The organism is Streptomyces lancefieldiae, from assembly GCF_031845825.1.
Lineage (GTDB): Bacteria > Actinomycetota > Actinomycetes > Streptomycetales > Streptomycetaceae > Streptomyces > Streptomyces lancefieldiae.
Genome location: NZ_JAVRFH010000036.1, coordinates 1 through 57,671, shown reverse-complemented (window position 1 = coordinate 57,671; position 57,671 = coordinate 1). Strand labels below are relative to the sequence as shown.

Here is a 57,671-nt window from a genome sequence, read left to right as displayed (position 1 = left end):
ACGCCGGGGCAGCTCGCGAGGATCGCCTCGATCTCGCCGGGCTCGATGCGCAGCCCTCGGAGCTTGACCTGGTGGTCGGAGCGTCCGGCGAACTCGAGGGTGTCCTCGGACGTCCACCGCGCCAGGTCGCCGGTGCGGTACATCCGGCTGCCGGGCGGCCCGAACGGGTCGGCGGTGAAGCGCTCCGCCGTCAGGCCGGGCCGGTCGAGATAGCCCCGGGCCACACCCGTCCCGGCGAGGTACAGCTCACCGACCAGGCCCGCGGGCGCCGGGCGCAGGTGCGCGTCGAGCACGTAGGCGCGCATGTTCGCCATGGGCCGGCCGATCGGCACGGTCGGGGCGTTCTCGGGGAGGTCGCGCACCGGATGGAAGGTGGCCAGGGTCGTCGCCTCGGTGGGTCCGTAGCCGTCGACCACCTCGATGCCGGGGCAGGCCCGGAGCACCCGGGCGACGGCGGCCGGGGAGACCACGTCGCCGCCGGTCCACACCTCGCGCACTCCCGCGAGCAGGTCCGGCCGCTCCTCGGCGACCAGGCGGAACAGGCCCGCCGTCAGCCACAGTCCGGTCACCCCGTGCCTGCTGATCGTGTGCTGCAGCAGGTCGAGGTCGAGCCGCTCGGGCGGTGCGACCACGACCGTGCCGCCGCTCAGCAGCGGCACCCACAGCTCGTAGGTCGAAAGGTCGAAGGCGGTCGGGGAGTGCATGAGCACCCGCTCGTGTCCGCCACCCCGCCACTCGGGCGAGAGCGCGAGGCCCACGACGTCCTGGTGGGTGACGGCCACGCCCTTCGGCCGGCCGGTCGAGCCGGAGGTGTACATCACGTACGCCAACTGCTGTCGGCCGCAGCGCACTTCGACGGCGGACGAGTCCAGCTCACCGTCGACCCACGCTGTCAGCACGTCCTCGGTGAGCACCAGCGCGGCCCCGGCTTCCTTGAGGATCAGCTCGATCCGGGTCCGAGGGAAGCGCGAGTCGAGGGGCACATAGGCGCCGCCCGCCTTGGTGATCGCCAGGAGCGCCACGACCAGGTCCGCGGAGCGGTCCAGCAGCACCGCGACCGGTGTCTCCGGTCGTACGCCCTGGCCGATCAGTGCCCGCGCGAGGCGGTTGGACCGCCGGTCGAGTTCCCGGTACGTCAACTCGGTGGTGCCCGCCACGACGGCCACCGCGTCCGGGGTGGCGCGCGCCTGCCGGGCGAACAGCTCCGGCAGCGCGGCCTCGGGCAGCTCGGCCGGGGCGCCGGTGGACGCGGACAGCAGCCGGCCGCGTTCCTCGTCCGACAGGACGTCGATGCGGCCGATCGGCCGGGCGGGGTCGTCGACCGCCGCGCGCAGCAGCCGGGCCCAGCGGGCGAACAACAGCTCCACCGTGGCCGGTTCGAACAGGTCGGTGGCGAACTCCACCGCGCCGACCAGGCCGTCGGGGCAGCCGTCCGCACGGAACCGCTCGGCCAGGCTGAACGTCAGGTCGACCCGCGAGGTCCCGGTCGACGCCTCCAGGTGACCGCTCGACAGGCCCGGCAGCGCGAACTCGCCCACCGGAGCGTTCTGCAGGGCCAGCATGACCTGGAACAACGGGTGGTGGGACAGCGATCGGGCCGGGTTGACCACCTCGACCAGGTACTCGAAGGGCACGTCCTGGTGGTCGTAGGCGGCGAGCGCCTTGTGTCGCACCCGGTCGAGCAGTTCGGTGAAACCGGGGTCGCCGCTCGTGTCGGTACGCAGCACCAGCGTGTTGACGAAGAAGCCGACCAGGTCGTCCAGCGCCTCGTCGGTGCGGCCGGCGATGGGGCTGCCGATCGGGATGTCGCTGCCGGCGCCGAGGCGGGTGAGCAGCGCGGCGAGACCGGCCTGGAGCACCATGAACATGCTGGCGCCGCGCGCGGCGGCCAGGTCGCGCAGCGCCTGGTGCAGGTCCGGGTCCAGCGCGACCGCGACGCGGTCGCCCCGCTGGGTGGCGACCGGCGGACGGGGCCGGTCGGCGGGCAGCTGCACCTGCTGCGGGATGCCCGCCAGCTCGTCCTTCCAGTAGGCCAGTTGCCGGGAGAACAGGCTGTCCGGGTCGGCGGTGTCGCCGAGCAGGCCGCGCTGCCAGCAGGTGTAGTCGGCGTACTGCACCGGCAGCGGGGACCAGTGCGGCTCCTCACCCCGGCAGCGTGCCGTGTAGGCGGCCGCGAGGTCGGCGGAGAGTGGTCCCATCGACCAGCCGTCGGCGGCGATGTGGTGCACCACGACGAGCAGGACGTGCCGGTCCGGCGCGAGGGCGTACAGCTCGGCCCGGAGCGGCGGCTGTGCCGCCAGGTCGAAGCCCCGCCGTGCCGTCGCGGCCAGCCGCTCGGCCAGCCGGTCCTCGTCGAGCGCGATCACCGGCAGCTCCGGGTACGCCCGCTCGGCGTCCAGCACGACCTGGTGCGGCACGCCGTCCGTCTCCCGGAAGACCGTCCGCAGGCTCTCGTGCCGGGCGATCACGTCCGCGAGCGCGGCGTGCAGGGCCGGGCGGTCGAGCACGCCGGTCAGGCTCAGCGCGAGCGGCATGTTGTAGGTGGCGCTCGGCCCGTCCATCCGGTGCAGGAACCACAGGCGGCGCTGGGCGAAGGACAGCTCCACGCGGTCGGGGCGCGGCCTGGCGGTCAGCGCGGGCCGTGCCGTGCCGGAGCCGTCGAGGCGGGCCGCCAGGCCGGCCACTGTCGGCGTCTCGAACAGCGTACGGACGTCCAGTTCCGCGCCGAGGGTCGCACGGACCCGGGCCGCCAGGCGGGTGGCCAGCAGCGAGTGTCCGCCCAGGTCGAAGAAGCTGTCGTCGGCGCCGACCTGGGCCAGTCCCAGCAGCTCGGCGAACAGCTCGGCGAGGAGCTGTTCCTGGGGGGTGCGCGGCGCCCTCGCGGTCCCGGCCGTCCCGAGGTCGGGCGCGGGCAGCGCGCGGCGGTCGAGCTTGCCGCTGGCCGTCAGCGGCAGTGCCTGGAGCGCCACGAAGGCCGACGGGACCAGGTGGTCGGGCAGTCGCCCGCGCAGCCATTCCCGGAGTTCGCCGATGAGGGCGCCGGTGCCCCGGCTGCCGGTCGGGCGGTTGGTCAGCGACGACAGGGGCCTGGAGGCGCCGGCGTCGGGCCGGTAGGGCTCGACGGGGGCGCCGTGACACGCCCGCGGGTCGGCGAGGACGACGTCCACGGCGTCGTCCTGCGTGGCCGACCAGGTGACGCCCACCCAGCGGCCGAACTCCTGCCCGAGGGCCACGAAGTCCTCCGGGTCGGGCAGTTCGCTGTCCTCCGGGCCGTGCAGCCGCTCCAGCAGACCGGCGAGCGAGTCGTCGCCGTCCTGTACGGCCCGGGCCAGCGCGGCCTCGCGCACCACGCGGCGGTTCGGCACCCCGGTGATCCGCAGCAGGTCCGCGTGCCGCTGGGCGAGCAGCTCGCGCAGCTCGTCCGTCCCGGTGACCTGCCGCCCCCACTCCAGCTCCGCCGTCCGGCGGGGGGCGGCCGGGGTGACCGGCGGCTTGTGCAGCGTCACGTCGTAGCGGTAGCGGGTCAGTTCGTTGTGGTGGCGGCCGCGCTTGACCTCGACGCTCACCGCGCCGACGTCCGTGCCGCGCTCGCGCAGCACGGTGAAGAAGTCCGGGTCGACCAGGAGTTCCTTCTCGACCCTGACGGCCTGTTCCACCGCCCGGCGCACCGCCGCGAGGTCGCCGTCGGCGCCGGTCCGGTGCAGTTGGACCGCGGTGGCCAGCGGGCGCAGCAGCCGCAGGTTGCGCACGTCGCCGACGAAGAGCGTGCCGCCGGGCGCGAGCAGCTTCATCAGCTTCCCGATCACGTCCGCGAGGTAGTCGGCGGACGGGAAGTACTGCACCACCGAGTTGATCACGACGGTGTCGAAGTGCCCGGTCGGCAGGCCGTCGGTGTCGTGCGCCGGGCGGGTCTGGAGCACGGTCCGCCCGGCCAGGTCGTCCCGGCGGGCGATCTGGGCGCTCAGCGCGTCGATCGCCGTGGCGGAGAAGTCCGTCGCCCAGTAGGTCTCGCAGTGCGGCGCGATCCCCGAGAGCAGCAGCCCGGTGCCGACACCGATCTCCAGGACCCGGCGGGGGCGCAGGGCCAGGATGCGCGTCACGGTGGCGTCCCGCCATTCCCGCATCTGCTCGACCGGGATCGGGCTCGTGTCGTAGCTGCTGTTCCAGCCGACGAAGTTCTGGCCGAAGCCGGCTTCCTCCGGGGTGATGGGCAGGGCGTCGTAGATGTCCCGCCACTCGCTCACGTGGTCCGTCTCCAGGCCGCTGTCCCGTTCCTCGTCCTGGAGCGGAACGACGTAGCCGACGAGCCGGTCGTCCCGGGCGAGGACGGCGGCCCGGGCGACGTCCGGGTGCTCGGCCAGCGCCGCCTCGACCTCGCCGGGCTCGATCCGGAAGCCGCGCACCTTCACCTGGTCGTCGGCGCGGCCGGCGTACTCCAGCTCGCCGTCGGTACGCCGGCGCACCAGGTCTCCGGTGCGGTACATGCGCTCCCCCGCCGGGCCGAACGGGCAGGCGACGAACCGCCCGGCCGTCAGGCCCGGCCGGTTCAGGTACCCGCGCGCCAGGCCGGCGCCCGCGACGTACAACTCCCCCGCCACGCCCGGCGGCACCGGTCGCAGCCGCTCGTCCAGCACGTACACCCGGGCGTTGGCGATCGGACGGCCGATCGGCGGTGCGCCCGTGCCGGGTGTCAGCGGGTCGCTCATGGTCGCGCACACCGTGGTCTCGGTCGGTCCGTAGGCGTTGACCATCCGGCGCCCGGACGCCCAGCGGTCCACCAGCTCCGGCGGGCACGCCTCGCCCGCCACCACCAGTGTCGACAGCCCGATCGAGTGCTCCGGAACGGCGGCGAGGACGGACGGGGGCACGGTCGCGTGGGTGAGCGCCAGGTCGCGGTCGGCCAGCGCGGCGACCGGATCCTCCGTCGGCGGCAGGACCAGGGCGGCGCCGCGCAGCAGCGCGGTGCAGATCTCCGACACCGAGGCGTCGAAGCTGGGCGAGGCGAACTGCAGCACGCGGCTGCCGGGTTCGATCGCGAAGCGCTCGATCTGCGCGGCGACCAGGCTCGCGATGCCGCCGTGGCCGACGACGACGCCCTTGGGGCGGCCGGTCGACCCCGAGGTGTAGATCACGTAGGCCGGGTGCCGGACGTCGAGCGCGACCACGGGGTCGGTCTCGGGCCACGCGGACACCCCGGTCACCAGCGCCGGGTCGTCGACCACCAGGGCCGGCCGTGCGTCGTCCAGCATGTACGCGATCCGCGCCCGCGGGTAGGCGGGGTCCACCGGCAGGTAGGCGGCCCCGGCCTTCAGCACGCCGAGGACGGCCACCACGGACTCCACCGCGCGCGGCAGGGCCACGGCCACGATCTGCTCCGGCCCGACGCCCCGGGCGATCAGCGCGTGCGCGAACCGGTTCGCCCAGGCGTCGAGCTGCCGGTACGTCAACTCGACGTCGCCGCACAGCAGTGCCACCGCGTCGGGGGTCGCGGCCACCTGTGCCGCGAACGCCCGCGGCACCGGGACGGCCGCCACCTCCCGGGCGGTCTCGTTGCCCCGCTCCAGCAGGCGGTGCCGCTCGTCGGCGCCGAGCAGTTCGATCGCACCGATCGGCCGGTCCGGGTCGGCGGTGACGGCTTCCAGGAGGCGCGTCCAGCGTGCGGCGAGGGCCGTGACCGTGGAGCGGTCGAACAGGTCGGTGGCGTACTCCACCGCGCCGACGATTCCCGCGGGCCCGCCGTCCGGGCCGGACCGTTCGACGAGGCTCACACCGATGTCGAACTTGGCGGTCCTGGTGTCCACCGCGTAGGTGGTGACGTCCAGGCCCGGCAGGGAGAAGCGGCCCATGGGGGCGTTCTGCACGGCCAGGATGGTCTGGAACAGCGGGTGGTGGGAGAGGGAGCGGGACGGGTTCAGGACCTCCACGAGGTGCTCGAACGGCACGTCCTGGTGCGCGTACGCCGCCAGCGCGCTCTCCCGCACCCGGCCCAGCAGCTCGGCGAAGCTCGGGTCCCCGCTCGTGTCGGTGCGCAGCACCAGCGTGTTGACGAAGAACCCGACCAGGTCGTCCAGCGCCTCGTCGGTCCGCCCCGCGATCGGGCTGCCGATCGGGATGTCCGTCCCGGCCCCCAGCCGCGTGTAGAGCGCTGCCAGCGCCGCCTGGAGCACCATGAACAGGCTGGCGCCCGAGCGGCGCGCCAGCTCCAGCAGGGAGGCGTGCAGTTCGGGACTCAGTTCCAGGGGGACATGGTCCCCGTGCCACCCGGCCACGGCCGGCCGGGGCCGGTCGGTGGGCAGCCGGAGCAGCTCCGGCAGGTCGGCGAGCTGGTGCTTCCAGTGGACGAGCTGCTCGGCGAACCGGCTGCGGGGATCGGCGGCGTCGCCGAGGAGGTCCCGTTGCCACAGCGTGTAGTCCGCGTACTGCACCGGCAGGGCACGCCAGTTGGGCGTGCGGCCCTCGAACCGGGCGGTGTACGCCTCGGCCAGGTCGCGGGCCAGCGGGCCGGTCGACCAGCCGTCACCGGCGATGTGGTGCATCACCAGCAGCAGGACGTGCGTGTCCGGCGCGAGCGCGAACAGCTCCGCCCGCAGGGGAGCCTCGTCCTCCAGGTCGAACGGCAGCCGGGCGAACTCGGCCAGTCGCTCGGGGAGGTCCGCCTCCGAGATCTCGATCAGTCGCGTCCGGGGCCGGGCCGTGGCCGGGTCGAGGACGAGCTGGCGGGGTACGCCGTCGACCTCCGGGAAGACCGTCCGCAGGCTCTCGTGCCGGGCCACCACGTCGGCCAGCGCCGCGTCCAGCGCGGTCCGGTCGAGCGTCCCCGTCAGCCGGAGCGCGAGCGGGATGTGGTAGGTCGCGGCGGCGCCGTCCATGCGGTGCAGGAACCACAGGCGGCGCTGGGCGAAGGACAGGGGCACCGCCGCCGGCCGCTCGCGCCGGGTCAGTGCCGGGCGGGTGCGGCCGGCCTCGTTCAGTGCCTCGGCCAGGCCGGCCACGGTGGGCGCCTGGAAGAGGGCGCGCAGTCCCACCTCCACGCCGAGCACCGAACGCACCCGTGCGGCCAGTCGGGTGGCGAGCAGGGAGTGTCCGCCCAGCTCGAAGAAGTCCTCGTCGACACCGACCCGCGGCACGCCCAGCACCTCGGCGAACAGCTCGCACAGGATCTGCTCCTGCGGCGTGCGCGGCGCCCGGACGCCGACGGCCGCGTCCGGCGCGGGCGCGGGCAGCGCCGCTCGGTCCAGCTTCCCGTTCGGCGTCAACGGCAACGCGTCCAGCAGCACGAACGCGGACGGCACCAGGTAGTCGGGGAGCCGGTCGCGCAGGTACGCCGCCAGCTCCGCGGGGCGGACGGCGACGCCGGGACGGGCCGCGGCGTAGCCGACGAGCCGGTCGTCCCGGGCGAGCACGGCGGCCCGGGCGACGTCCGGGTGCTCGGCCAGCGCCGCCTCGACCTCGCCGAGCTCGATCCGGAAGCCGCGCACCTTCACCTGGTCGTCGGCGCGGCCGACGTACTCCAGCTCGCCGTCGGTACGCCGACGCACCACGTCCCCGGTGCGGTACATCCGCGCACCCGCCGGGCCGAACGGGCAGGCGACGAACCGCCCGGCCGTCAGGCCCGGCCGGTTCAGGTACCCGCGCGCCAGGCCGGCGCCCGCGACGTACAGCTCCCCCGCGACACCGGGCGGAACGACGCGTAGCCGCTCGTCGAGGACGTACACCCGGAAGCCCGCGACCGGCCGGCCGATCGGCGGTGCGCCGGCCCCCGGGGACAGCGGGTCGCTCATGGTCGCGCACACGGTGGTCTCGGTCGGACCGTAGGCGTTGATCACGCGCCTGCCCGGCGCCCAGCGGGCCACCAGCTCCGGCGCGCACGCCTCGCCCGCGACGACCAGGGTGGTGGCCGTGAGGTCGGCGCCGTCCACCGCGGCAAGGGCCGACGGCGGAAGGGTCACGTGGGTGACGCCGAACCGGCGGTCCGTCAGGGCCTCCAGCGGGCTGTCGGACGGGGCCAGGACGAGGGCGGCGCCGGTGAGGACGGCAGCGCACAGGTCCCAGAAGGACGCGTCGAAGCTGGGCGAGGCGAACTGGAGCACTCGGCTGCCCGGCGCCACGCCGAGCCGGTCGGCCTGCGCCGCCACCAGGCCCGACACGCCGGCGTGGCTCACCACCACGCCCTTGGGGCGGCCCGTCGAACCCGAGGTGTAGATCACGTAGGCCGGGTGCCGGGCGTCCACCGCGACACCCGGATCGGTCTCCGGCAGGCCGGCGGCTCCGGCCACCAGGGCCGGGTCGTCGACGACCACCGTCGGCCGGGCGTCGTCCAGCATGTACGCGATCCGTGCCGCCGGGTACGCCGGATCCACCGGCAGGTACGCGGCCCCGGCCTTCAGCGTGCCCAGGACCGCGACCACCGACTCCACCGACCGCGGCAGCGCCACCGCCACGACGTGTTCCGGGCCCACGCCCCGCGCCCTGAGCGCGTGCGCGAACCGGTTCGCGCGGACGTCGAGCTGCCGGTACGTCAGCTCGACGTCCCCGCACACCAGCGCGACCGCGTCCGGCGTCCGTGCCGCCTGGGCGGCGAACAGCGCCGGCAGGCTCAGCCCGGCCGCCTCGCCCCCGGCGGCGGGCAGCAGCTCGCGGCGCTCGTCGGCGGACAACAGGTCGATCCCGCCGATCGGCAGATCCGGCGCGGCGACGACCGCGGCCAGCAGTCTGGTCCAGCGGGCGGCCAGTGCCTCGACCGTCGCGCGGTCGAACAGGTCGGTGCTGTACTCGACCGCGCCGCTGAGCCCGGCCGGCGCGCCGTCCGGCCCGTGCTCCTCCGCGAACCCGAAGGTCAGGTCGAGCCGTGCGGTCCCGGTGAGCACGGGGATGCCGGTGACCCTGAGACCCGGCAGGACGAAGTCGCCACCCGGTGCGTTCTGCACGACCAGGCCGGTCTGGAACAGCGGGTGGTGAGAGAGGGAGCGGGACGGGTTCAGGACCTCCACGAGGTGCTCGAACGGCACGTCCTGGTGCGCGTACGCCGCCAGCGCGCTCTCCCGCACCCGGCCCAGCAGCTCGGCGAAGCTCGGGTCCCCGCTCGTGTCGGTGCGCAGCACCAGCGTGTTGACGAAGAACCCGACCAGGTCGTCCAGCGCCTCGTCGGTCCGCCCCGCGATCGGGCTGCCGATCGGGATGTCCGTCCCGGCCCCCAGCCGCGTGTACAGCGCTGCCAGCGCCGCCTGCAGCACCATGAACAGGGTCGCGCCCGAGCGGCGCGCCACCTCCAGCAGGGACGCGTGCAGTGCGGCGTCGATCCGCAGTTCCACCAGGTCGCCGCGGTACGACATGGTGGCCGGGCGCGGCCGGTCGGCCGGCAGCGGCACCTGCTCGGGCAGCCCGGCCAGCGCCTCCTTCCAGTAGGCGACCTGGCGGGCGAACAGGCTGTCCTCGTCGTGTTCGTCGCCGAGGACCTCGTGCTGCCACAGCGTGTAGTCGCCGTACGTCACCGGCAGCGGCGGCCAGGCGGGCGCCCCGCCGCCGCGCCGGCTGGTGTAGGCGGCGGCCAGGTCGCGGGCGAGCGGGCCCATGGACCAGCCGTCGCCGACGATGTGGTGCATGACCAGCAGCAGCACGTGTTCGTCGGGGGCGAGGGCGAACAGCTCGGCGCGCAGCGGCACTTCCCGGGTCAGGTCGAACGCCCGCACCGCAGCGGCGCGCAGCAGGGCGGGCATCTCCGCCTCGCCGGCCGCGCGCACGGTCAGCGGGACGGGGACCTCGGCGGCGTCCACGACCCGCTGGTGCGGAATCCCGGCGGTGTGCGGGAACACCGTGCGCAGGGTCTCGTGCCGGGCCACCACGTCGGCCAGCGCCTGATCCAGCGCGGCCCGGTCGAGGTCGCCCGAGAGCCGCAGGGCGAGGGGCAGGTGGTACGTGGCGCTCGGGGCCCCGAACTGCTGGAGGAACCACAGGCGGCGCTGGGCGAACGACAGCGGCATGGCCCCGGGACGTGGCCGGGGCACCAGGGCCTTGCGTGCGGCGCCCGTGTCGTGCAGCCCGGCGGCCAGTCCGGCGGGGGTCGGGTGCCGGAACAGGGAGCGCAGCTCCAGTTCGACGCCGAGGGTCGCGCGGACCCGCGAGACCAGCCGGGTGGCGAGCAGGGAGTGCCCGCCGAGGTCGAAGAAGCCGTCGTCGACACCGACCCGCGGCACGCCCAGCACCTCGGCGAACAGCTCGCACAGGATCTGCTCCTGCGGCGTACGCGGCGCCCGGACGCCGACGGCCGCGTCCGGCGCGGGCGCGGGCAGCGCCGCCCGGTCCAGCTTCCCGTTCGGCGTCAACGGCAACGCGTCCAGCAGCACGAACGCGGACGGCACCAGGTGGTCCGGTACCCGGTCGCGCAGGTACGCCGCCAGCTCCGCCGCGCTCGCCACGATCGCGGCCGGCGGGACGACATAGGCGACGAGCCGGTCCTCCCGGGCGAGCACCGCGACCTGGGCGACCGACGGATGCGCGGCCAGCTCGGCCTCGATCTCGCCGGGCTCGACCCGGAAGCCGCGCACCTTCACCTGGTGGTCCGCCCGGCCTGCGAACTCCAGCTCGCCGTCGCCCCGCCAGCGGACCAGGTCACCCGTGCGGTACATCAGGGCGCCGCCCGGACCGTAGGGGTCGGCGACGAACCGCGTGGCGGTGAGCCCGGGCCGGTTCAGGTAGCCGCGGGCGAGACCCGCCCCGGCGAGGTACAGCTCACCCAGCACGCCGGGGGCGACCGGTCGCAGCGCCGCGTCCAGCACGTACGCCCGGCAGTTGGCGATCGGCCGGCCGATCGGCACGGGCAGCGGGCAGTCGGCGGGGTCGGCCGGCAGCGGGTAGGCGGTGATCACATGGGTCTCGGCGGGACCGTAGTGGTTGTGCAGTTCCAGGCCCGGCCGCCGGGCCTGGAAGCGGCGTACGACACCACCGAGCCGCATCGCCTCACCGGCCTGGGCGATCAGCCGCAGCCCCGGCAGCGCGAGACCGGCCTCCTCGGCGGCCTCGGCCAGCGCCTCGACCACCAGGTTGGGCGCGAACAGCTCCTCGACCCCGTGGCGGTCCAGCCAATGGGCGAACAATTCGGCGCTGCGGCGCTGCTCCTCGGTCGGCACCACCAGGGTCTTGCCGTACAGCAGCGCGGAGAGCGTCTCCTGCACCGAGACGTCGAAGCTGAGGGCGGTGAACTGCGCGGTGCGCGTGCCGGGTGCGCCGCCGACGGATTCGTGGTGCCAGGCCAGCAGGTTCAGCAGGCCGGCGGCGGGCATCACGACGGCCTTGGGCCTGCCGGTGGAGCCCGAGGTGTAGATGACGTAGGCCGGGTGGCGCACGTCCGCTTCGACGGCCGGATCGTGTTCCGGCAGCTCCCCGTCCGGTGTGACGGCCGCGAGGTCGTCGAGCACCACGGCCGGCCGGGCGTCCCCCAGCATGTACGCGATGCGGGCGGCCGGGTAGTCCGGGTCGACCGGAAGATACGCCGCGCCCGTCTTGAGCACGGCCAGGACGGCGACGACCAGCTCGGCGGAGCGCGGCAGGCGCAGGGCCACGACCTGTTCCGGTCCGGCCCCGCGCGCGATCAGCGTGTGCGCCAGGCGGTTGGCCCTGCGGTTCAGCTCCCGGTAGGTCAGCACGGTGTCCTCGAACACCACCGCCGGAGCCTCGGGAACCGCCCGGACCTGCGCCTGGAACAGGGCGGGCAGGGTGACGGCGGGCACCGGGCGCGCGGTGTCGTTGCGCGCGACCAGCAGGTCGTGCCGTTCCTCGGCGGTGAGGACGTCGATCCGGCTCAGCGGCCGGTCCGGGTCGGCGGCCACCGACGCCAGCAGACGCAGCCACCGCGCGACCAGTGCCTCGACCGTGGCGGCGTCGAAGAGATCGGTGCTGTACTCGACCCGCCCGACGATGCCTTCGGCCGGTCCGCCGGTGCCACCGCGCTCCAGCAGGTGGAAGCCGAGGTCGAACATGGCCGTCGGCGTCCGCACCGGGAAGATCTCGGCGGTCAGACCGCTCAGGGCGAACTCGGTACCGGGCACGTTCTGCAGCGCGAGCAGCACCTGGAACAGCGGCTGGCGGGTGAGGGACCGGGACGGATTGCACGCCTCGACGACGTGTTCGAAGGGCAGGTCCTGGTGCGCGTAGGCGGCCAGTGCTCCCTCCCGGACCCGGCCGAGCAGCTCGGTGAAGGTCGGGTCGCCGCCGGTGTCGGTGCGCAGGACCTGGGTGTTGACGAAGAAGCCGACGAGGTCGTCCAGAGCCTGGTCGGTCCGCCCGGCGATCAGACCGCCGACGGGGATGTCCTGCCCGGCACCGAGCTTGTCCAGCAAGGCCGCCAGCGCGGCCTGGAGCACCATGTACACGCTGGCGCCGCGCTCCCGGCCCACGCGGACCAGGCCGGCGTGCAGGTCGGCGTCCAGGGTGATCGGGAGCCGGCCCCCGGACCAGGAGGAGGCCGCGGGGCGGGGGCGGTCGGCGGGGAGCCGGAGCTGCTCCGGCAGGTCCGCCAGCCGCTCCGTCCAGTAGGCCCGCTGGCGGGCGAACAGGCTGTCCGGGTCTGCCGGGTCACCGAGCAGTTCCCGCTGCCACAGGGTGTAGTCGGCGTACTGCACGGGCAGCGGTGCCCACCGCGGCTCCTCGCCCGCGCGGCGTGCCGCGTACGCGGTGGCCAGGTCGGCGGCGAGCGGGCCCAGCGACCAGCCGTCGCCGGCGATGTGGTGGATCACCAGGAGCAGCACGTGGTCGTCGGCCGCGACCCGGAAGACCTCGGCGCGCAGCGGCGGTTCGGTCGCGAGGTCGAATCCCCAGGTCGCGGCCCGCGCCAGCAGGTCCGGCAGGTCCGTCTCGTCGGCCGGGACGACCGACAGCGCCGGGCGCGCCTGCGCGGGGGGCAGCACCCGCTGGTGGGGCACGCCGTCCACGGCCGGGAAGAGCGTGCGCAGGGTTTCGTGCCGGTCGACGACGTCGCCCAGCGCCGTCTCCAGGGCGGGCACGTCCAGCGGTCCCGTGAGCCGCCACGCCAGCGGCATGTTGTAGACGGAGTCCGCGCCTTCCATCTGGCGCAGGAACCAGAGCCTTCGCTGCGCGGACGACAGCGGCACCAGCGCGGGCCGCTCGACCCGCCGCAGGGCGAGCCGGGCCCGGTCCGCGTCGCCCAGCGCGGCGGCCAGCCCGGCCACCGTCGGGCTCTGGAACAGGGTGCGCAGGGCGAGTTCCACGCCGAGGGCCGCACGGACCCGGGCCGCCAGCCGCGTGGCCAGCAGGGAGTGCCCGCCCAGGTCGAAGAAGTCGTCGTCGACGCCGACCTCGGACACGCCCAGCACCTCGGCGAACAGACCCCCCAGCACCTGTTCCTGAGGCGTGCGCGGGGCCCGGCCGGACCGGGTCGTGTCGGTGTCCGGCTCGGGGAGCGCGCGCCGGTCCAGCTTGCCGCTGGCGTTCACCGGCAGGGCGTCGAGGGGGACGAAGACGGCGGGCACCATGTAGTCGGGCAGCAGCTCGCGCAGGTGCGCCCGCAGCTCCTCGGGCCGGAGCGCGGCCCCGGTGGCGGGCACCGGGTAGGCGACCAGTCGGGGGTCCTCCGCCCGGTCCTGCCGGACGACCACGGCGGCCCGCGCGACCCGCGGGTGTGTCGCCAGGGCTGCCTCGATCTCGCCCAGCTCGATCCGGAACCCCCGGACCTTGACCTGGTCGTCGGTGCGGCCGAGGAACTCCAGGTTCCCGTCCGTGCCCCAGCGCGCCAGGTCGCCGGTGCGGTACATCCTCGTGCCGGCGGGGCCGGAGGGGTCCGCCACGAACCGCGCCGCGGTCAGCCCGGGCCGGTCGAGGTAGCCGCGCGCCAGGCCCGTGCCGGCGAGGTACAGCTCACCGGGCACGCCGGCGGGCACCGGCTGCATGGCGGCGTCGAGCAGGCGCAGCCGGACGCCGTCGAGCGGCCGGCCGATCACCGGGCGCGCGTGCGGCCGAAGCGGCGCGCACACCGAGTCCACCGTGCACTCGGCCGGCCCGTAGTAGTTGAGGGAGGACACGCCCTCGGCGGCCCGCAACCGCTCCCAGAGCCGCTCCGGTACGGCTTCCCCGCCCAGGCCGACGAACGAGGGCCGCCACCGCGGGTGGTCCAGCAGGCCGTGGTCGACGAGGACTTGCAGGTAGGACGGGGTACCGCCGACGGTGTGCAGCCCGGCCCGCGAGGCGTACGCGAGGTAGGCGTCCGGATCGGTCCAGGTCGCCTCGTCCAGCACGTGCAGCTCGTGGCCGGCGTAGAGGGCGAACAGCTGGTCGCAGGAGGCGTCGAACGACACGGACGTGGTCAGCCCGACCCGCATCCGCTCCCCCGTCCGGAAGACCAGCGGGTGCTGGGCGGCGAACAGGTTGGCCAGGCCGCCGTGCGTCGCCACCACGCCCTTGGGCTGCCCGGTGGAACCGGAGGTGTAGACGACGTAGACCGGGTGGTCGGGATGGACGGTGACGCCCGGGTCGGTCGACGGGCACGCGGCCACCGTCGCGGCCGTTCCCGGGTCGTCGGTCACCAGCCACTCGGCGGGACCGGCCTGCGGCAGCCGGCCGCGGGTGCGGGCGTCGGTCACTCCCAGGACCGGCCGGGCGTCGTCGAGCATGTACGCGATCCGCGCGGCCGGGTACCCCGGGTCGACCGGGAGGTACGCGGCGCCGGTCTTCTGCACCGCGAGGACGGCCGCGACCAGCTCGGCCGACCGGGGCAGAGCCACCGCCACCAGCCGCTCCGGGCCCGCGCCGCGCGCGAGGAGCGCGTGCGCCAGCCGGTTCGCCCGCGCGTCCAGCTCCGCGTACGTCAGCGAGGCATCCGGTCCCACCACCGCGAGGGCGTCCGGAGTCGCGCGCACCTGTGCCCGGAAGAGTTCGGGCAGGCTCTCGGTGAAGGGCCGGGCCGCCGGGCCGGCGCCCAGCGCCGTCAGTCGGGCGCGCTCCTCGGCGTCGAGCACGCCGAACCGGCTGAGCCGGGACCGCGGGTCGGCGACCACGGCGCGCAGCAGCCGGACCCACCGCGCGCACATCGTCCGGACGGTGGCCGGGTCGTACAGGTCGCGGGCGTACTCGACGGAAGCGTCGATCCCCGCCGGGGAGCCGTCCTCGGCGTGCCGCTCGGCCAGGGTGAAGAGCAGGTCGAGCTTGGCGGTGGTCGAGGCGGGCGGCATGTCGGCGACGCGCAGGCCGGGCGGCGCGAAGTCGGCGCGGGGGGCGTTCTGCAGCACCAGCATGACCTGGAACAGGGGGTGGTGCGCCAGCGACCGGGCCGGGTTGAGGACCTCGACCAGGTACTCGAAGGGCAGGTCCTGATGGGCGTACCCGGCCAGCGCGGTCTCCCGGACCCGGCCCAGCAGTTCGGCGAACGTCGGATCGCCCGAGGTGTCGGTGCGGAAGACCAGGGTGTTGACGAAGTAGCCGACCAGTTCGTCCTGCGCCTGGTCACTGCGGCCCGCGACGGGACTGCCGACCGGGATGTCGTCGCCCGCGCCGAGCTTGCTGAGCAGCACCGCCAGCCCGGCCTGGAGCACCATGAACAGACTGGTGCCGTGGGTGCGGGCGAGTTCGCGCAGGCCGCGGTGCAGGTCGGTGTCCAGCTCGGCCCGGACGGATCCGCCCCGGTGAGAGGCGAGGGCCGGGCGGGGCCGGTCGCTGGGCAGCGGGAGCTGCTCGGGCAGGTCCGCCAGCTGCCGGGTCCAGTAGGCCGTCTGGCGGGCGAGCGGGCTGTCCTCGTCGGCGGCGTCGCCGAGCAGCTCGTGCTGCCACAGCGTGTGGTCGACGTACTGGACGGGCAACTCGGCCCACTGCGGCGCCTCGCCGAGGCGGCGCGCCGCGTAGGCGGTGGTCAGTCCGTGCGCGAGTGGGCCCAGCGACCAGCCGTCGCCCGCGATGTGGTGGAGCACCACCTGGAAGACGTGCTCGTCCGCCGCCAGCTCGAGCAGCTCGGCGCGCAGCGGTGCGTCGACGGCCAGGTCGAACGGCCGGGCCTGCGCCCGCGCCATCGCGTCCGCCAGCTCCGCCTCGGTCGTCCGGCTCACGAGCAGCCGCGGGCGGGCCGCCTCGACGTCCAGCACCCGCTGACGGGGAACGCCGTCCACCGTGGGGAAGACGGTGCGCAGGGTCTCGTGCCGGGCCACCACGTCCGCCACGGCGGCTTCCAGGGCCCGCCGGTCCAGCTCTCCGGACAGGCGCCAGGCCAGGGAGATGTGGTAGCTGGCGCCGGTGTCCTCCAGTTGGTGCAGGAACCACAGGCGTCGCTGGGCGAACGACAGCGGGATCGCCTCGGGGCGTTCGCGCCGGGCCAGGGCGGGCTGCGCCGGTCCGGCCGCCACCAGGGCGGCGGCCAGAGCGGCCGGGGTCGGCGCCTCGAAGAGGGTGCGCAGCGGCATCTCCACGCCGAGCGTCGTTCGGATCCGGGCGGCGAGGCGGGTGGCCAGCAGCGAGTGCCCGCCCAGGTCGAAGAAGCCGTCGTCGACACCGGCCGACGTGACGCCCAGGACCTCGGCGAACAGCTCGCACAGGATCCGCTCCTGCGCGGTGCGCGGCGCGCGGGCGTGGGCCGCCGGGGCGAGGTCGGGGGCGGGCAGGGCCCGGTGGTCCAGCTTGCCGTTGGCCGTCAGCGGCAGCGCGTCCAGCACGACGAACGCCGACGGCACCATGTACTGCGGGAGGCGTTCCGCCAGGTGCGCGCGCAGCTCGTCCGGCCGGGGGCCGGCCCCTGCGGCGGGCACCGCGTAGGCGACCAGACGCGTGTCGTCGGCCCGGTCCTGCCGGGCGAGGACGGCGACTTGGGCGACGCCGGGATGTGCGGCCAGCGCCGCCTCGATCTCGCCCGGCTCGATCCGGAAGCCGCGCACCTTCACCTGCTGGTCGGCGCGGCCGACGTAGCGCAGGCTGCCTCCCCCAGCCGCGGGCCCGGGGGACCCCCAGGCCGCGCGGCGCACGACGTCGCCGCTGCGGTACATCCGCGACCCGGGCGCGCCGAACGGGTCGGCCACGAACCTCCCGGCGGTCAGGCCGGGCCGGTCGAGGTAGCCGCGCGCCAGGCCGGCGCCCGCGACGTACAGCTCGCCGGGCACGCCCGGGGCGACCGGGCGAAGGTGGGCGTCCAGCACGTACGTCCGCAGGTCCGCGAGGGCCGTGCCGATGTGGCCGGCGGCGGCGCCGGTCCGGTCGAGCGCCGCGTGGGTGACGTGCACCGTGGTCTCGGTGATGCCGTACATGTTGACCAGCCGCGGCGCGTCGTCCGGATGCCGCTCGTACCAGCTCGCCAGCCGGGCGTGCTCCAGCGCCTCACCGCCGAACACGACCGTGCGCAGCGCGAGGCTGCGCCCGGTCTCCGGGGCGTCCGCATCGGCCTGCGTGAGCTGGTAGAAGGCGGACGGCGTCTGGTTGAGCACGGTCACCCGCTCGCGGGCGAGGAGAGCCAGGAAGCGGTCGGGCGAGCGGCTGGTCTCGTGGTCGACGACCACCAGACGGCCGCCGTGCAGCAGCGCACCCCACAGCTCCCACACCGAGAAGTCGAAGGCGTAGGAGTGGAAGAGCGTCCAGACGTCCTGGGCGCGGAAGTCGAACAGTTCCCTGGTCGCGTCGAACAGCCGCACCACGTTCCGGTGCGGGACCACCACGCCCTTGGGCGCGCCGGTGGAGCCGGAGGTGTAGATGACGTAGGCCGCGTGCCGCGGGTCGAGGGGGACCGCCGGGTCGGTGTCCGGCAGGCCGTCGAGGTCGGTGGCGTCCAGCAGCAGCCGGTCCACGGCGTCCGCGCCGGGCAGGTCGCCGGTCCGGCTCGTGGTCACCAGGAGCGTCGGCCCGGCGTCCCGGAGGAGGTGGCTGATCCGCGCGGCGGGGTACGCCGGGTCCACCGGGAGGTAGGCGCCGCCTGCCTTGAGCACGGCGAGCACCGCCACGACCTGCTCCACCGAGCGCGGCAGCGCCAGTGCCACCCGCCGCTCCGGGCCCACCCCCCGGGCGATCAGGGCGTGCGCGAGCCGGTTCGCGCGGGCGTTCAGCTCTGCGTAGGTCAGGGAGACGTCGCCGTCGGTGACGGCGACGGCGGCCGGGTTCTGCCGTACCCGCCGCTCGAACAGCGCGTTCAGGCTGTCCGACGGCGGCTCCTCGTGCCGGCCGGCGGGTGCCGGGAGCAGCGCCCGCAGCTCCTCCTCGGACAGGGCGTCCACCTGGCCGAGCCTGCGGGCCGGGTCGGCGACGACGGCGCGCAGCAGCCGCAGCCATCGTTCGACGATGTCGGTCACGGTGGATTCGTCGAACAGGTCGGTGCTGTACTCCACCACGCCCGACAGGCCGTCCCCACCGGGCTGTTCGGCGAGGATGAAGGTCAGGTCGCACTTGGCCGTCCCGGTGGGCGCCAGGTCGGTCGTCACCCGCAGCCGGGGCAGGTCGAATGCGCCGAGCGGTGCGTTCTGCAACGCGAGCATGGTCTGGAACAGCGGGTGGTGCGCCAGCGAGCGGGCCGGGTTCAGCGCCTCCACCAGCTGCTCGAACGGCACGTCCTGGTGCGCGTACGCGGCGAGCGCGTCGGTGCGCACCCTGCCGAGCAGTTCGGTGAACGACGGGTTCCCGGAGAGGTCGGTGCGCAGGACCAGGGTGTTGACGAAGAAGCCGACCAGGTCGTCGGCGGCCTCGTCGGTGCGTCCGGCGACGGGTGTGCCGATGGGGACGTCGGTGCCCGCGCCCAGCTTGCCCAGGAGGGCGGCCAGTCCGGCCTGGAGCACCATGAAGAGGCTGGCACCGCCGCTGCGGGCGAGCGTCCGCAGGCGCTGGTGCAGCTCGGCGTCGATCCGCACCGGCAGTCGGTCGCCCCGGTAGGACATCGCGGTCGGCCGGGGCCGGTCGAACGGCAGCTCCACCTGATCGGGGAGGCCCGCCAGCCGGCGGCGCCAGTAGCCGAGCTGACGGTTCAGCAGGCTGTCCGGGTCCGTGCCGTCACCGAGCAGCTCCCGCTGCCAGAGGGCGTAGTCGGCGTACTGGACCGGCAGCGGCGACCACGTGGGTTTCGCGCCCTCGGCGCGGGCGGCGTAGGCGGCCGTGAGGTCCCGCGAGAGCGGGCCCGTCGACCAGCCGTCGCCGGCGATGTGGTGCACGACCAGCAGCAGTACGTGCTCCTCGGCCGTCAGCCGGAAGAGTTCGGCGCGCAGCGGCGGCTCCTCGGCGAGGTCGAAGCCGTGCCGGGCGGCCCGGGCGAGCCGTTGGGGCAGTTCGTGCGCGCCGGTCTCGGTCGTCCGCAGCCGGGGGCGGGCCTCCTCCGCGGTCCGTACCCGCTGGCACGGCACGCCGTCGGTCACGGGGAAGACGGTGCGCAGGCTCTCGTGCCGTTCGACCAGGTCCGCGAGGGCGGCTTCGAGTGCCCGCTCGTCCAGGCTGCCGGACAGGCGCAGGGTCAGCGGGATGTTGTAGGTGGCGCTCGGGCCCTCCATGCGGTGCAGGAACCACAGGCGGCGCTGCGCGAAGGACAGGGGGACGACGTCGGGCCGCTCCTGGGGCACGAGCGCCGGGCGGGCCCGGCCCGCGCGGTCCACGGCCGCCGCCAGTTCCGCCGCCGTGGGCGCGTCGAACAGGTCGCCCAGCCGCAGCTCCACGCCGAGGGCCGAGCGGATCCGGGCGACCAGCCGGGTGGCGAGCAGGGAGTGCCCGCCGAGGTCGAAGAAGTTGTCGTCCGGTCCGGCGTCGGGCACGGCGAGCACCTCGGCGAACAGCCCGACGAGCAGGTGTTCGGTCGCGGTGCGTGGGGCGCGGCCCGGTGCGGCGGGCCCTTCCGGCCCGGGCGCGGGCAGGGCCCGCCGGTCGAGCTTGCCGTTCGGGGTCAGGGGCAGCGCGTCCAGCAGCACGTACGCGGCCGGCACCATGGGCCGGGGCAGCCGGGCGCGCAGGTGGTCGCGGAGGGCGGCGCCGGTCAGGGTGGCGCCGGGTTCGGGCACCGCGTAGGCGACGAGCCGTGCCTCCCCTCCCGGTTCCGTGCGCGCCGTCACGGCGGCCCGGGCGACCTGGGGGTGCTCGGCGAGTACGGCCTCGATCTCGCCCGGTTCGACCCGGAAGCCGCGGACCTTGACCTGGTCGTCGGTGCGGCCGAGGAACTCCAGGTTTCCGGTCGCGTCCCAGCGCACCAGGTCGCCGGTGCGGTACATGCGCGACCCGCTCGGTCCGAACGGGTCCGCGACGAACCGCCCGGCGGTCAGCCCCGGCCGGTTCAGGTAGCCGCGCGCCAGCCCCGCGCCCGCGATGTACAGTTCGCCGCGCGCACCGGTCGGCAGCGGCCGCAGGGCGCCGTCGAGCACGTACAGCCGGGTGTTGGTGACCGGCCTGCCGATCACCGGGCGCGGGCTCGACCCCATCGGCGCGATCACCGAGTTGACGGTGCATTCGGACGGCCCGTACAGGTTGAGGCAGGACACGCCCTCGGCCGACCGCAGCTGGTCCCACAGCGTCTGCGGGACGGCCTCGCCGCCTGCCGCGACCAGCGCCGGGCGCCACCGCGGGTCGCTCAGCAGCCCGTGGGCGACCAGTTCCTGCAAGTAGGTGGGGGTGGCTTCGAGGTAGTCCAGTCCATGGCGCGCCGCGTAACCGACGAGGGCGTCGGGGTCGGACCAGGTCGCGTGGTCCAGGACGTGCAGCTCGTGGCCCGCGAAAAGGGCGAGCAACTGGTTCCAGGAAGCGTCGAAGGAGACGGAAGTGGTCAGCGCCACCCGCAGCCGTCGGCACGTCTTCAGCGCCGGCGCGAAGTGCTGCTGTCGGAGGTCGGTGAGCAGGTCGAGCAGGCCGCCGTGGGTGGGCAGCACGCCCTTGGGACGTCCGGTGGAGCCGGAGGTGTGGATGACATACGCGGGGTGGTCCGGGGCGATGGCCACTCCCGGGTCGTCGGCCGGGCAGGCGGCCACCAGGGCGGCCGTCCCGGGGTCGTCGAGGAGCAGCCGGTCGGCGGGGCCGGTCGGCGGCAGCCGCTGCGCACCGCGGGAGTCCGTGACGAGCAGGGCCGGCCGGGCGTCGTCGAGCAGAAGGGCCGTCCGGGCGGCCGGGTACTCGGGGTCGACGGGTACGAACGCCGCCCCGGTCTTCAGCACCGCGAGGACCGCCACCACCAGCTCGGCCGAGCGCGGAAGGGCCACCGCCACCAGCCGCTCCGGGCCCGCTCCCCGGGCGATCAGGGCGTGCGCCAGCCGGTTGGCCCGCGCGTCCAGGTCCGTGTACGTCAGGGAGACGTCGCCGCATACCAGGGCGACGAGGTCCGGGGTCGCCCGGACGTGCTCCCGGAACAGCTCCGGCAGGCTCGCGGCGGGGGCCTGCGCGACCGGGCCGGTGCCGAGCGCCGCCGGCTCGCGGTGCTCCTCGTCGGTGAGCAGGGGAACCCGGCCCACCGGCTCGTCCTCGTCCCAGTCCGCGAGGGCGTCGAGGAGCGCGAGCATCCGCCGCTGGTGGTCGGCGAGCTCTCCAGGGCCGTACGCCTGGGGGGAGCCGTGCAGCCGGAGCAGCGGCGGGTTGCCGTCGCGGTAGTCGAAGACCCAGACGGCGAGGTCGGTGGTCGACCCGGACACGAAGTGGTGCACGGAGGCCGGGTGCCCGGCGAAGTCCGGCCGGGAGTTGAAGGCCATGATGTTGACGATCAGCGGGAACGCCGTCCCGATGCCGCCGGGGACGCCGAGGTCCCGCAGCAGGTCCTCGCTGCGGTAACGCTCGTGCGCGACAGCCGTCTCGACCTCCCGCGCCGCCTGGGCGACGAGCTCGCGCCAGGGCATGCCCGGCCGCACGGTCAGCCGCAGCGGCACCACGTTGGAGGTCGTGCCCGGCACCGCCGTCAGGTCTCGGTCGGCGCCGCGGCGGGCGGTGACGGGCAGGGCCAGCACCACGTCCTGGTCGCCGGTCAGCCGGTGGGCGTAGAGGGCCGTCGCGGCGACCAGCAGCCGGGACCAGCGGACTCCGGACCGGTTTGCCGCCGCCCGCAGGGCGTCCGGGCGGCGCAGTTCCCGCTCCTCGGCAAGCCGGAGGGGGCGGTGCGGGTCGGTCGCGGGGCTGTCGGTGAGCCGGGTCGGGGCGGGCAGGTCCGCGAACCGCTCGGTCCAGTAGGCACGGTCGGCGGCGAAGTCGCTGGAGGCGCGGTAGGCGGTGTCGCTGTCGACCAGGTCCCGCAGCGGGCCGAAGGGGCAGGGGGGCACGGCGGCGCCTTCGGCCAGGGCCGAGTACACCTCGCCGACCCGCTGGCGGAGCATGGAACTGCTGATCGCGTCGAGTACCAGGTGGTGGTAGTTCAGGTACCAGAGGTACTCCGTCGGCGACGCCTTGATCAGCGCGTGGCCGAACAGCGGGTCGCGGGCGAGGTCCAGCGGGCGCAGCAGGTCCCGCTCCATCCAGCGCATGGCCTCCGCCCGGGGGTCGGGCTCGGTGCTGAGGTCGAGGTGGGCCGGGGCCCAGTCCCAGCTCTCCCGGAGAATCTGGCGCGGGCCGTCGCCGTCGTCGGCGAAGGTCACGTGCAGGGCGTCGACCTCGTCGACCACCCCGCGCAGTGCCGTCTCGAACAGCTCCCGGTCCACCGGGCCGTGGATCTCCAGGCACTCGCCGACGCGGTAGCCCGGGACGGACGTGCGGGCGCTCTGCTCGGCGAGCCAGATCTCGCGCTGGGCCGCGGTCAGCGGAAGGGCGTCACCATCGCGACGGGACATGGGGGTACCTCCGAAGGTTGGGCAGCGTGGTGACAGGGCACGCCGGAGCGCGCCGACCGAGGTGCCGTCACGCGGTCGGCCGGGCGGGGACGGGGGTCAGGCGGCGGGTTCGCCGGCCTGGAGTTGCCAGAGGGACGCGTAGAGTCCGTGCCGCGCGAGGAGTTCGTCGTGGGTGCCCTGCTCGGCCACGACGCCCCCGGCGTCCATGACGTAGATACGGTCGGCGTGGCGGACCGTGGAGAGCCGGTGGGCGATGACCAGCATGGTCCGGTCGGCCGCGAAGCCGCGGAGCGTGCGCTGGATGGCGGCCTCGGTCTCGTTGTCCACGGCGGAGGTGGCTTCGTCGAGGATGACGACCGGCGCGTTCTTGAGGATGGCGCGGGCCAGCGCGATCCGCTGGCGCTGTCCGCCGGAGAGCGCCGCGCCGCGCTCTCCGATCACCGTCTCGTAGCCGTCGGGCAGCGCCGCGACGAAGGGGTGGGCCTCGGCGGTCCTGGCCGCTTCGACCACTGCCTCGTCCGAGGCGTCGAAGGTGCCGTAGCGGATGTTGTCGGCGATGGTGCCGTCGAAGAGGAACGGGTCCTGGGCGACGAACCCGATGGCGTGGCGCACGTCGTGCCGCGACAGCTCGCGCACGTCCCGCCCGTCGAGCAGGACGCTGCCGCTGTCCGCGTCCTGGAACCGCATCAGCAGCCTGGCGATCGTGGTCTTGCCCGAGCCGGTGGCGCCGACCAGGGCGGTGACCTGCCCGGCCGGGATGGTCATCGAGAGGTCTTCCAGCGCCGGGACGCGACCGGGGTAGGCGAAGGACACGCGGTCCAGGACGATGTCGCCGCGCACCTGGTCGGCGGCGAGCGTTCCGCCCGTGCCGTCGGCCTCGACAGGCAGGGCCCGCAGCCGCTGGACCCGGTCGTAGGAGGCGAGGGTGCGCTGGTACTGGTCGACGATGCCGCCGAGCCGGCTCATCCGCATCAGCAGCATCTGGGGCAGCCCGATCAGCGGGCTGAACACCTCGAAGCGCAGGGTGCCGTTGAGCACCGAACGGCCGCCGATCAGCAGCGTGCCGGCCATCGACGCGGTGGTGCAGGCCCGGACGGTCTCGGCGTGGCGAACAGTGCTGCGATCGGTCCGTCGGCTGCTCTCCTGGGCGGCCTCGCTCAACTCGTCGATGCGCTCGGCCTCGTGGTCCTCGGTGCAGAAGCTCTTGACGGTGGCGCCGGCCTCCAGCGAGTTGATCACCTGGCTGCCCAGCCGGGCCCGCCGCTCGCCGGTGACGGCGTAGTCGGCCGCGGCCTTGTCCTGGTGGCGCAGCGACAGCCAGGCGACGACCGGGATCGGCAGGAACGCGATCCAGGCGATCTGCGGGGCCAGCAGCAGGAACGCCGGGACCAGGAGAGCCAGGCTGGTGCCCAGTTGCAGCACCTCGTTGGCCGGGCCGGCGAAGAAGGCGCCCAGCTGGCCGACGTCGTCGGTGAGCGCGCCGGCCACCCGGGTGGTCCGCTCGCCCTCCAGGTTCCGCAGTTCGAGGTGCTGGACGTGCCGGTACGTACGGCTGCGCCAGTCGTGCTCGACGTCCTGGCCGAGCCGGCGCCACTGGAGGTTCGACGCGTACGAGAGGCCCGCCACGGCGGCGCACGCGCCGGCCACCAGTCCAGCGAGGCCCAGGAGTTGCGCCGACGCGGTGGTCAGGCCGAGGCGGGCCAGCGGGGCTGCCTGGCCCTTGATGAGGACGAGTCCGGTCCAGCCGAGGAAGGTGCCGAGCGCGACCTCCGAGACCTGGCAGGCGACGGACAGGGCGGCGGCACAGGAGAGCCGGCGGCGGTGGGGTCCGACGATCTCCAGCAGGGGGTGCCGTCCGGCACCCCGGCCCGCCGCCTCCGGGGCGCTGTCGGACGTTGCGCGCCCGCCCGGCTCCGGGGACGCGTCGGCCGTTCCGTGCCATGCCTTGCGCAGGACGGTCCCGGTCGCGACGGCCACCCCGCCCAGCGCCACCAGTTGCCTGGTCAGCGCGGATCCCTTGACCAGCGCGACAGCCGCCGCGGCCCCGGTGCCGACCGCGAGCACCGGTCGCACGACCGGCGCGTGGTGCGGGCGGGGTGCCGGCGCGTCGGCGGCTCGGGCCGACGCCGGACGTCCGCCGACGCCGGCCGGGTCACCCGCGATCACGGTGACCGCTCTGCGTACCGTCCGACCGACGTCCGCGGCGGCCACCCGGGCGTCGTGCCGAACGAGCAGTCCGCCGGTGACGGGGTTGGCCCGGGCCTCGGTGATCCCGGGGATGCGACAGAGCGCGGCGGCGAGGAGTTCGGCCGTCCGAGGCCGTCCGAGCACCAGTCTCACGTCCCAGCGCTGGCGGCCAGGAGTGACCGAGCGCGGGCGCGCGTCCCTTTCCACAGTCCGGAGTCCTGTTGCGGCGCCCACTGGCGATGACATGCGTACGATCACCTGTTCGCGGAGGTCACGGGTAACCCGTCGGCGGGCGCGGCGGAGTGCGGCGCACGGCGGATCACTGCGAGGGAACGGAAACCCCGAGGGGGACGGGGGTGCGGCCGACGGGAGGCCGGGCCGGGGCAGCCGACCGGACCGGGCATCAGAGGGTCACTGCCCCTTTCCGGCGCCGGTGGTCGCGCGGGTCCTCGGGATCTTGCCCTCCCCTTCGCCCCGGTCCGCCGCCCTGGCCGCCTCGCCCGCCGGAGCCGCGCCCTCGGCGGACGCGATCTGCGTCGCCATCACGTCGGCGGCCACCTCGGCCGCCAGGTCGTTGATGTTCTCCCCTGCCTCGTGGGCCGCCTTCTTGACTTCCATGACGACACCGACGGACGTCGTGATGACACCCCGCACGAGCGGCTTGAGGATGCGCTTGGCCAGAGGGGCCGCGATGAGACCGATCAGGAACGGGGGGACGACGGGGGGCATGGCGCTCCAACCTCTTCACGCGACTTCGGGACAGGGGCCCAGGGCGCGGCTGATTCCGGAGGCGCGACGAGAACGACGGAAGAAATCCGTCTGCGCCGTTGTCGGGAATTCCGTGCCGGACGGCCTGCCTGGAGGCTTCCTTCGCCGAAGTGGTGAACCGTCCGCTCCTAGATCACCGTAGTCCAGCCGCACACGATGAGACCAAATGGACCTGGCCGATTTCACTCATGCGAGTACTCTTCTTCATATTATTCCGATAAACCTATTTCATAGGGGTCTTCGATATTCGCCCCGCACGGACGAGTGAACTCCCGGCCGGCCGGTGGCCCACCGGCTTCCGCCGACACGAGCATGGCCGGCATGACCATCACGTATCCCCGGGCTGAAAGGGCCTCCCAGGCCCGGGCAGCCGAAGCCCAGCTCGAAGCCGCCGGAATCGACGGGGTGGTGTTCGGATGGGTCGACAACGCCGGCCTCACCCGGGTGAAGTCCGTCCCGCGCGCCCGGCTGGCGCACGCCGCCGAGTACGGCGTGGGCGCGGTGCCCTGCTTCGACCTCGCCCTGGTGGACGACTCCCTCGCCGTCACGTCCTCGAGCACCGGCCCGGTGGGTGACCTGCGGCTCGTCCCCGACCTCGATCGGCTCGTCCCGCTCGCCGCCCAGCCAGGCTGGGCCTGGGCGCCGGCCGACCGCTACGCGCAGGACTGCACCCCGCATCCCGGTTGCCAGCGCGGCTTCGCGCGCCGGGCCGCCGAGGCGGTCGAACAGCGGGGGTTCTCGGTGAAGGCAGGCATCGAGGTCGAATGGGTGGTGGCCGACGCCACCGGGGCGCCCGCGACGTTCGGACCCGCGTACGGGATGACCCGCTTCGTCGAGCACTCCGACTACCTGCGGGACCTGCTGCGCGTCCTCACCGACCAGGGGCTGGCCGTGCTCCAGCTCCATCCCGAGTACGCCGCCGGGCAGTTCGAGGTATCGGTCGCCGCCGAAGGGCCGGTCGAGGCGGCGGACACCACCATGCTGGTGCGCCACACCATCCGGGCCGTCTCCGCCCGCCACGGCCTGCGGGTCTCGTACGCGCCCGTCTTCGCCGAGGGCTCGCTCGGCAACGGCGGTCATCTGCACCTCAGCCTCTGGCGAGAGGGCCGCAACCTCGCGCACGGCGGCCCCGGGCGCCATGGGATGCACCCCGACGCCGAGCAGTTCCTCGCAGGCGTACTGGCGGAGCTGCCCGCCCTGCTCGCCCTCGGCGCGCCCAGCGTCGCTTCCTACCTGCGGCTGGTGCCCTCGCGTTTCGCGGGGGCCTACCGCTGCTGGGGTCTGGAGAACCGTGAGGCGGCGCTGCGCCTGATCACCGGCTCCGCCGCCGGGCAGGCCAATGCCGAGGTGAAGTGCTTCGACGCCGCCGCCAACCCGTACCTGGCGGTCGGCGGCGTGCTGGCCGCTGGGCTCGCCGGCCTGGAGTCCGGGCTGCCGCTCCCGCCCGAGACGCCGGGCGATCCCGCCGCCCTCGGCTCCGCCGAGCGCCTCCCGGCCAGCTTGCCGGAGGCGGTCGACGCGTTCGAGAAGTCGGCGCCGCTGCGGGAGGCGCTCGGCGCCGAGCTGTGCGAGGCCGTGCTGGCCGTCCGGCGGGCGGAGACGGAACTGTTCTCCGGGTGCACGGACGCGGAGGTCGTCGAGGCCGTCCGCTGGCGCTACTGACGAAGGCGCTCCCGGCCGGCCCGGCCGGTCGGGAGCGCCGCTCAGGGGGCGGGGTGTCCGGGCAGGACGGACGCACTCGCGTTCCTGCCGCGGGTATGCGGGTGTCGCGTGGGCGTGCCGGTGTCCGCGGCCGACACGACATGCCCCGGTGTCCCGTCGGGAGCGGCGTGGGGCACCGGGCGTGCGGGCATCGGCATCAGCTCCTTGCGCGGGCACCGGGTGCGGACGCGGGCGGTGCGGCGGCGGGTTCCAGCGACTTCGTCATGTAGACCGCCTCGGCGCCATAGCTCGCGGGCAGCGCGACCTCGGGCCGGGTGCGGTAGCCCAGCCGTGCCCACAGCGGGCGGGAGCCGTGCACGGCGACCAGGGAGAGGGACCGGTGGCGGGCCCGCCGGCCGACCTCCTCCAGATGACGCTGCATCCTGGGGGCCATGCCCCGGCCTCGGACCCGCTCGGCGATGACCAGGTCGTGGATGTGCAGGTTGCCTTCCCGATCACCGGGCCGCGCCGCGCTCTCCTCGGACAGGCTCAGGTCCGGGCAACGGAACAGCGGGTACGGCAGGGCGAGCAGGTAGCCACCGAATGCGCCCGCGTGCTCCAGCACGAAGCAGGTCGACGGTGAGACGCGGTGCCGCGAGCGCAGCGCCTCGCGGCCCTCGGACAGGCCGCTCGCGGCGTAGGCGAGCGCTTCCAGCGCGACCACGTCGTCCCAGTCCTCGTCCTGGAGCAGCCGGATCCTGGTGTCCATCACGCGTCATCTCCGCTGTGGGCCCGGCCGCCGATCGAGGTGCATGGCAGCGGGTCGAAGCCGTTGAAGCCGCGGGTGGCGTAGGAGGTGGCGTACGCGCCGCAGGAGTGGACCCAGACCGGGTCGCCGGACGCGAGCGCGCGCGGGACCCGTACCGGACCGCCCGCCTGGGCGAACGCGTCGTCGCTGTCGCAGGTCGGTCCGGCCACCACGGCATCGACGAACTGTCCGCCGGGGTGCGTGGGGAACTCCAGGCGGTACTGCAACTGGTCGATCTCGTACAGGCCGTTGAACTTGCCGCAGCTCAGGTAGAGCCAGCGCTCGGGGGTGCCGTCGAGCCGGTGCCGGGAGGTGAGCCGTGCGACGTGGGCCCGGATCGCACCGTGGTCGGCGACCAGGTGCCGGCCGGGCTCCAGCAGGAAGTGGAGCGGGACGGCGTGGGCGGCGCGCAGCCGTTCCATGCCCTCGCGGATCGCCGTGAACATGCTGCTCAACGGCGGCACCAGCGGCCGCCCGCACCGGTCGAGGACACCGAGTGCGGGCAGTCCGCCGCCGAGGTTGATCCGGTCCGGAGTGATGCCGCGTCGGCCGAGCGCCCGGAGCACGGCGGCCAGCGAGTCGATCGCCACGGCCCACGCTTCGGCGGTCATCTGCTGGGAACCGACGTGCAGGGACAGGCCGGAAGGGACCAGTCCGAGGGCGCGGGCGGTACCGAGCACGCGCGGCGCGTCCTCGGGTGCGCAGCCGAACTTGCGGCTGAGGCCCCACAGCGCTCCTTCGCCCGTGGTCGCGATGCGGCAGAACACCCGCGACCCGGGGGCGTGTTCGGCGACCGCCACGACGTCCTCCAGGCTGTCCGTGGCGAAGTCGCGCACGCCCAGCCGGTAGGCCGCGGCGATGTTGCGGTCGGACTTGACGGTGTTGCCGTAGTGGATCAGCCCGGGGGCGACCCCGGTACGCAGCGCCTGCGCGATCTCCTGCGGGCTCGCGGCGTCGAAGCCGGCGCCGAGCCGGGCGAGGTGACCGAGCACCTCGTCCACGGGGCACGCCTTCATCGCGAAACGCATCGCGACGCCGGGGAGTTCGGCGCAGAGGGTGGCGTACTGGCGGCCGATGCCGTCCAGGTCGTAGACGATGGCGTCCTCGGTGGCGACGGCGAGCGCGGCGCGCAGGGCGGAGTGGTCCTGCCGGACGGGAAGGGACCCGTCGGTCCTGTGCGAGTGAGCGAATGCGGTGGCGGCGCGGTGGTGGGCTCTGCCGAGATCAACGGCCTGGCGTGGTCCGGTGATCTGGTGCATGTCGGTGATCTGTGGCCTCACGTGTGAACTTTCGTTCCGACTGGAAAAGGGCGCCAAGAGCTGGCTGGCACGCGGAATGTCGAGCGGGGGAGCGCAAAGGTCGGCCGTGACGCGCGACTTGGGCTCCTCTCCGCTTCGCACTCTATGCGGCCCCGCAGGTCTTCGAACGGGCCGAAGACCACGGCGCCCGGTGACGCGGGGTCGGCCGCGTAAGGAATTTCCGTCCCCGATCCACTCGAACGGCGTCGACGCGAGTCATCACAGGATTGACGCACGGACTTTCGCGGTCACTTATCACTCAGACGACCATGTCAAGCGGTTGAGCATTTCATCACGCAGACGAAGGAAATCCGACGTCTGCGATCAGTGCTCCATGAAACGATGCCGAAGCGGTGGAGATCGATTCCGGCGAACCGCCGAAGAAGGGAACGGACATGGGCTTCTCCCGAGGGGAACCGATCGCACGGGAACGGAGCACCCTGGCGTGACCGCCACCGAGGACCGGACCCTCTTCCACCAGACCGGTGCCGGTCTGCCCGTGCCATTCGCCGTCGCCGGGACCGGGATGCACCTGCCACCGGCGGTCGTCACCAACCAGGAGCTCACCCGCACCCTGGACACCAGCGACGAGTGGATCACCAGCCGCACCGGCATCCGGGAACGCCGCCGCCTGGCCCCGTCCCTGGCGACCTCCGACATGTGCGTCGCCGCCGCCGCGCCGGCCCTGGACGCGGCCGGCGTCACGCCCCACCGGCTGGACGCGGTCATCGTCGCCACCTACACCGGGGACCAGCCGCTCCCGTCGACCGCGCTGATCGTCAAGGACGCCCTCGGCGCCCACACCGCCCTGGCCCTCGACGTCACCCAGGCCGCCTGTGCCAACGGCGTCCAAGCCATGCTGATCGCCGCCCACCTGCTGCAGAACCCCTCCCTCACCACTGTCCTGCTCATCGCGGCCGACTGCGCCTCCCGGGTCACGGACCCCGCGGACCGCACCACCGGTGTCTTCTTCGGGGACGCCGCGGCCGCCGTCGTCCTGACGCGCACCGACACTCCCGGGGCGGGCTTGCTCTCCTACGACCTGGGCTCCCAGCTGTCCTACGGCGTCCAGATCCCCGCCGGCGGCTCCCGCACGCCGACCAGCAGCGCCACCGTCACCGCCGGCGATCACTACCTGCGCATGGACGGCCGCGCCGTCTGGAACGCCGCGACGGCCCGCCTGCCCGAGAGCATCACGAACGCCGTCCGACACGCCGGCGTGCCGATCGACCGCGTCCGGCACTTCTTCCTGCACCAGGCGAACCTGAACATCCTCACCGAGACGACGACCGCCCTGGGCATCCCCCCGGAGCGCGCTCCCGTCACCGTCGACCGTCTGGGCAACACCGGATCAGCGGGCATGTTCACCGCGCTCCACTCCACCCTCACCGGGGGAAGCCTGCTCCCAGGAGACACCTACGTACTCTCCGGGATCGGCGCGGGATTCCAGTGGGGCTCCCTCTGCCTGCGCCACGCCTGACGCTCACGGCATCCGTGACGAGGGCACCCGCGTGCGAGGCATCGCACCATCGGACGCCCCGCCGGACGAGCCGACAGGGCCTCCCCGTGCTGAGAGCTCTGCCACATACGGCCCGGCCCGCTTCGGAGTGACGCGGCAGTACTGAACCAGACCAGTTCCGCGACCCGGCCGAGTCGCCGCCTGCGTCCGGTGCGGGTGATGGCTTCGCCGCAGAGTGCGGCTGACCACGGGACGAAAGGCGTACCCGGTCAGGGACCTCCGTGGTCAGGCAAGGAACCGGGTTGCGGTCACAGCAATCGGTCGACCAGCCCGTCGACGTAGTCCGGGGTGAGCGGGCCCATGCCGAACAGGACGCGGATGTACATCGGGGCCAGGATGTGGTCCAGCACGTCGAGCGCGTCGGGTGCGGGCTCGCCGCGTTCGACGGCGCGGTCGAGCATGGACCGCAGTTGCCGGGTGCGTTCGTCGCGGAGGGCGTCACGAGCCTGCAGGCCCTGCTGACCGGTGCTTGACAGGGCGACGGCCAGGCGCACCAACAACAGGCCGTCGGGTCCGGTGATCTCACGGGCCACTTGGGCCGCGTAAGTGCGCAGGTCGCCGGCGAGGCTCCCGGTGTCGGGCATCGGCGACTGCGCGTTGAGGCGGGTGAGCGCCACGTCGGTGAGCAGGGTCTCCAGGCTGCCCCACCGGCGGTAGACGCTGCTGTCGGCCACGCCCGCGCGGGCTGCGACCTCGCCGACGGTGAAGTTGCCGTAGCCGCGCTCACTGATCAGGTCGGTGACGGCCCGGTGCACCTGCGCGCCGACGCGGGCGCTGCGCCCGCCGGGCCGCCGGGCTCGCTGTCGCTCGTTCATGCCCCCACCTTAACGCAGTCGGGACTTGCGTTTACGGGACCCTCTCCTTACAGTCTCCTAACGCAGCCACTGGCTGCTTTAGAGCGCTCGGGTGTATCGCCACCCGCGACGACCGCGGCCGGGCGCACCTACCGATCGAGGGGGAACACCATGGCTGCATCGCATGCGACCGCAGGTAGTCGATCAAGCCGGGCCGTGCTGCTCACGGTGACCTGCCTGGGCCAGTTCATGGTGCTTCTCGACAACACGATTGTCGGAGCGGCGCTGCCCGACATGCAGCACCGGCTGCACACTCAACTGACCGGTCTGCAATGGATCGTCGACGCGTACGTACTGCTGGTCGCCATGCTGCTGATGTCCGGCGGCATTTTCGCCGACCGGTTCGGCCGCAAGCGGGTGTACCTGACCGGCGTGGCGGTGTTCACGGCCGCGTCCCTGGTGTGCGCCCTCGCGCCCTCGCTCGGCTGGCTGATCGCCGGCCGGGTGCTGCAGGGCATCGGGGCCGCGGCGCTGAGCCCCGCCTCGCTCGCCCTCCTCGCCGCGGCCTGTCCCGTGCCGCAAGAACGAATCAGGGCGATCGGGCTGTGGGCCGGATTCAGCGGAATCGGCCTGGCCGCGGGCCCCGTGGCCGGCGGCGTGCTGACAGATGCCTTCGGCTGGCCCGCCATCTTCCTGGTCAATCTGCCCATCGGCGTGGTCCTGCTGCTGGTCGGCCTGCGCCACCTCGGCGAGTCCCGCAATCCGAGCGCCCCCGCGATCGACATCCCGGGCACGGTGCTGTCCGTTGTGGCGGTGGGCGTACTGACCTACGGGCTGATCGAGGGTGGTGCCCGCGGCTGGACCTCACCGGTCATCCTGGGCAGCTTCGCCGCCGCAGCGGTTCTCCTCGCCGCCTTCATCGCCGTCGAAGCACGTCGTTCCGCTCCGGTACTGCCGCTGCGGCTGTTCGGGCAGCGGCTGTTCACCGTCTCCAACACCGCCATGGTCGTGGTGGGGTTCGCACTCATGGGCTCGTCGTTCTTCTTCTCCCAGTTCTTCGTGTACGTCCAGGGCAGCTCGATCCTGCGCGCCGGCCTGCAGACCCTGCCGGTATCCCTCGCCATGGTGATCGTCAGCCCGTACGCGGGTCGGCTCGCCGCCCGGTACGGCTTCCGAATCGTGGTCACCACCGGCCTGGCCCTGGCCGGCCTGGGACTGCTGGCGCTCGGCACGGTGCACGCCGACACCGGCTACGCGAACGTGTGGTGGCGGCTGGGACTCGTCGGCATCGGCTTCGCCCTGACCATGTCCCCGCTGACAGGCGCCGCCATCCAAGCGGTCAGCCCGCAGGAAGGCGGCCTCGCATCAGGCATCAGCAGCACCACCCGGCAGATCGGCGCGGTGCTCGGCGTGGCGGTACTCGGAGCCATCGTCCGCACCCGGCAATCCGGCGGCGCCTCGTTCGAGGCCGGCCTCAACAGCGCCTTCGTCGCGGCCGGCGCCATCACACTGGCCACCGCCGTGTTCACCGGCCTGTGGCTGGCGAGGTCCAAACCCGCGGAAGGCTCCGTGATGACGCAACGCGGCACCGGTCCAGACGCGGTCACCGCCTCGGACGAGGGATCCGCGAAGAGCCGTTGACACCGACCGCCTTGGTCGAAGTCCCATCGCACGAGGGTGATCCGACCCTGCCGTGGCGACGCCCCGCCGGGACCGTGTGCGCCATCCGAACCCATCACGTAGGGGACCCGGCCTCGTCTCCCGCCCAGGCCACCGTGCACCCGCTGCCCGCCCACGACCGCGTGGTGTTCCTCGACCCGTACTACGACGACGGACGGCGCCACGGACTTCGGGCAGTCGTCGGTGACGCCGTTCAGGGTCGCCGCACGACGTGCGGGGCCTTGCCGAGGCCGCCGCCCGCAGTGGCCGCCGCCCGCAGTGGCCGTTGCCCGCGGTACCGGGGCCCGCCGTTCCCTCGCTCATCGTTCCCCGGATCAGCCCGGCCTGTCGCCGCGCACGGAGAAGCCGTGTAATGGACCCTGGGCACAGGCCACCCTTGCGGCAGGGTTTCCGGTGCGGCCTGCTGTCTCCACCTGCGGCCTGGCCTGACCCCAGGCCGACAGGGCCTCGCCGCCTCCGGCTCATGGGCCGGCCGGGTGGGCCGGGGCTCCGGCCGCGCTCGAGGGCCCGTGCGCGACGGAACCAGGCCCACTCGTTACCCCGTACCCCCTACCCCGTACTTCCCGGACAGGCCCCGCACCACGACTGGAGATACCGTGCAACCGTCAGCCGACGTGAGCGAACTGCTGAGCGGTGGCTTCACCCGCACGCACATGACCGGCCGTGTGCGGCCGAAGGCCGCGTGGCTGTCCCGGATGCGCGAGGGTCGGTTCGGCTGTCACTCGACCGACGGGGAGAGCGTCGCCCTCGACCCCACGACATGGTGACCCCGAACGCCTCGGATGCGGGGGTAACGGTGAAGCGGGTCGGTCTCGTCGTGCACGGTGGGCGGGCGGAGGCCCTGGCGGCTGCGGATGTGGTCCGTGCGTGGTGCGCGGAGCATGCCGTGCGGTGCACGGACATCGATGTGTGGCGGGAAGGGCGCCGGCGCAGCGCCCGCGAGGAGGTGGACGCGGCGGGTGATCCCGACCTCATGGTGACTCTGGGAGGCGACGGCACCTTCCTGCGCGGTGCGCGGTTGGCCGCTGTGAACGACGCCCTGGTCCTGGGCGTCGATCTGGGACGGGTCGGTTTCCTCACCGAGACGTCGGTGTCCGACGTGCGTGCGGCGCTGGACGCGGTGCGCGAGGGCCGGATCAGGATCGACAGCCGCATGCTGCTCACCCTTCGCGCTTCCCGTCGCCTGGAGGTGCCGGCGGAGATGGAGGCGCTGATGGAGTACGGCCGTGGACCGCTTCTGCCGCCTCCTCATGTCCGGCCCGACTGTGAGATCGATGACGAGTGGGGTGTTGCGCTCAGTGTCACCGCGCTCAACGACATCGTGCTGGAGAAGCTGTCCAGGGACCGTCAGGTGTCGGTCGGGGTCTACGTCTCCGGCCGGCTCCTGGCGTCCTACTCGGCCGACGCTCTGCTGGTGGCGACACCGACCGGCTCGACGGCCTACAGCTTCGCCGCAGGCGGACCCGTGCTCTCCCCGCGCGCTGAGGCGCTCGTCTTCACGCCGGTCGCCCCGCACATGGCGTTCGACCGATCGGTCGTGACAGCCCCGGACGAGCCCGTCGGGCTGCGCCTGCTGGAACGGTCGGGCCGGGCGGCGGTCAGCATCGACGGGCAGGTGCAGGGCATGCTCGACCCGGGCGACTGGATCGGCGTGTACGCCGCCCCACGCCGTCTGCGGGCGGTCCGGTTGGGGCCGATGGACTTCTACGGCCGTCTGCGCGAGCGGATGAACCTCACCGACGCCCCGGCCGCGGTCGCCGACGGGACACCCGCGCCGCTCTGGTCGGTGACCACGCCCCCGCCCGCGGACCTCGCCCATCTCCAGCTGCTGACGGTCCCGGACGACTCCTGAGCGCGCGGAAACGCGGTCGGGGCCCGGCCGCCGTCCTGGTTCCGCCCCCCACGAGCCGTCAAGCCGTAGGAGACGCGTCAAGAGGGCGCCGCAGGGCGTATGAGGGGCGTTAACGAGAGCCGTTCCGTGGCTGAAAAGCGGTTTTCTCGTCTCGTCCGAGAATCCGTTCTTCATTCAGGAGCTCACGATGGCCGATGTGGCCTTCGTCGTCACCACGATCGCGGTCTTCGCTCTGGTGGCCTTCGTCGCCAAGGGGGCGGCCAAGCTGTGACTGCCGAAAACGTCGTCGGTCTGATCGTGGCCGCCGCCCTGCTGGGCTATCTCGTTCTCGCCCTCGTCAAGCCGGAGAGGTTCTGAGTCGGTGATGAGTCCCGTTCTTGCCGGTGTGCTCCAGCTCCTGGCCCTGATCGTCGCGCTGGGGCTCGCCCACCGTCCCCTGGGCGACTACATGGCCCGTGTCTACTCGTCGGAGAAGCACCTTCGGGTCGAGAAGTGGATCTACAAGGGCGTCGGCGCCGATCCGGGCGTCGAGATGCGCTGGCCCGCCTACCTGCGCGGCGTCCTCGCCTTCTCCGCGGTGAGCGTCCTCTTCCTGTACCTGCTCCAGCGGGTACAGGGCGCGCTGCCCGGCTCGCTCGGCTTCGCCTCGATCGACCCGGACCAGGCGTTCAACACGGCCGCGTCCTTCGTGGCGAACACCAACTGGCAGTCGTACTACGGCGAGCAGGCCATGGGCCACGTCGTGCAGACCGGCGGCCTCGCGGTGCAGAACTTCGTGTCGGCGGCTGTGGGCATCGCGGTGGCGGTGGCGCTGGTCCGTGGCTTCGCCAGGTCACGTACGGGTGAGCTGGGCAACTTCTGGGCCGACCTGGTCCGTGGAGTCGTGCGCGTCCTGCTCCCGATCTCGGTCGTGGGCGCCCTGGTCCTGGTCGCCTGCGGTGCGATCCAGAACTTCTCCGGCATCCACGAGGTCGGCCGGTTCATGGGCGGCTCGCAGCAGTGGAACGGCGGCGCGGTCGCCTCGCAGGAGGTCATCAAGGAGCTGGGCACGAACGGCGGCGGTTACTTCAACGCCAACTCCGCGCACCCCTTCGAGAACCCCAACGGGCTGTCGAACCTCTTCGAGATCTTCCTGATCCTGGTGATCCCGTTCGCGCTGACGCGGACCTTCGGGCGGATGGTCGGCTCACTCCGGCAGGGTTACGCGATCCTGGCGACGATGGCCGCCATCTGGCTCGGCTTCACCGGTCTGATGATGTGGACCGAGTTCCACCACGGCGGCCCGGCCTTCGACCTCGCCGGCGGCGCCATGGAGGGCAAGGAGACCCGGTTCGGCATCGGCGGCTCGTCGATCTTCGCCGTGGCCACCACCCTCACCTCCACGGGTGCGGTCAACTCCTTCCACTCGTCCTTCACCGGGTTCGGCGGCGGGATCACCATGCTGGGCATGCAGCTGGGCGAGATCGCACCCGGCGGCGTCGGCTCCGGCCTCTACGGCATGCTGATCATGGCGATCATCGCGGTGTTCATCGCCGGTCTGATGGTCGGCCGCACCCCCGAGTACCTCGGCAAGAAGATCGGCACCCGCGAGATCAAGTACGCGGCCTGCTACATCCTCATCACCCCGGCTCTGGTGCTCTGCTTCACCGCGGCGGCCATGGCGCTGGACACCCCGGCGCACTCGATGACGAACAGCGGCGCGCACGGCTTCTCCGAGATCCTCTACGCCTACACCTCCGGCGCCAACAACAACGGCTCCGCCTTCGCCGGCCTGAACGCCGACACCCAGTGGTTCAACTCGACGATCGGCGTCGCGATGCTGCTCGGCCGTTTCCTGCCCATGGTCTTCGTCCTCGCCCTGGCCGGCGCGCTCGCCGAGCAGAAGCCCGTCCCCGAGACCGCAGGCACCCTGCGGACCGAGAAACCGCTGTTCACGGGCCTGCTGGTCGGCACGATCGCGATCATCACCGGCCTGACCTACTTTCCGGCCCTCGCGCTGGGACCGCTCGCCGAAGGGCTGGCGTCATGACCATCGACGTGAAGAAGCAAGAGGACAACGTGTCCACCACGACTCCGACGAAGGCGCCGCACGGCGACCTGTCCGGCGGACACCAGCCGGCCGGACGCGTCGGCGGGGGCCTGTTCGACCCCCAGCAGCTGGTCAGGTCCTTCCCGGACGCGCTCAAGAAGCTCGACCCGCGCGTCATGATCAAGTCGCCCGTGATGTTCGTGGTCCTGATCGGCTCGGTGGTGACCACCGCGCTCGCGATCAAGGGCCCGGGCGACTGGTTCGGCTGGGCGATCACCGTCTGGCTCTGGCTGACCACGGTCTTCGCCAACCTGGCCGAGGCCGTGGCCGAGGGCCGCGGCAAGGCCCAGGCCGACACCCTGCGCAGGGCCAAGACCGACACCGTCGCACGGCGCCTCGTCGGCAGGAACGAGGAGCGGGTCCCGGGCACCGAGCTGAAGATCGGCGACCTGGTCGTCTGCGAGGCCGGCGACGTCATCCCCGGCGACGGCGACGTCGTCGAAGGGGTCGCGAGCGTCGACGAGTCCGCCATCACCGGCGAGTCGGCCCCGGTCATCCGCGAGTCCGGCGGCGACCGCTCGGCCGTCACCGGCGGTACGAAGGTGCTGTCCGACCGGATCGTCGTCAGGATCACGACCAAGCCCGGTGAGACCTTCATCGACCGCATGATCAACCTGGTCGAGGGCGCGGCCCGGCAGAAGACCCCGAACGAGATCGCCCTCAACATCCTCCTGGCGTCCCTGACCATCGTCTTCCTGCTCGCCGTCGTCACACTGAAGCCGTTCGCGATCTACGCGGGCGCCGACGGGCAGACGTCGATGATCGTCCTGACCGCGCTCCTGGTCTGCCTCATCCCGACCACGATCGGCGCCCTGCTCTCGGCCATCGGCATCGCCGGCATGGACCGCCTCGTGCAGCGCAACGTCCTCGCCATGTCCGGCCGCGCGGTCGAGGCCGCCGGAGACGTCTCCACCCTGCTGCTGGACAAGACCGGCACCATCACCCTCGGCAATCGCCAGGCGTCGGAGTTCGTCCCGGTCAAGGGCACCACCGCGGCCGAGCTGGCCGACGCCGCCCAGCTCTCCTCGCTCGCCGACGAAACCCCCGAGGGCCGCTCCGTCGTGGTCCTGGCCAAGGAGAAGTACGGGCTGCGCGAGCGGCACCAGGGCGAGCTGACGCACGCCGACTGGGTCGCGTTCACCGCCCAGACTCGCATGTCGGGTGTGGACGTGGGCGGCCGCAAGGTCCGCAAGGGCGCGACGGGCTCGGTCGTGGCGTGGGTGAAGGAGCGGGGCGGAAGTGTCTCCGAGGACGCGCAGGCGCTCACGGACCGGATTTCCCAGGCCGGTGGCACGCCGCTGCTGGTGGCTCTGGAAGACGGCGAGGGTGCACGCGTCCTCGGCGTGATCCACCTGAAGGACGTCGTCAAGGAGGGCATGCGGGAGCGTTTCGACGAGCTGCGCCGTATGGGCATCAGGACGGTCATGATCACGGGTGACAACCCGCTGACCGCGCAGGCCATCGCCGAAGAGGCCGGCGTCGACGACTTCCTCGCCGAGGCCACCCCCGAGGACAAGATGGCCCTCATCAAGCGCGAGCAGGCCGGCGGCAAGCTCGTCGCGATGACCGGCGACGGCACCAACGACGCCCCGGCCCTGGCCCAGGCGGACGTCGGCGTGGCCATGAACACGGGCACATCGGCCGCGAAGGAGGCCGGCAACATGGTCGACCTCGACTCCAACCCGACCAAGCTCATCGAGATCGTCGGGATCGGCAAGCAACTCCTCATCACCCGGGGCGCGCTGACCACGTTCTCCATCGCCAACGACGTGGCCAAGTACTTCGCGATCATCCCCGCGATGTTCGCCGTGGCCTACCCGTCGCTCGACAAGCTCAACATCATGGGCCTGGCCTCGCCGGAGTCCGCGATCCTCTCCGCGGTCATCTTCAACGCGCTGATCATCATCGCGCTGGTCCCGCTGGCCCTCAAGGGCGTCCGCTACCGTCCGAGCGGCGCTGACTCGATGCTCCGCCGCAACCTCGGGATCTACGGCCTCGGCGGCCTGATCGCCCCGTTCGTCGGCATCAAACTCATCGACATGCTCCTCTCCCTCATCCCCGGAATCGGCTGATCCACGATGACCAACAACTCCGTAGGAAACGCAGGGCGTCTGCTCTGGGCGGGCCTGCGCGCCCTCCTCGTCCTCACTGTGATCACCGGCATCCTGTACCCGCTCGCTGTCACCGGCATCGCCCAAGTCGCCTTCCCCGGCAAGGCGAACGGCTCCGAGGTCAAGGACGCGAGCGGGAAGGTCGTCGGCTCCGAACTCATCGGGCAGACCTACATTCTGCCGAAGAAGAACCCGGACGACGCCGACGAGGCCGCCCGCCCGGACCTGAAGTGGTTCCAGCCGCGTCCGTCCAACGGCCTGGGCAGCAACAGCGTCAACACCCAGTACTCGATCATCCTCTCCGGCGCGACCAACCGGGCCGGCGACAACGAGGACCTGATCCAGTGGGTCACCGACGCCAAGGCCGCCGTCGTCAAGGACAACTCGACCGCCGACCACGAGGTCAGGCCCGAGGACGTGCCGGCCGACGCCGTCACCTCCTCCGGTTCCGGCCTGGATCCCCACATCTCCCCCGAGTACGCGAAGCTGCAGGTCCACCGTGTGGCGGAGAAGAACAAGCTCACCGTCGCCCAGGTCGACAAGCTCGTCGCCGACCACACCGACGACCGGATCCTCGGCTTCATCGGCGAACCGCGCGTCAACGTCCTCCAGCTCAATGTCGCGCTCAGGGAACTGACCAAGGGCTGACGGCCTTGTCGCGTCCGAGCGGGAGTCGGTCGGCCGACGTGGCCCAGGGCGTGGGTGCGCGGGTTGCAGCGGTAGTACTGCGGGCCCGCGACGCGGCCGTCGGGGGTGGCGGAGGTCCAGCCGCCGAACAGCTCCAGACGAGCACGCCGGTGGCGGACTCCTCCGGCTCGGGCGTGATCCCCGGGCACGCCGGACACGAGGTGGCCCACGCCGTCCGTGCCGGCGACGGACTTCCCGGTGCACGACCGCGACGTCGGCGTCGGTCAGGCCGGTGACGAAGTCGTTCTCCTCACCGGGGCGGGCGGTGGCGTCCACCCGGGCGCCGCGGGCGACGGCGAGCTGGACGGCCGGCGCGCCCACACCACCGGTGGCTCCGGAGACCGGCACCGTCTCGCCCTTGTCCGGGGACACGGCGTCGACGCTGTTCATCCGGGCACTTGCCGAGGCAGTGCCCCCAGAAGTGGCGGACGTCCTCTCCACCGTCGGCTCACGGCTGTCGGAGGAGAAGACATTGATCACGCACATGCACAAGGGCCTCGGCAGAGCCAGGCCCCGGCCCGCATGCTGACGCGCCCGGGGACGTGGAGTCGGTGTTCACCGCCCACTCGCGCCCGCGCTGCGCGCTCTCCCGCCGCTGCCGCCCTGGCCGTCGCCAGGGCGGCGGTCTGATGTCCGGTGGCGCTCACACCATCTTGAGGCCGCCGTCGACGGTGAGGACCGTGCCCGTCGTGTGCGTGTTGCGAGGGCTCGCCAGGTAGGCCACTGCCTCCGCCACCGCCTCGGGCTCGGCGAAGGACCCGATCACCTGCCGGGCCAGGAGTTCCGGCTGCGCCCCGTCGCGGAGCACCTCGGTCAGATCGGTCTTGACGATGCCGGGAGCGACCGCGTTGACGAGGATTCCACGGGATCCGAGTTCCACCGCCATGGCCTTGGTGAACGCCTCCAGACCGCCCTTGGACGCGGCGTAGTTGGCCTGGCCCTTTCCGGGTTTGCTCGCGGCCGCGGAGGTGATGTTGACGATGCGTCCGCGACGCCGGCGCAGCATGGTGAGTGCGACGGCCTGGGTGAGGAACATCGGACCGACGAGGTTGGTGGCGATGACCTGGTGGATGTCGTCCGCCTCCATGGCCAGCAGCAGCTTGTCCCGCGCCATGCCCGCGTTGTTCACCAGAATGTCGATCCGGTCGAACTTCTGGTGCACCGCGTCCACCAGCTGCCGTCCGGTCTCGGGGCGGGAGATGTCACCCGGGAACAGTTCGACCTTGCGGCCGAGTGCGGTGATGCGCTCGGCGACCTCCTCAGCCTGTGACTTCGAGCTGTGGTAATTGAGCGCGATGTCGCATCCGGCTTCCGCCAGCCGGACGACCGTCGCACGGCCGATCCCCCTGCCGGCCCCCGTCACGAGCGCGACCTGACCTTCGAACTCCATGTGCTGTTCTGCTCCATCCGTTGATTACGGGAGACGACCGGACGGCGATCCGACGACCGCCGGTGACGGTGGTGCCCCGGCACGCGGGCCCGCACCGTGTACCGGCCGGGTGGTCAGCGGGACTGCCGGTGGCTCCGGGCGAGCCGCTCCAGCACGGGTACGGTCTCCGCGGGGGTGGGATTGGCCCGCATCTCGGCCCGCAACCGGTCCGCGGCCTGCTGGAGGGAAGGGTCGGTGAGCACTCGCTGAACCGCCGCGCGCAGTGTGGCCGCGTCCAGGTCCTCCGGCCGGATGAAGATGCCGGCGCCCAGGTCGTCGAGCTGCCGGGCCCTGACCGGCACGTCCCAGTGCGCGCCGATGACGATCTGCGGAACGCCGTGCAGGATGGCTGTCACCGAGGTTCCGGCGCCACCGTGGTAGATGATCGTGGCGCAACTCGGCAGCAGCACGTCCATCGAGACGAAGTCGACGATCCGGACGTTGTCGGGGACCTCCGTCAGGTTCTCCCGCTGGGTGCTGTCCAGCGTGGCGACGACCTCGATGTCGAGGTCGCCCAGCGCCGTGAGCAGGTCCTGGAAGCGGACGATGTCCTTGCCGTGGGTCTCGCGCCCCGACACTCCCTGGGTGAGGCAGACGCGCGGTCGCTTCGGCTTCTCGGACAGCCAGCCGGGTACGACGGCAGGGCCGTTGTAGGGAACGAAGCGCATGGGCAGGATCGGCTCGCGAAGGTCGAGCCGGACACTCTCCGGGCCCGGGTCGATGACCCACTGGCCGTTCAGCAACTCCTCCAGCCCGTCTCCGGCGGGCGGGAGGCCCAGCCGCTCCAGGGTCCAGCCGAGCCACTCGGCCATCGGGTCCTCCCGGTGTTCGGGAGCCTGCCGTGCCTTGGCGTCCAAGAACCGTTCCCGGGCCTGACCGATGACGTCGGGGCCCCACAGGATGCGGGCGTGCGCCGCACCCACGGCATGGGCGGCGACCGCTCCCGCGTAGGTGAAGGTTTCCCAGATCACCAGGTCCGGCTGCCAGGAGCGGGCCAGCGCGACGATGTCGTCCATCGTGGAGTCGCCGTTGAGCGGCGCGAAGCACAGCGAGGTCAGAACGGTCTGCCGGCCGAGCAGATGCTCCCAGGACCGCGCCTCGGGCCGCTCCTCGGCGAAGTCCAGCCCCTCCTGATACGGGGCGATGTCTCCGCCGATCTCGGCGAACAGCTCCATCATGTCCTTGTCGTCACCGACCGGCACCGCGGTGAGCCCGGACCCGGTGATGATGTCGGTGATGCGGGGCTGGCTGGCCACTCGCACCTCGTGGCCCGCGGCTTTCAGGGCCCAGGCCAGCGGCACCAGGTGGTAGTAGTGCGTGTTGTGGGCGATCGACGTCATCAGGACGCGCATCGGCTCGTCTCCCCGTTCGGCAGTCGGTGTTCGTCGCGGGTGCTCATGCCGCACCCGGGTCGGTCAGTGCCCCGGAGCCCGTCCGGGCGACGGGGAAGCGGGCGTGGCCGAGCGTGACGGGTGCCCTCCTGAGGCGTACCGCGGTTCCGCTCGGCCGCAGGCCCGGCGCCTCCTGCGCGAGCACCCGCAGCGCACCGCGGGAGAGGGCGCGGACCGTCCGGGCGGCAGAGGTGGAGTGCGCATCGCCGAGGAGCCCCAGGGGGACGCCGACGCCGTCGCCCGACTCGCGGGCGCCGGTGCCGTTCTCCGTCGGGGCCGGGGTGACCGCCGGGTCGCGCTGGGCGGCGGCGATGAGGATCGCCACATGCCCGTCCGCGGGGATCGGCACTCCGGCCAGTTCGAGGTCCTCCTGCGCGATCCTGCTCTCCACCCGCACCGGCGGCTGCCGCCACCAGGTCTCCGCCATGACGGCGTCGGCCTTCTCCGGGTTCTGGCAGAGGGCGTCCCACTGCCCGGGGGAGCTGCCCAGCGCCTCGAACGCGTTGCAGATGAGCGCGCCGGAGGGGGCGGCCACGTCGACTGCCAGAGCGAGAGCTGCCTGAGCGGACCGTGGTCCGCCGTCGCCGAGGTGGCGCGCGAGCAGTTCCCGGAGCTCGGCCGCCGCTCCCAGGCCGGTCCGTGTGATGTCGAGAGTCTGCGGGCACAGCCGGCTGTCGAGGCTGCGGGCACAGTCGGCCAGCAGTTCCTCGAACCGGCCGTGCCCGGCTGCGGGCAGCCCGAGGAATTCCGCCAGGACCTGTGCCGGCAGGCGTCGCGCGAAGTCGGCAACGAGGTCGAAGTCGGCGCCGAGCGCGCCCAGGAGGGTGCGTGACACCTGCTCGGCGAGGGCCTCCACGGCCACCTCGTCCTGCGCCGACACCGCCGGCTGGGCGTCGGCCGGCACGCCGCCGTGCTCCCGCGCGCGGGCCGGACCGATCTCGGGTCCTGCCGGCGGGAGAAGTTCCGCACGGTACCGTCCCCCCGCCCGGGTCAGCGCTCCGAAGCGGACGTCGGTCAGGACGGACCGGGCGAGGGCGCCGTCCGCGATCACCCAGGTGTCCAGCACCTCGCTGTGGAACACCGGTCCACGTGCGCGGACCTTCTCCTCGTAGGGGCTGGGGTCGTCCCGCTGGGCGCGCAGGATCAGCGCGTAGGGGTCTCCCTGCGATCCTGCGAACCAGTGGCCCACGTAGGTTCGTTGAAGTCTGCGGCCGAGTGCGGACGGGGTGGTCCACTGCGTTGTCACGGGACTCCTCCAAGGTGTCGCGGTGTACGGACAGCGGGGGGGGAGGCAGCCGTCCGGCACCCGGCGACATTCCCCCCCGGGGTGGTTCACAGGGCGTCGAGCCATCTGTGGACGGTCTCCGCGAGGTGGCGGGCGTGCTCGGTCATCAGCGTCAGGTGGGTGCCCGGCACGTCGACGGCGGTGTGGTCGCCGCCCTCCCAGCGTGCCCGCCAGCTCTCCGGTTCCCCGGACCACTGCCCCACCGGCTCCGTCGCCCGCAGGAACAGGACAGGCGCCTTCGTGGGCCTCGGCGCCCACTGCAGGAGCATCTGGTTGTAGGCACCCATCGCCGTCAGCCGGGAGTCGTCGATGGACACCACCGAACGCTGCGCGACCCAGTCGAGCATCTCGTTGCGCCACACCCCCATCGCCCCCGGCGAACTGGGGAGATAGACGTCCGCCAGGATCAGCGCCCCGGGACCCGCGCCGCGCTCCTCCAGCCGGCAGGTCAGCGCGTGTGCCAGCGCACCGCCCGCCGAGTGGCCGAAGAGGGCGTAGGGCCTGTCACCGGTGTGCCGCAGCACCGCGTCGGCCTGCGCGTCGAGCAGCGCGTCCAGGGAGCCGGGCAGCAACTCGTCCGCGCGGAAGCCGGGCTGGCGCAGCGCCGACACGGTCAGCCGGTTGTCCAGGGCCGCGGCCAGTGCGGTGAACTCCTCGGGACCCGACGCCACCGCCGTGCCCGCGCAGCAGATCAGCTCCGGTCCCGCACCGTCCGCGGTGGCCAGGGACACCGGCGCCGGCTGCCATGCGGCGGCCGCCTGCCCGAGGGTTTCCCCGGCCGCGAGGAGGTGATCGGCGGGGAAAGCGGGCCGGAAGGCGGCGAGTTCGGCGAGTGTGCCGATGAACGGCTCGGCCCGGCCGAGCCGCACGGCCCGCCGGTACATCGCCGTCAGGCTGCTCTCGCCGGCCGCGTCCGGGCCTTGGCCGGGCGTGCCGTCGCGACCGGCGGCCGTCAGGGCGGCTGCCAGGTGCCCGGCCAGCTCCCTGGGGGTGGGGTGTTCGAGGACGAGGGAGGACGGCACCTCCAGCCCGGTGGCGCCGGTCAGGGCGGCGCCCAGTTCGAGGGCAGCGAGCGAGTCGAAACCGATGTCGCCGAAGGGGGTGTCGGCCGGTACGTCCTCCAATTCGGCGTGGCCGAGTGCGGCCGCCGCTTGTGTCCGCACCAGCACGAGCAGGTCCTGTGCGCTCAGCGCGGGCCGGGCCGCCGGACCGGTGGTCTCCTCCGCGCCGGCCGGCCCGGCCGCGGGGCCCACCGCGGGCGCGGCGGGCCCCGCGGCCCTCGCGGGCACGGGAGCCGCCGCCTCCAGCCAGAACCGCTGATGCCGGAAGGCATAGGTGGGCAGTGTGGTGTGGCGGGCGCCGGTGCCGGCGTAGAACCTGGACCAGTCCACCTCCACGCCGCGCGCGTAGGCCGTGGCGAGCGCCGTCAGGAGGGTACTGCCCTCCGGCCGCTCCCGACGCATCACGGGCACCAGCGCGGCCCGCGCCCGGCCGGGCGCCTCGGCGGCCGTCTCCCCGGCCGTCTCCTCCTTCAGGGTCTCCAGGGCCAGGCCGCAGAGCACACCGTCCGGCCCCAGCTCCACGAAGGTGCTGACGCCGCGCGCGCGAGCGGCGCGCACCCCGTCGTGGAACCGGACGGTCTCCCTCGCCTGCCGGACCCAGTAGTCGGCGGCGGTGAGTTCCCCGGCCTCGGCCGCGCGGCCGGTCAGGCCGCTGATCACGTCGAGCGTCGGCTCGCGGTACTCCACCGCGTCCGCGACCCGGCGGAACGCCTCCAGCATGGAGTCCAGGCGAGGGGAGTGGAAGGCGTGGCTGACGTTCAGGCGCTTGGTCCGCACCCCGTACTCGGTCAGTTCCTCGGCAAGCGCCGAGACGGCGTCCTCGTCCCCCGAGACGACAACGGAGCGGGGCCCGTTGACGGCCGCCACCGCGATGCGGTCCTCCTGTCCGGCGATCAGGTCCCGCACCTCGTGCTCGGCGGCACGGACCGACAGCATCGCGCCGCCGGCCGGCAGTTCCTGCATGAGCCGGCCACGGGCGGCGACCAGTGCGCAGGCGTCCGCCAACCCGAACACCCCGGCCACGTGGGCAGCGGCCAGCTCGCCCACGGAGTGACCGAGCAGCACATCGGGGCGCAGCCCCCAGCCTTCGAAGAGCCGGAACAGCGCGACCTCCACGGCGAACAGGGCGGCCTGGGCGTATTGCGTGCCGTCGAGCAGCGCGGCCTCCGTCGAACCGGCCTCCGCGAACATCACCGTCGACAACGGCCGGTCCAGATGGGCGTCCAGATGCTGCGCGATCACGTCCAGCTCCCGTGCGAACGCCGGGTACTGCGCGTACAGCTGCTCCGCCATGCCGGGTCGCTGACTGCCCTGCCCGCTGAACAGGAAGGCGGTACGCCCTTCGCCCTGCACGGTGTCCCGCACCGCCCCGCCCGGGTCGCGGTCTTCCGCCATCGCCTTCAGCGCCCCGAGCACGTCGGCACGGGATCCGCCCTCGGCGGAGGCGTCCGCGAGCAGCACGGTCCGGTGCTCGAAGTGGGTGCGGGTCGTGGCGAGGGAGAACCCGACGTCCAGCGGGTCGAGGTCCGGGTGCTGTTCCAGGTGTGCCGCCAGGCGCGCGGCCTGCTCGCGCAACGCCGGCCCCGTACGGCCGGACAGCGTCCACGGGACCAGGGCCGGCCGCCCCACCACGGCCGGGCGCTCCGCTTCGAGCTGTACGGGCGGCGCCTCTTCGAGGATGACGTGACCGTTGGTGCCGCTCACGCCGAAGGCCGAGACTCCGGCCCGCCGGGGGGTGCCGGTCCGCGGCCACGGCACCGTCTCGGTCAGCAGCCGCACCTGCCCGTCGCCCCAGTCGACGTGCCGCGTCGGGCTGGTCACATGGAGCGTGCGGGGAAGCACCGCGTGCCGCAGCGCCATCACCGTCTTGATGACGCCGCCCACTCCGGCTGCCGCCTGCGCGTGACCGAAGTTCGACTTCAACGACCCGACCCACAGGGGACGTTCCGGACTCCTCTCCTCACCGTACGTGTCCAGCAGCGCCTGCGCCTCGATGGGGTCGCCCAGCCGGGTACCGGTGCCGTGCGCCTCCACCGCGTCGATCTGACCGGCCTCCAGCCGGGCGTCGGCCAGCGCGCGGCGGATGACTCGCTGCTGGGAGGGCCCGTTGGGCACGGACAGGCCACTGCTGGCACCGTCCTGGTTCACCGCCGTACCCCGCACGACGGCGAGGACCCGATGCCCCTTGCGTACCGCGTCCGACAGCCTCTCCACCACCAGGACGCCGACGCCCTCGGCCCAGCCCGTACCGTCCGCCGCGTCGTCGAACGCCTTGCAGCGCCCGTCCGGGGCGAGCCCCCGCTGCCGGGCGAACTCCACGTAGGCGGCCGGGTTGGCGAGCACGGCGACTCCGCCGGCCAGGGCGAACTCGCACTCCTCGCGGCGCAGCGCCTGCACCGCCAGGTGCAGTGCCACCAGTGAGGAGGAGCAGGCCGTCTCGACGGTCATGGACGGGCCTTCCAGGCCCAGGAAGTAGCTGATCCGGCCCGACAGGACCGCATCGGCATTGCCGGTGAGCAGGTAGCCGTCGGACCCCTCCGGCAGACGTCCCGACGCCGCCGCGTCGCCCGGCACGTAGCCCTGGTTCGCCGCGCCGACGAACACACCGCCCTGGCTGCCGCGCAGCGCGCGCGGGTCCAGCCGGGCCTGCTCCAGGGCTTCCCAGGACGCCTCCATCAGCTGGCGCTGCTGCGGGTCCATCACAGCGGCCTCGCGCGGTCCGATCCCGAAGAACGCCGCGTCGAAGTCTCCCGCGTCGTACAGGAACCCGCCCTCGCGGCAGTACGTCGTGCCCGGGACCGACGGATCCGGGTCGTAGATCCGCTCCACGTCCCAGCCCCGGTCCTCGGGGAAGGGACCCACCGCGTCCGTCCCCGACACGACGAGTTCCCAGAGGTCCTCGGGCGAGCGGACCCCGCCGGGATAGCGGCAGGCCATGCCGACGATCGCGATGGGCTCGTGACGGGCCGCGAGGAGTTCGCGGTTGCGCTTGCGCAGCCGTTCTGCGTCCTTGACGGAGGTGCGCAGTGCCTCTAGCACCTTCTCCTGGGACAGAGCCATGAGTGGTCTCCTAGCTGGGCTCCGGGCCGTGACCCGGTGAGGTCTGTGTGGTTCGTGCGGCCGAAGGCGGCGACGGCACGGCGGGCCCCGGCGCCGCCCGCAGCGGTCAGGAATCGGACTGGTTGAGGACGAGGTCGACCAGTGCTTCGGCGTCCAGACCGTCGACTTCCGCCGGCGCGGACTCCTCGTCCGGCGTGGCCCCGCCGCGATGCGGCTCGTCGCCCGGCAGGTCGTCCCGGCCGCCGGACTCCGCTCCCGGTCCGGCGAGCTCGAGCAGACCGTCGAGGAGGCCCGCGGCCCGCAGCCGGGCCAGCGGCACGTTCTGCAGTGCCTGGCGGATCTCCGCCTCCTGCGCTGCCGCGTCGCTCGGCACCGCCAGCAGGACGTCGAGACGGGCTGCCGCGGCACGGGCGTTGGGGTGGTCGAACGCGAAGGTGGCGGGGATCTTGGTACCCACGGCCGCACCGAGCTTGTTCGCCAGTTCCACGGCGGTGACCGAGCTGAACCCCAGCGTCCGGAACCCCGCGTCGGACTCGATGTGCTGCGGCCCCGGGTGACCGAGTACGGCGGCGGCGTGGCGGCGCACGAGATCGAGCAGGATCTCCCGCCGGTCGTCGCCCGTGGCCCCGGCGAGCCGTGCCAGCACGCCCTGGTCGGCTGCCCCGCCGGGCCGTACGCCGCCCGGGAGGTCCTCCGACGACCCGCCCGTCGTTCCGTCCGGCGCGGTACGCACTCCGGGCAGCTCCCCGATCAGCGGGCTGGGCCGGAAAGCGGTGAACGACTGTGCGAACCGGGACCAGTCGACGTCGACCACGCTCACGCAGGTGTCCCCTCGGTCCAGGGCCTCGCCCAGTGCGGCGACGGCCGACTCGGGCTCCATCGGCCGCAGACCTAGGGCGGTGAGGAATTCCTCGCCCTGTTCGCCCGCCATGCCTCCGCCGTCCCACAGGCCCCAGGAGACCGAAGTGGCGGTCAGTCCCTCCGCCCGGCGCTGCTCGGCCAGCGCGTCCAGTGCGGCGTTGGCGGCTCCGTATGCGCTCTGCCCGCCACTCCCCCACACGCCGGCGCCCGACGCGTACAGCACGAACGCGTCCAGCTCCTTCTCCCTGGTCAGGTCGTGCAGATGCCGCGCCCCGACGACCTTGCCCGAGAGTACGGCGGCGAGCCCCGCCACATCCGTCTCGGCCAGCGGAGCCGAGTGCGGGACACCGGCAGCGTGGAACACCGCCGTCAGCGGCTGCCTGGCCGGCAGGGTGTCCAGCAGCACCCGCAACGCGTCCCGGTCCGCCACGTCGCAGGCCGCGACGGTCACCTCTGCGCCCAGCTCCTTGATCTCCGCTGACAGTTCCGCGGCTCCCGGTGCGTCCACGCCCCGCCGCCCGGCCAGAATGATGTGCTCGGCGCCGTTGCGGGCCAGCCACCGCGCCAGATGGCCTCCGAGAGATCCGGTTCCGCCGGTCACCAGAACCGTGCCGCGCGGTTGGTAGCCGCCCTTCGCTTCCCGGCGGGCGGATGCGGAAGTGCTGGAGGCGGGCAGCAGCCTACGGCCGTACGCGCCCGACGCGCGCAGGGCCACCTGGTCCTCGGCACAGGTCTCCGACAGCACGCGCACGAGCTGTCGCCCTTGCCGTCCGGCATCCCGCGCCACCCGGGGGAGGTCCACCATCCCGCCCCACCGGGTGGGGAGCTCGAGCGCCGCACAGCGGCCCAGGCCCCAGACCTGGGCACCGGCTGACGACGGGCGCTCGGCGGGGGACACCGCGACCGCCCCGAGGGTCACGACCCACAGCTTCGGCTCCACGCCCCGGGCCACGTCCACGTCCAGATCCGCGCACGCCTGCGCGAGCAGCATCGTGGCTGCCGTGGCACGGTCGACGCCCGGATGGTCCGGGTGCCGCCGCTCATCGGTGCCCAGGAGGGAGAGAATGCCCACGAGGGGTTCCTGCTCTTCGGCCGCGGTGGTGGTGAGCCGGGCCGACAGGTCGGCGCGGTCCGTCGCCGTCGCGTCGACCGTGAGACGGGAGACCGTGGCGCCGTGGGTGGTGAGGGCCTGCTCGACGTCGTGGGCGACACGCGTGGCGTCCGCGTCCAGGTGCTCGGGCACGACGAGCAGCCACCGGCCGTCAAGACGCACCGACTCCCGCAACGACAGGCCTTTCCACGCCACGCGGTAACGCCAGCTCTCGATTCCTGACGCTGCGGCGGTCCCGGTCACCGCCGTGGAGGGGCTCGACTCAAGCCAGTAACGCCGGCGTTGGAAGGGGTAGGTGGGCAGGTCGACGGTGCGGGCACCGGTGCCCTCGAAGAGTGCCGGCCAGGAGACGTCGACACCCTGGACGAACGCCTCCGCCACCGAGGTCAGGAAACGCCGCAGACCCCCCTCACCACGGCGCAGCGAACCCACCGCACACACCTGCCGGCCCACCGACTCCGCCGTCTCCTGCACCGCACCCGTCAGCACCGGATGCGCGCCGGCCTCCACGAACACCCCGAAACCATCCCCGAGCAGACGCTCCACCGTCTCCTGGAACCGCACCGGCCGACGCAGATTCCGCAGCCAGTACCCCGCATCCAACGACGCCGTGTCGACCACCGCAGCTTCCACCGTCGAGTAGAACGGAATCTCCCCCGTACGCGGACGGATACCGGCCAGGACCTCCTCCAGCTCACCACCCAACGCCTCCACATGCACCGAGTGCGAGGCATAGTCCACCGGCAGACGACGTGCCCGCACCCCCTCCGCCCCACACCCCGCCACGAACCTCTCCACCGCCTCCGTGTCACCCGCAACCACCGTGGCAGACGGCCCGTTCACCACCGCCACACCCAAACTCCCCGCCCACCCCACCAGACGCTCCTCCACCACAGCCACCGGCAACGCCACCGACGCCATCCCACCCCGCCCCGCCAGCACACGCCCGATCAACCGCGCACGCAACACCACCACCCGCGCCCCGTCCTCCAACGACAGACCACCCGCCACCACCGCAGCAGCAATCTCCCCCTGCGAATGCCCCACCACCGCATCCGGCACCACACCCAACGACCGCCACAACTCCGCCAACGACACCATCACCGCAAACGAAACCGGCTGCACCACCTCCACCCGCCCCAAAGCAGCCTCATCCCCCAGCACCTCCGACAACCGCCACTCCACCAACCCCGCAAACACCGCCTCACACCGCGCCATCGACTCCGCGAACACAGCCGACTCCGCCCACAACCGCACCGCCATACCCACCCACTGCGTCCCCTGACCCGGAAACACAAACACCGACCGGCCACCCCCGACCGACACCACACCCGACACCACACCCGACGACACCCCACCACCACCGGCCAACGCACCCAGACCCGCATCCAGCTCCCCACCATCCCCCGCCAGCACCACAGCCCGATGCTCGAACACCGACCGCGACACCACCGACGACCACCCCACATCCACCAACCCCCCAGCCCCCACCACACCCCGAACCCGGCCCGCCAACTCACGCACCACACCCACAGAACGACCCGACACCACCACCGGCACCACAGCCAACGACACACCAGCCCCGGCCTCCCCCTCCACCGGGACCGGCGCCTCCTCCACCACCACATGCGCGTTCGTCCCGCTCACACCGAACGAGGACACCGCGGCCCTGCGCGGACGCCCCACCTCGGGCCACGGCTCCTGCTCCGTCAGCAGAGCGACGGCCCCCGCCGACCAGTCCACCTCCGCCGTCGGCGCATCCACATGCAACGTCCTCGGCAACACACCGTGCCGCATCGCCATGACCATCTTGATCACACCGGCCACACCCGCAGCAGCCTGCGTATGACCCACATTCGACTTCAGCGAACCAAGCCACAACGGACGCCCCCCATCCCGCTGCCCATACGTCGCCAGCAACGCCTGCGCCTCGATCGGATCACCCAGACGCGTCCCCGTCCCATGCGCCTCCACCACATCCACATCACCCACACCCAACCGCGCATCCCCCAACGCGCGGCGAATCAGACGCGACTGGGCCCGCCCACTCGGTGCTGTCAATCCGTTGCTCGCACCGTCCTGGTTGACCGCCGAGCCACGCACCACCGCCAGCACCCGACGCCCATGCCGCACCGCATCCGACAACCGCTCCACCGCCAGCACACCCACGCCCTCAGCCGGTCCGAAGCCGTCGGCCGAGGCGGAGAACGCCTTGCAGCGGCCGTCGGCGGCCACTCCGCGCTGCCGTGAGAAGCGCACGAACACATCGGGCGTCGACATGACGGTCGCACCGCCCGCGAGGGCGAGGTCGCACTCGCCGCTGCGCAGCGCCCGCACCGCCAGATGCAGCGCGACCAGCGACGACGAACACGCCGTGTCCACCGTCACCGCCGGCCCCTCCAGACCCAGGAGGTAGGAGACGCGGCCGGAGGTGAAGCTCACTACGCCGCCGGTGAGCAGCTGGGCCTCCAGTTCCGCCGAGGGCTGGGGAATCCCGTCGGCGTACCCGCCGTTCCAGGCACCCATATAGACGCCGGTCCGCGTGCCGCGCAGTGCGTGCGGGTCGATACCCGCCCGCTCCAACGCCTCCCACGACGTCTCCAGCAGCAACCGCTGCTGCGGATCCATCGCCAACGCCTCACGCGGCGAGATACCGAAGAACCCCGCGTCGAACTCCCCCGCGTCGTGGAGGAAGCCGCCTTCCCGGACGTAGGCACGCCCCGCCGCGTCCGGATCCGGGTCGTACAGGCCCGCCACGTCCCAGCCCCGGTCCACCGGGAAGGGAGAGACCGCGTCCACCTCCGCCGCCACCAGATCCCACAACTCCTCCGGCGAAGACGCCCCGCCCGGGAACCGGCATCCCATCCCCACGATCGCAATCGGCTCGTGAGCGCGGTGTTCCAGGTCCTTCAGCCGTTCCGTGGCCTTGTGGAGTTCGGTGGTGGCCCGCTTGAGGTAGTCGCGGAGCTTCTGCTCGTGTTCGGTCGCCATCTCTCATCACCAGTCAGCTGAGTCGTCGGTCCGTACGGTGGTGCCTGCGGTCAGGAGTCGCCGAAGCTCTCGTCGAGAAAGGCGAAGATCTGGTCGTCGTCGGCGGAGTCGATGTCTTCGACGATCGAGTCGCCGTGCTTCTGCGCCCTGCCACTGCCGTGGAGTCCGTCCCACAGGGAACCAAGGGCGGCGAGACGTACGGCGATCTCGTCGCGGGCGATCTCGTCGGGGGCGACCGAGCCAAGGTCGGCGGCGGTCAGCTCCTTGAACGCTGCTTCGAGTCGGTCGAGCTCGGCGAGCAGCGGCGGTACGTTCGACTCCTCGGGAACCAGCCGCGAGCGGAGGTGCTCGGCGAGGTCCGCCGGAGCGGGGTGGTCGAAGACCAGCGTCGCCGCGAGGTGCAGCCCCGTGGCGGCGGCGAGCCGGTTGCGCATCTCGACGGCCGTCAGCGAGTCGAAGCCCAGGTCCTTGAACGCCCGGTCGGCCTGTATGCCGTCCGCGCCGGTGTGGCCGAGGACAAGGGCCGCGTGCGTGCGCACGGTGTCGAGGAGCAGCGCCCGCTGTTCGTCCTCGGTCAGTCCGGACAGCCGGTCGGGGAGGTTCGCCGGGTCGCCTCCGACGGGAGCACCCGAGGACGACGGCCCGGCGTTCCCGCGGCGGGCCGCGGAATTCCCCGCCCCGCCCTGGACCAGTCCGCGGAAGACCGGCGGGACGTTCCCGTCGGTGCTCAGGGCGGCGGTGTGGAAGCGCACCGGCATCTGGAGCGCCTCGTCGAAGCCCTGGGCCGCGTCGAACAGTGCCATGCTCTCCGCCGGGGACAGCGGCAGGACACCACCCCTGGCCATGCGCCGGAGCAGAGCTTGGGTATCCAGGTGGGACGTCATCCGTCCGTTCCCGGCCAGACCCCAGCCGAGCGAGAGCGCGGGCAGTGAGCGGCCACGCCGGTACTGGGCGAGTCCGTCCAGGAAGCCGTTGGCGGCGGCGTAGCTGCCCTGGCCCGCGCCGCCGAGCAGGGCCGCGACGGAGGAGAACAGGACGAACACCGACAGGTCGAGGCCGAGCTCGGGATCGAGGGCGGCTTCGTGGAGGTTGAGTGCGGCATCCACCTTGGGTCGCAGGACGCCGTCGATCCTGTCCGGGGTCAATGAGGTGACGACGCCGTCGTCGAGTACGCCCGCCGCGTGGACGACGCCGGTGAGCCGACGCTCCGGCGGTACGCTGCCGAGCAGGCTCCGGAGCGCCGCACGGTCGGCGACGTCGCAGGCGGCGACGGTCACGGAGGCGCCCAGGTCGTTCAGTTCCCGCACGAGTTCAGTGGCGCCCTCGGCCTCGGCTCCCCGCCGCCCGGCCAGGAGCAGGTGGCGCACTCCGTGTTCGGTCACGAGATGCCGGGCGAGCGTTCCGCCCAGGTTTCCGGTGCCGCCGGTGATCAGTACCGTGCCGTGCGGATCGAAGGCCGGCGGCATCGTCAGTACCAGTTTGCCGACGTGTCCGGCCTGGCTGAGCGTACGGAAGGCATCGGGTGCCCGCCGGACGTCGTACGGTGTGACGGGCAGCAGGCGCAGCGCCCCGGACTCGAACAGTTCCAGCAGGTCGGTGAGCATGCGGCCGATCAGCTCCGGTCCGGCCTCCATCAGCTCGAAGGCCCGGTAGCCGGTTCCCGGCCGGTCGGCGGCCACCTGCACGGCATCGCGTACATCCGCCTTGCCCAGTTCCACGAACTGCCCTCCGCGCGGCAGCAGTCGCAGGGAGGCGTCGACGAAGTCGCCCGCGAGTGAGTTCAGGACGACGTCCACGCCGCGCCCGCCGGTCGTGTCGAGGAACCGGGCTGCGAAGTCCAGCGTCCGGGAACTGGCGATGTGCCGGTCGTCCAGGCCCTGCGCCCGCAGTACGTCCCACTTGGCCGGGCTGGCCGTGCCGAAGACCTCGGCCCCGAAATGCCGGGCCAGTTGGACCGCGGCCATGCCCACGCCACCCGCCGCCGCATGCACCAGCACCGACTGGCCTGCACGCAGACCGGCCAGGTGCTTGAGTCCGTAGTAGGCGCTGAGGAAGACAGCGGGTACCGAGGCGGCCTCCGCGTAGGACCAGTCGCGCGGCATCGGGGCCACCATGCGGTGGTCGGCCACGGCGTACGGCCCGAACCCGTCGGTCCACATGCCCAGTACCCGGTCCCCGACGGCGAGGCCCGCCACGTCCGGGCCGACCTCGGTGATCACGCCGGCGCCCTCGGCGCCCATCACGCCCTCCCCCGGGTACATGCCGAGCGCGATGAGCGTGTCCCGGAAGTTGAGGCCGGCCGCTCGCACCGCGATCCGCACCTGCCCCGGTGCGAGCGGAACGGTGTCGGCCTGCGCCGGCACGAGCGTGAGGTCCGAAAGGGTTCCGGTACTGGCGCCGACCAGATGCCAGGCCCGAGTGCCGGCGGGCGGCAGCAGCATCTGCGAGTCCCGCGCGGACAGGGTCGCCAGCCTGGGCACGTGCACGTTCCCGTCGCGCAGCGCGAGTTGCGGTTCGCCGGAACCGATCGCGGCTGACAGGGCCGCCCCGTCCACGGCACCCTCGTCGAGGTCCACGAGTACGAAGCGGTCCGGCTGCTCCGACTGCGCAGACCTGACCAGACCCCAGACGGCCGAAGCCACCGGGTCCCGCAACGGGTCCGCGTCACCCGTGGACACCGCGCCGCTCGTGATCAGCACCAGGCGCCCGTCCGCTCCCGGACCCCCGCCCTCTCCTGCCGCTTCGTCCGCGGACAGCCAGCCCTGTACCAGTTCCAGGGCCTGGTGGACGGCGTGACGCACCGCGACGGCGTCCATGGTGGGCGACTGCGAGAGGGGGACGGCTATGAGGGAGGTCGTGTCGGTGGCAGCAGGGGACCCTGCCGTGTCCGCCGGGGTCCGCATGGCCGTCAGCGCGTCGGCCAGGTTCCGGTGACGCTCGGTCCGTATGCCGGCACCGGACAGCACTTCCGCGAGCCCGGGGCCGTCGTCCTCGTCCCCGACCACGATCCAGCGGAAGGCGGTCGTAGACGTGGTGCCGGCGGCCGGCGAGGGCAGTACGGGCCACTCGACCCGGTGCAGCATGTCCTGGGTCGCGTCCTGTCCGGCAGGCCGCAACTGGTCCGGGGAGACCGGGCTCACGACGAGGGCGTCGATCTCGCAGACGAGCCGCCCCTGCTCATCGGCGCACTCCACGCGTACGGCATCGTCGCCGACCGGCGAGACACGGACCCGCAGGCGCTCGGCCCCAGGGGTGTACAGGCGTATCCCACGGAAGGTGTACGGCACGCGCGCCTGTCCGTCGTCGGGGAAGAACGATCCCAGACGCATCGTCTGGAACGCCGCGTCGAGCAGCGCGGGATGCAGGCCGAATCGCTCGCCGGGCGGCAAGGCACCCTGGTCCAGCGCGACTTCGGCGTAGACGTCGCTCCCGTCCTGGCGGCCTGACCGTACGCCCTGGAACAGCGGGCCGTAGCCGTAACCGCGTGCGGCGAAGGACGCGTAGAAGTCCTCGGCCAGGAAGGTGTCCGACTCCGTCGCGGCCATGGTCCATTCCGCCGCGGGGAAACCGAGGTTCCCGTCCGCGACCGCGCCGGAAGCCGGGGCGGCAGGGGCGGGGGCGACCGTCGCCTGGGCGTGCTTCGTCCAGTCGGCCGCGTCCCTGCGGGTCTCCGCCTCCGCGTCCGTCTCGTGCGATGCCGCAGGTGTGCGCGCGGTGCCCGGGTGCGCGTCCGGGCGCGAGTGGATGGTGATCGTACGACGTCCCTCGGCGTCCGTCGCGCCCACGACCAGCCGCAGTTGGACGGCGGCGCTGTCGGACAACAGCAGCGGTGAGGTCAGCGTCAGCTCCTCGACCAGCTCACAGCCCAGCTCTCCGCCGGCCCACAGGACGAGGTCGACGAAGGCCGCACCTGGCAGCAACGGCGTACCCAGCAGGGTGTGTTCCAGCAGCCAGGGATGCGAGTCAGCGGTGAGCCGGGCGGTGTAGAGGTGCTCACCTCCTTCCGGGAGTTCCGTGCCGGCGTCGAGCAACGGGTGACCGGCCTCCGCCATACCGAAGGAGGACACGTCTCCCTTGCGGCGAGCAGGGTCGTTGTACCAGTAGTGCCGGCGTTGGAAGGGATAGGTGGGCAGGTCGACGGTGCGAGCACCGGTGCCCTCGAAGAGTGCCGGCCAGGAGACGTCGACACCCTGGACGAACGCTTCCGCCACGGAGGTCAGGAAACGCCGCAGACCCCCCTCGCCACGGCGCAGCGAACCCACCGCACACACCTGCCGGCCCACGGACTCCGCCGTCTCCTGCACCGCACCCGTCAGCACCGGATGCGCGCCGGCCTCCACGAACACCTCGAAACCATCAGCCAGGAGAC

General features: G+C 73.0%; 22 protein-coding genes (1 of these 22 running past the window's edge). 10 read left to right on the top strand and 12 right to left on the bottom strand.

Annotated elements, in window-relative coordinates; genetic code table 11:
• The 3 genes from RM812_RS28505 to RM812_RS28495 all read right to left on the bottom strand — a co-directional run.
• Positions 1–22,679: the 5' portion of a non-ribosomal peptide synthase/polyketide synthase gene (locus tag RM812_RS28505; RefSeq protein WP_311578350.1), read on the bottom strand. Its footprint begins 1,297 nt before the window's first position; only the first 22,679 of its 23,976 coding nucleotides appear in the window; it begins with the start codon at positions 22,677–22,679; the stop codon falls past the left edge of the window.
• Positions 22,680–22,775: 96 nt separating this feature from the next.
• Positions 22,776–25,073 (bottom strand): ABC transporter ATP-binding protein/permease, encoded by a 2,298-nt coding sequence (locus RM812_RS28500; RefSeq protein WP_311578347.1) that lies wholly within the window; start codon positions 25,071–25,073, stop codon positions 22,776–22,778.
• Positions 25,074–25,277: 204 nt separating this feature from the next.
• Positions 25,278–25,595 (bottom strand): DUF5132 domain-containing protein, encoded by a 318-nt coding sequence (locus tag RM812_RS28495; protein WP_311578344.1) that lies wholly within the window; start codon positions 25,593–25,595, stop codon positions 25,278–25,280.
• A gap of 360 nt (positions 25,596–25,955) precedes the next feature.
• Between RM812_RS28495 and RM812_RS28490 the strand changes: the two genes are divergently transcribed.
• Complete coding sequence (locus RM812_RS28490) at positions 25,956–27,296, top strand: glutamine synthetase family protein (RefSeq protein ID WP_311578341.1); 1,341 nt, start codon at positions 25,956–25,958, stop codon at positions 27,294–27,296.
• A gap of 196 nt (positions 27,297–27,492) precedes the next feature.
• Here RM812_RS28490 and RM812_RS28485 read toward each other — a convergent pair whose 3' ends face one another.
• Positions 27,493–28,044 (bottom strand): GNAT family N-acetyltransferase, encoded by a 552-nt coding sequence (locus tag RM812_RS28485; RefSeq protein WP_311578333.1) that lies wholly within the window; start codon positions 28,042–28,044, stop codon positions 27,493–27,495.
• Positions 28,044–29,363 carry a type III PLP-dependent enzyme gene (locus RM812_RS28480; RefSeq protein ID WP_311578330.1) on the bottom strand — a complete coding sequence of 440 codons (1,320 nt, stop codon included), beginning with the start codon at positions 29,361–29,363 and terminating at the stop codon, positions 28,044–28,046. Before RM812_RS28480 ends, RM812_RS28485 begins: the two co-directional genes overlap by 1 nt.
• A 463-nt stretch (positions 29,364–29,826) precedes the next feature.
• On the opposite strand from RM812_RS28480, the gene RM812_RS28475 reads away from it, so the two are divergent.
• The gene (locus tag RM812_RS28475) at positions 29,827–30,861 is read left to right on the top strand and encodes a 3-oxoacyl-ACP synthase III family protein (RefSeq protein WP_311578327.1); all 1,035 of its coding nucleotides are present in this window, start codon (positions 29,827–29,829) and stop codon (positions 30,859–30,861) included.
• Between the two features lie 287 nt (positions 30,862–31,148).
• On the opposite strand, the gene RM812_RS28470 is transcribed toward RM812_RS28475, so the two are convergent.
• Positions 31,149–31,715 carry a TetR/AcrR family transcriptional regulator gene (locus RM812_RS28470; protein ID WP_311578324.1) on the bottom strand — a complete coding sequence of 189 codons (567 nt, stop codon included), beginning with the start codon at positions 31,713–31,715 and terminating at the stop codon, positions 31,149–31,151.
• A gap of 150 nt (positions 31,716–31,865) precedes the next feature.
• Between RM812_RS28470 and RM812_RS28465 the strand changes: the two genes are divergently transcribed.
• The 8 genes from RM812_RS28465 (at position 31,866) to RM812_RS28430 (ending at position 40,642) form a co-directional block, all read left to right on the top strand.
• On the top strand, positions 31,866–33,335 hold the full coding sequence (locus RM812_RS28465; protein WP_311578321.1) for an MFS transporter: 1,470 nt from the start codon (positions 31,866–31,868) through the stop codon (positions 33,333–33,335).
• A gap of 653 nt (positions 33,336–33,988) precedes the next feature.
• Positions 33,989–34,141, top strand: a complete 153-nt coding sequence (locus RM812_RS28460; RefSeq protein ID WP_311578318.1) for a hypothetical protein — start codon at positions 33,989–33,991, stop codon at positions 34,139–34,141.
• The gene (locus RM812_RS28455; protein ID WP_311578315.1) at positions 34,135–35,226 is read left to right on the top strand and encodes an NAD(+)/NADH kinase; all 1,092 of its coding nucleotides are present in this window, start codon (positions 34,135–34,137) and stop codon (positions 35,224–35,226) included. Before RM812_RS28460 ends, RM812_RS28455 begins: the two co-directional genes overlap by 7 nt.
• Before the next feature lie 267 nt (positions 35,227–35,493).
• The gene (gene kdpF, locus RM812_RS28450; RefSeq protein ID WP_311578313.1) at positions 35,494–35,583 is read left to right on the top strand and encodes a K(+)-transporting ATPase subunit F; all 90 of its coding nucleotides are present in this window, start codon (positions 35,494–35,496) and stop codon (positions 35,581–35,583) included.
• Positions 35,584–35,590: 7 nt separating this feature from the next.
• On the top strand, positions 35,591–37,255 hold the full coding sequence (gene kdpA, locus RM812_RS28445; RefSeq protein ID WP_311578310.1) for a potassium-transporting ATPase subunit KdpA: 1,665 nt from the start codon (positions 35,591–35,593) through the stop codon (positions 37,253–37,255).
• Positions 37,252–39,387 (top strand): potassium-transporting ATPase subunit KdpB, encoded by a 2,136-nt coding sequence (gene kdpB / locus RM812_RS28440; protein WP_311578306.1) that lies wholly within the window; start codon positions 37,252–37,254, stop codon positions 39,385–39,387. The genes kdpA and kdpB overlap by 4 nt, the downstream gene beginning before the upstream one ends.
• Positions 39,388–39,393: 6 nt before the next feature.
• Positions 39,394–40,074: a potassium-transporting ATPase subunit C gene (locus tag RM812_RS28435; RefSeq protein ID WP_311578303.1), complete on the top strand. Its 681-nt coding sequence runs from the start codon at positions 39,394–39,396 to the stop codon at positions 40,072–40,074.
• 271 nt (positions 40,075–40,345) lie between these two features.
• Complete coding sequence (locus RM812_RS28430) at positions 40,346–40,642, top strand: hypothetical protein (RefSeq protein ID WP_311578300.1); 297 nt, start codon at positions 40,346–40,348, stop codon at positions 40,640–40,642.
• A gap of 114 nt (positions 40,643–40,756) precedes the next feature.
• Here the strand turns inward: RM812_RS28430 and RM812_RS28425 are convergent, their stop codons facing one another.
• From RM812_RS28425 to RM812_RS28400, 6 genes are all read right to left on the bottom strand, one after another.
• Positions 40,757–41,503, bottom strand: a complete 747-nt coding sequence (locus tag RM812_RS28425) for a 3-oxoacyl-ACP reductase family protein (protein ID WP_311578298.1) — start codon at positions 41,501–41,503, stop codon at positions 40,757–40,759.
• A gap of 113 nt (positions 41,504–41,616) precedes the next feature.
• A complete protein-coding gene (locus tag RM812_RS28420; RefSeq protein WP_311578295.1) occupies positions 41,617–42,894 on the bottom strand; it encodes an activator-dependent family glycosyltransferase in 1,278 nt (425 codons plus the stop codon).
• A 43-nt stretch (positions 42,895–42,937) separates the two neighbouring features.
• Positions 42,938–44,179, bottom strand: coding sequence for a cytochrome P450 family protein (locus RM812_RS28415; RefSeq protein ID WP_311578289.1), 1,242 nt, complete (start codon positions 44,177–44,179; stop codon positions 42,938–42,940).
• Between the two features lie 86 nt (positions 44,180–44,265).
• Complete coding sequence (locus tag RM812_RS28410) at positions 44,266–48,339, bottom strand: type I polyketide synthase (protein ID WP_311578286.1); 4,074 nt, start codon at positions 48,337–48,339, stop codon at positions 44,266–44,268.
• Positions 48,340–48,445: 106 nt separating this feature from the next.
• Entirely contained in the window at positions 48,446–53,302 is a 4,857-nt protein-coding gene (locus RM812_RS28405; RefSeq protein ID WP_311578283.1) for a type I polyketide synthase, read from the bottom strand.
• 50 nt (positions 53,303–53,352) lie between these two features.
• Positions 53,353–57,671: SDR family NAD(P)-dependent oxidoreductase (locus RM812_RS28400; protein ID WP_449657849.1), on the bottom strand; the 4,319-nt coding region annotated here is incomplete at its 5' end.

Bases quoted from the DNA above. Each gene is read 5' to 3' on its own strand.
- RM812_RS28495 (WP_311578344.1), bottom strand. From the start codon at position 25,595: ATGCCCCCCGTCGTCCCCCCGTTCCTGATCGGTCTCATCGCGGCCCCT.
- RM812_RS28490 (WP_311578341.1), top strand. From the start codon at position 25,956: ATGACCATCACGTATCCCCGGGCTGAAAGGGCCTCCCAGGCCCGGGCA.
- RM812_RS28485 (WP_311578333.1), bottom strand. From the start codon at position 28,044: ATGGACACCAGGATCCGGCTGCTCCAGGACGAGGACTGGGACGACGTG.
- RM812_RS28470 (WP_311578324.1), bottom strand. From the start codon at position 31,715: ATGAACGAGCGACAGCGAGCCCGGCGGCCCGGCGGGCGCAGCGCCCGC.
- RM812_RS28465 (WP_311578321.1), top strand. From the start codon at position 31,866: ATGGCTGCATCGCATGCGACCGCAGGTAGTCGATCAAGCCGGGCCGTG.
- RM812_RS28455 (WP_311578315.1), top strand. From the start codon at position 34,135: ATGGTGACCCCGAACGCCTCGGATGCGGGGGTAACGGTGAAGCGGGTC.
- kdpA (WP_311578310.1), top strand. From the start codon at position 35,591: ATGAGTCCCGTTCTTGCCGGTGTGCTCCAGCTCCTGGCCCTGATCGTC.
- kdpB (WP_311578306.1), top strand. From the start codon at position 37,252: ATGACCATCGACGTGAAGAAGCAAGAGGACAACGTGTCCACCACGACT.
- RM812_RS28435 (WP_311578303.1), top strand. From the start codon at position 39,394: ATGACCAACAACTCCGTAGGAAACGCAGGGCGTCTGCTCTGGGCGGGC.
- RM812_RS28425 (WP_311578298.1), bottom strand. From the start codon at position 41,503: ATGGAGTTCGAAGGTCAGGTCGCGCTCGTGACGGGGGCCGGCAGGGGG.
- RM812_RS28420 (WP_311578295.1), bottom strand. From the start codon at position 42,894: ATGCGCGTCCTGATGACGTCGATCGCCCACAACACGCACTACTACCAC.
- RM812_RS28410 (WP_311578286.1), bottom strand. From the start codon at position 48,339: ATGGCTCTGTCCCAGGAGAAGGTGCTAGAGGCACTGCGCACCTCCGTC.
- RM812_RS28405 (WP_311578283.1), bottom strand. From the start codon at position 53,302: ATGGCGACCGAACACGAGCAGAAGCTCCGCGACTACCTCAAGCGGGCC.